Here is a 55,468-nt window from a genome sequence, read left to right on the forward strand (position 1 = left end):
CCGCCGAGGGCATGAGCAAGAAAGAGATCATCCGCTGCCTCAAGCGCTACATCGCCCGAGACATCTACCGAGCCCTACTCACACCCCACGACCTCGAACTCGCCGCTTGACATCCATAGGAGCATCCACACCCGTGTGGCCCGCCGCGGGTGCTTCAGCCGCGGCGGTCGGCCAGCCCGGCCAGCACGCCGGCCAGCTCCTCCGGGTCGCCGACCCGGAAACCGGCGGCGGTGTCGCCGTCGCCGACCTTGATCCCGACGTCGTCCGCGCGCAGTACCCGGAACGCGGTCTCGTCGGTGACGTCGTCCCCGGCGAACAGCACCGCGTCGGCGTCCAGGTGCTCGCGCAGTGTCGCGACCGCGGAGCCCTTGGTGGTGCGCAGCACGGCGAGGTCCAGCACGTCCTTGCCGGCCGTGGCGTCGACGTCGTCGCGCACCCATTCCGCCTCGACCCGCTCCAGCAGCGCGCTCCCGGCCGCCGGATCCATGCCCCGCACGTGCACCGCGGCGCCGGCGGGCTTGGTCTCCAGCCGGGCGCCCGGGGTGGCCCCGACCAGCTCCCGCAGCCCGGCCAGCAACGCCTCCCGGCGTTCCTGCTGGGCCTCGGTCAGCAGGCCACCGCGGCCGAGCAGGGCGGACAGCTCGGCGTCGAACTCGGCGCCGTGGCTGCCGACCAGGTGCACCGGCGGGCCGAAGCCGGACACGGCGGCGAGGTCGTCGCACCCGCGGCCGGACAGCATCACCACGGTGGTCCGGGGCTGCGCGGCCAGCCGGCGGACCGCGTCCGCGGACCCGGGCAGCGGCCGGGACGTCGACGGGTCGTCCACCAACGGCGCGAGTACCCCGTCGAAGTCCAGCGCCACCAGCAGCCCGGGGACCGCGGCCAGCCGGTCGAGCGCGTCGTCGAGCGGGCTCACTCCGGGGCCGCCACCTCGAGCCCGAGTGCCTCCAGGAACGACCGGGCCCACCGGTCGACGTCGTGGTCGAGGACCTGGCGGCGCAGCGTGCGCATCCGCTTGACCGCCTCGTCGGGATCCAGCGTGAGCGCCGCGTACAGCGCCTCCTTGACCCCGTCGGTATCGTGCGGGTTCACCAGCAGCGCGCTGGTCAGCTCGTTGGCCGCGCCGGTGAACTCGGAGAGCACCAGCACCCCGCCGTCGTCGTGCCGGCAGGCGACGTACTCCTTGGCGACCAGGTTCATGCCGTCCCGCAGCGGCGTTACCAGCATGACGTCGGAGACCAGGAAGAACGCGGCCAGCTCCTCGCGGGGCAGCGAGCGGTGCAGGTAGTGCACCGCCGGATGGCCGACCCGGGAGAACTCGCCGTTGATCCGGCCGACCGAGAGCTCGATGTCGTCGCGCATCTGCTTGTAGTGCTCGACCCGCTCCCGGGACGGCGTGGCGAGCTGGATCATCACCGCGTCCTCGATGCTGATCCGCTCCTCCTCGAGGAGCTCGTGGAACGCGCGCAGCCGGACGTCGATGCCCTTGGTGTAGTCCAGCCGGTCCACCCCGAGCACGATGTGCGACGGGTTCCCGAGCTCCTCCCGCAGCTCCGCCACCCTGGCCTGCACCCCGTCGGTGCGGGAGAGCTGGTCGAGCTGCTTCGAGTCGATCGAGATCGGGAAGGCGCCCAGCCTGACCTGCCGCCCGCCGTGGTGGATGAGCTCGGGATCCCGGTCCGTGGTGGCGCCGGCCAGCTCCTGGGCGAGCCAGTGGAAGTTCCGGAGGCCGCCGTCGGTGTGGAACCCGACCAGGTCCGCGCCGAGCAGCCCCTCCATGATCCGGGTCCGCCACGGCAGCTGGCGGAACAGCTCGACCGGCGGGAACGGGATGTGCAGGAAGAAGCCGATCCGCAGGTCCGGGCGCAGCTCGCGCAGCCGGCCCGGGACGAGCTGGAGCTGGTAGTCCTGCACCCAGACCGTCGCGCCCGGCGCGGCGACCTCGGCGACCGCCTCGGCGAATCGCTGGTTGACGGTCGTGTAGGAGCGCCACCAGTGCCGGTGGAACTGCGGCTGCGCGACGACGTCGTGGTAGAGCGGCCAGAGCGTGGCGTTCGAGAAGCCCTCGTAGTACTGCTCGACCTCCTGGGCGGAGAGCCGGACCGGGTGCAGCGACAGGCCGTCCTCGGAGAACGGGTCGACGTCGACGTCCGGCACGCCGGGCCAGCCCACCCAGGCGCCCTCCCGGGCCCGCAGCGTCGGTTCCAGCGCCGTGACCAGGCCGCCCGGGCTGCGCTTCCAGCCGGTGCTGCCGTCCGGGTGCCGTTCGAGATCCACCGGCAGCCGGTTGGCCACCACCACCAGGTCCGCCGCGGTCACCGGTTCGCCGCTGGTCACATGCCCTCCTCGACGCAGGGGCCCGGCGTCGGGCCGGGACCTGCGCCGAGCCTACTTCGGTTCGGCGGACCCGGCTGGCACCTCGGCCGGTGCCTCGGTGTCCGGGTCCTGCATGAACCCGCCGCTGGTCGAGGGCGGCGTGGTGCTCTCGCTGGCGGCGGGCTTCTCCTCCGGCCGTCGCTGCGGCCGGGTGACGAACTGGCCCAGCGCCACACCGGCGGCCAGGGCCAGCCCGATGCCGAGCGCGATGGTGACCGTGACCAGGCCTTCGGACACGCCCTCGACGGCGAGCTGGTAGAAGCCGCGGTAGGCGGCCAGCCCGGGCAGCAGCGGCGTGACGCCGGCCAGCGTGACGACCATCGGCGGGGTGTCGGTGCCCCGGCGCAGCATGCCGGCGGCGAGACCGACGACCAGTGCCGCGACGCCGGTGGAGGGGATCGCGCCGACCCCGAGGACCTGGGTCATCACGCCGTAGACCATCCAGCTGGCGGCCCCGACGAGACCGGCGATCGGCAGCGAGCGCAGTGGCGAGTACCCGGCCAGCGCGTAGAACGCGGCCGAGGTCGCGCCGGCCATCACCGACAGCCCGAACTGCCCCACGCTGGAGGGCAGGTCGCCGGAGACCTCGATCGGCACGTCGAAGTTGAAACCGATCTGCAGCCCGATGACGACGCCGGTCAGCAGCCCGGCGGACAGGAGCGCGATCTCCACGATCCGGGCCGCCGCGGTGAGGTAGTAGCCGGTCAGCGCGTCCTGCACCGTGCTGACCACGCTCAGCCCGGACAGCAGCACGGTGATCCCCGCCGCCACGATGAACGAGGGCCGGGTACCCGGTGGGAACAGCCCGAGCTGGATCAGCCCGATCGTCGACGCGGTGACCAGGAAGCCGCCGACCGCCTGCTGGAAGAACGCCGCCACGCCCCACCGGGACAGCATCCGGCCGATCCGGTCGATCACCGCGGTGCTGACGAACGCGGCGACCGCGGTGACCGGGCCGCCACCGAGCAGCAGGGCGATCGACGCGGCCAGTCCGGCCCACCCGACCGTGGCGATCCAGCGCGGGTACGGGTGCGGGGTCCGGACGACCTCGGAGACCTGGGCGGACGCCGCGCGGACGTCCAGCTTGCCGGCCTCGAGATCCTTGACGATCCGCTCGGTCTCGGACAGCCGTGAGAGGTCGAGCGTGCGGTAACGGACCAGCCGCATCGACGTGACCGGCTGGGCCGCGTTGCCGCGGTGACAGCAGATGGTGATCGAGGTGAACGTGATGTCGACGTCCACCGCGGGCAGGCCGGCCGCGTTGGCCAGCCGCAGCATGGTGGCGGTGACCTCGTCCACGGATTCGCCGCTGGAGAGCTCGATCTCGCCGATCCGCATGCACAGGTCCAGCACCTGCTGGACCGTCGCGTCGTCCGGGACCTGCGGGCCGAGCATCAGCATCGGGACGGTCGAGGGGCCGGGGGTGAGCAGGCGTTTCGCGTCGCGCCGCAATGCGCCGCGCAGTCGCCGCGCGAACCGGTCGACTGCCGGCGTGTCCTCGGCCACGATCGCTGTCACCCCCGGGGTCCCGTTCGACGTCCGTGACGTCAGTGTGTCTGCCGCCTGCTGCCCGCCGACCGCCCCCTCAAGGCTAGGGCCGGGCCGGGAGCGGCCTCCGGCGGCTCGACACACCTCACACGACATCGCACACGACGAGCCCTGCGGCGAGGTCGGGCGGGGTGCGGCGATCGTCCGGGGCTACGCTGGACGCCCCTGCCGGTGTAGCTCAGTGGTAGAGCAGCTGTCTTGTAAACAGCAGGCCGTCGGTTCGATCCCGACCACCGGCTCCATCGCTGACCTGCGCGTTACTCGAGAACGGGGAGTGGCCTGGTCCACTGGTCGGCCTGGCCCGGCGCAACCCGCGGATCGCCCGGGACGCGATGACCGCGCACATCCGCGGGGTCGGCGAGCTGCTGGCCGACCACCTGACCCGGGCGCGGGATCCCGGTCGACGACGAGCCGGGAGACCAGCCCACTCCTTGACCTGCTCGGCGCCGGTCGGCCGCTCGTCCAGGCGCAGCTCCCGGACGACCTCGATGCCGGGCCGTCGGGTGGGACGTCCGCGCGGTTCGGAGGCCGCCGGGAGCCGGGACGCCATGGCTGCGGGACGTATTTCGCGATACGGAAATGCCGTATCGTATGGCGATCTCGGCATCTGGCGCTTATCTTCGGCCGCAATGCGGAATCACTTGTCCGCATCTCGATCGCAGCGGAGGTCCGATGGCCAGTCCCAGTCCCGGCAACTCGATCACCTTCCGGATCGAGGTCGACGGCGCCCGCGTGTCGACGGCCGAGCTCGCCGCGGTCGTCGCCGCGACGGGCGCCGAGGTGACCGGTTTCGACACCGTGGAGTCCGGTCACCTCGGCACGGTCGTCGACGTCACCTGCAACACGGCCGGTTCCGAGCACGCCGACCGGATCCGGGAGATCCTTGATTCACGTGCGGGCCTGCGGGTCCGCAACGTCTCCGACCGCACCTTCCTGATGCACCTCGGGGGCAAGCTCGCGGTGGCGCCGACCGTGACACTGCGCAACCGGGACGATCTGTCGCGGGCCTACACCCCGGGTGTCGCGCGGATCTGCCGGGCCATCGAGCGGAACCCCGACGACGCGCGGCACCTCACGATCAAGCGCAACACGGTCGCCGTCGTCACCGACGGCAGCGCCGTCCTCGGGCTCGGGGACATCGGGCCGGCCGCCGCCCTGCCGGTCATGGAGGGGAAGGCGGCGCTGTTCAAGCAGTTCGCCGGGGTCGACGCCTGGCCGGTCTGCCTGGACACGACCGAGACCGAGCAGATCATCGCCATCGTGAAGGCGATCGCACCGGGTTACGGCGGCATCAACCTGGAGGACATCTCGGCGCCACGCTGCTTCGAGATCGAACGGCGGCTGCGCGCGGAGCTCGACATCCCGGTTTTCCACGACGACCAGCACGGCACCGCCATCGTGGTCCTCGCCGCCCTCATCAACGCGTTGCGCGTGGTCGAGAAGAAGATCGGTGACGCCCGGATCGTCGTCAGCGGGGTCGGTGCCGCGGGACACGCGGTGATCCAGCTGCTGCACGCCCAGGGTGCCCGCGACATCGTCGCGTGCAACCGGCACGGCGCGGTGCACGCAGGCCAGAGCCACGAGCACGGTCACCTGACCTGGCTGGCGCAGAACACCAACCCGGCGGGACGGACCGGCACGTTGAAGGAGGTGCTCTCCGGTGCCGACGTGTTCATCGGGCTGTCCGCGCCCGACCTGCTGGACGGTGCGGACGTTGCCACGATGGCGGACGGCGCGGTCGTCATGGCGCTGTCGAACCCGGACCCCGAGGTGTCGCCGGCAGCCGCCGCCGAGCATGCGGCCGTGGTCGCGACCGGGCGCAGCGACTTCCCGAACCAGATCAACAACGTGCTGGCCTTCCCCGGCCTGTTCCGCGGGTTGCTCGACGCCGAGGCGCACGAGATCGACACGCCACTGCTCGTCGCCGCCGCCACGGCGATCGCCGACTGCGTCTCGGCCGACGAGCTCACGCCCGACTACATCGTCCCGAGCGTCTTCGACAGCCGCGTCGCGGCAGCCGTCGCGTCGGATGTGAAGGCCGCGGCCGACCGGGCCGGGTCCCGGAGCGCCGGGGGCGCCCGGGCGTGAGGACCCGTCTCACGACAGAGGAGTCGCAGGATGAGCACGGCAACAAGTTCTCGCACCCCGACGAACATCACCTCCTGTCCGATCCGTCGTTCTGCGAGCTCGACGATCCGGGCGTCTTCCTCCACGCGGGGGGCCGGCCGTACGGGCTCATCGAGGCCACGATCACGCGTGCCGGCGTCGACCCCGCCGAGGCGGCGTGGTCGGGCATCGCAGGCTTCTGCTGAGGGGCGCCGGAAATGATCAAGAGGACCTCTCAGGACGAGGGCTCCGTGACCGGGAGCCGCCCGGAGGACGAGTGGCTCGGAGCCGGTCGGAGCCTCGCCTACGGCATCCAGCACGTACTCACCATGTACGGCGGCATCATCGCGCCGCCGCTGATCATCGGTGGCGCCGCAGGCGCCTCGGTGACCGAGATCGGCCTGCTCGTGTCCTCCTGCCTGTTCATCGGCGGGTTGGCCACGATCCTGCAGTCCTTCGGCGTGCCCTTCTTCGGTTCGCAGCTCCCGCTGGTGCAGGGCACCTCGTTCGCCTCGATGGCGACGATGACCGCGATCGTGGCCGACGCCGGGCTGCCCGGAGTGTTCGGTGCCGTCATCGCCTCCGCGGTGATCGGGCTGCTGATCGCTCCGGTGTTCTCCCGGCTGGTGCGCTTCTTCCCTCCGGTCGTCACCGGCACGGTGATCACGGTGATCGGGCTGAGCCTGATGCCGGTCGCCGGGCGGTGGGCCATGGGCAACGACACCACGGCGCCGGACTTCGGCTCGGTGGCCAACATCGGCTTGGCCGCGCTGACGCTGTTCCTCGTGCTCGTACTCAGCAAGGTCACGATCACGGCGATCTCCCGGCTGTCGATCCTGATCTCGATCGTGCTCGGCACCGTCATCGCCGGCGCGTTGGGCAAGGTCGACTTCTCCGAGGTCGGCGACGGTGCGATCTTCGCGGTACCGACTCCGTTCGCCTTCGGCGCGCCGGTGTTCGACATCGCCGCGATCATCTCGATGACCATCGTCGTGCTGGTCATCCTCACCGAGACCACGGCCGACATCCTCGCCGTGGGCGAGATCGTCGACTCCCGCGTCGACCGGCGCCGGATCGCGGACGGGCTGCGGGCGGACATGGCCGCCTCGGCCGTGGCGCCGATCTTCAACGGCTTCACCCAGAGCGCGTTCGCCCAGAACGTCGGCCTGGTCGCGATCACCGGGGTGCGGAGCCGGTTCGTGGTGACCGCCGGCGGTGTGGTCCTGCTGATCCTCGGGATGCTCCCGGTTCTGGGCAGGGTCGTCGCCGCGATCCCCTACCCGGTACTCGGGGGCGCCGGGCTCGTGCTGTTCGGGACCGTCGCGGCATCCGGCATCAGGACCCTCGCCAAGGTGGACTACCAGGGCAACCTCAACCTGGTCATCGTGGCGGCCTCGGTCGGATTCGGCATGCTCCCGATCGCGGTCCCGACGTTCTACGACCGGTTTCCGGACTGGGTCGGGACGATCTTCCACTCGGGGATCAGCTCGGCCGCCGTCATGGCCGTGTCGCTGAACCTCCTGTTCAACCACCTGAGGCTGGGGAGGGATGGCAAGGACCCGTCGGTCTTCGGCGCGGCGTCCCGAGTGATCGACTACTCGGACCTCGACGTGCTGTCCCAGCTGCGGAACGGTGACCGGATCGTCGAAGGCAAGATCGTCGACGCCGAGGGCGCCCCGGTCCCGGTCCAGGACGCGGAGGGCCGCACCATCGCCTACCGGCTCGACGAGGCGGGCGGCCACTGACCGGTGTGACCGAGAGGGCGACGCCGGAGTCGCTGGTCTGCATGGGCGACCGCGGCCAGACCTCTTCCGCGGGCGCGGTCGCAGAGGCCAGTCAACGAGCGAATGTGGCTGAGCGTCACCAGGGAGCTGCAGCGGCGTCCTGGATCCGGCGCCACGGCCGGTCCGCCTCGAGCGCGTAGGCGAGCTCCAGCAGGGTGCGCTCGTCGCCGTGCGCGGCGGACAGGTGCACGCCGACCGGCAGGTCGTTCCCGGCGACCCCGGCGGGCAGCGACACCGCGGGCGCCCCGGCCACGTTGCACAGCGGGGTGAAGGCCACGTAGTCGAGCAGGCGCTCGCGCAGCGTGTCGAACGGGACGGTCGGGCTGAGCCAGCCCAGCCGGGGCGTGACGTGCGCGAGCACCGGCGAGAGCAGCACGTCGTGCCCGGTGAACAGCTCGGCGTAGTGCTGCCGGATCCTCGACAGCCGGTGCAGCACGGCCGGGGTGCGCGCCATCGCGTGCCGGTAGTGGTCGCTCAGCCCGTGCGTCAGCGGGTCCAGGCGACCGCCGTCGAACGACGCGCCGTGCATCAGCTTTCCGCCGGTGACCAGCGAGAACGCCAGCAGCCCCCAGTAGTCGAGGAAGTCGTCGACGAACCGCATCCCGACGCCGGTGGTCGCCGGGGAGACCTCGTGGCCCTGCTTCTCGAGCAGCCGCGCGACATCCTCGACGCAGCTGCGGGTGTCGGCGTCGACCTGGGCGCCGGTGGGTGGGTCGAGCACCAGCCCGATCCGCAGCCGGCGCGGCGCCGGGCCCTCCACCAGGCCCAGGGGCGGCAGTGCCGGGGTGCGGCGGTTCCGGTCGGCGGCCGCCAGGAAGGTCGCGGTGTCGCGCACCGACCGGCTGAGAACGCCGTCGGAGACCAGGTCGATCGGCATGTGGGCGCCCTGCGCGTTCGGCGCGGTCTGGCCCCGGGTCGGCTTGAGCCCGACCAGCCCGCAGGCTGCCGCCGGGATGCGGATGGAACCGCCACCGTCGTTGGCGTGCGCCAGCGGCACGACGCCGGCCGCGACCAGTGCGGCGGCCCCGCCGGACGACGCCCCGGACGAGTACTCCGGGTTCCAGGGGTTGCGGGTCGGGTCGGCGCGGGCGAACTCGGTGCTCGCGTTGAGGCCGTACTCCGGCATCCGGGAGGTCCCGAGCAGGTCCAGGCCGCTCGCGAGTAGCTGGGCGGTGGCCGCGGAGTGCGCCCGGGACGGGCGCGGGAAGTAGGCGCTGGTGCCGTTGGTGGTCGGCCAGCCGCGGACCTCGGTGTTGTCCTTGACGAGCGTCGGCACCCCGGCCAGCGGGCCGGCGGGGTCGCCGGTGACGGGCTCGTCCAGCCGGCCCAGGGTCAGGCCGCGCAGCACCGGGTCGACCCGGTCCAGCCGGGCCGCGACGGCGTCGCGCACCTCGGTGCCCGCGACCTCGCCGCGACGCAGCCGCTCGGCCAGGCCCACGGCGTCGTCGTCGCCCAGGGCGTCGTCGGTGAACGCGTGCAGTCTCTCGCCCATCACGGCCCTCCCTCGCCGGTCGATCCCGCATTCTCACTCCGGGCCGGGACCGCTCCCCGGCACCGGGTCCGGCGCGTCCGGGGGACGGTCGGTCACGCCGCGGACGGGACCTCGTCGGCGACCGGGCCGATCCGTCCGGCGCCGCCCGCGCGGTGCCGGCCGTCGATCGCGCGCAGATCGCCGCGGGACAGCTCGAGGTCGGCGGCGGCCAGGTTCCCGGCGATGCGCTCCGGGGCGTCGGACTTCGGGACCGCGACGGTGCCCTGCTGCCGGTGCCAGGCCAGCACGACCTGGGCGGGCGTCCGGCCGAGCCGGGCGGCGATCCCGACGATCACCGGGTCGTCCAGGACGGCGCCGCGGCCCAGCGGGCTCCACGCCCCGGTGACGATGCCGTGCGCGTGGTGCAGCGCGCGCAGCCCGTGCTGCTGCAGGTGCGGGTGCAGCTCGACCTGGTTGAGCGCCGGCGTCGGCCCGCCCAGCGACAGCACCCGGCGCAGGTGCGAGGCGCGGAAGTTGGAGACGCCGACCGCGCGGGCGCGGCCGTCGTCGAGCAGCTCGGCCATCGCGTTCCAGGTCCGCAGGCAGTGGTCCCACTCGGGGTTCGGCCAGTGCACGAGGTAGAGGTCGACGTGGCCGAGGCCGAGCCGGTCCAGGCTCCGCTCGGCGGCGCGCAGTGCGTCGTCCCGGCCGCGGCCGACGTTCCACACCTTGGTGGTCACGAACAGCTCGTCGCGGGGGATGCCGGACGCCGCGATCGCGGCGCCGACGCCCTGCTCGTTCTCGTAGACGGCGGCGGTGTCGATGCTGCGGTAGCCGGCCGCGAGCGCGCGGGTCACTGTGGCCCCGGCGTCCCGGGACTCGGAGACCCCGAACCCGGTCCGGGGCATGCGTACGCCGTTGTTCAGCGTCACGGTGTCGTGCGGCACGGTGGGCGCCTCCAGGGATGACGTGGGGTGGGAGGGATCCGGCGACCACGTCGTCGCGCCACCCGGTACAGCGCGTCCCGCGCGCCGCAGCATCCCGGCGGAGGCTGGTCTCACACCGCCGGATCGGCCCCGGCCGGCCGGAACACGGCGAGCGCGCCGGCCAGCATCGCGTAGTACCCGGCCAGCCAGACGACGGCGGCGAGCGTGTCCCTGCCGAGCGCCGACAGCGCCTCGGCGTACCGGCCGTCGTCGACGTCGTGCCTGGTCAGCAGGTCTCGGACGACCCGGACCGTGATCAGCTCGGCGTCGTCGAGACCGGCCGGTTCGGCGCCGTCGAGCAGCGCCTGCAGCTGCCCGCGCGTCAGACCGGTGTCGAGCGCCGAGGCCTCGTGCGACGACCATTCGAACGCCGAGCGGGTGTGCGCGGCCACCGTCAGCACGGCGAGCTCGCGCAGCCGCGGCGGCAGGTCCGGGTCGGTGCGCAGGGCCGCGCCGACCTGCTGCACCGCGCCGCCGATCCCCGGCGAGAACAGCATCGCGCCGAACGGGCCGAGCAGGCGTCCGTGGTCGTCGACCAGCGGGATGCGGGACTGCTCGGCGCGCGGGCCGCCGGCGATCGCGTCGTGCAGGGCCCGGCGTTCCGGATCCAGCGTCCCGGGGTCGAGCGGTGCGGTGCGGTGCGGGCCGGACGGGCGCGGGCGGTCGGTCACGCGCGGAGGGTAGGCCGGGACCGGCGCCGGTGGCCACGGTGCCCGGCCGGACCCGGATCTGATGGGCACCGCGCACAGCAGCGGTCCGGACGGTTGTGCCGGACCCCGCGGTGGGGTGTCCTCGGCGGAGCAGCCGTGCCGCGGACGTGGAGGAGGCGACGATGCCGTACTACCGCCGTGTCGGGGAGGTACCGCCGAAGCGGCACACCCAGCACCGCAGGCCCGACGGGACGCTCTACTACGAGGAGCTGATGGGCGAGGAGGGGTTCTCCTCGGACTCGTCGCTGCTCTACCACGCGGGCGTGCCGTCGGCGATCGTCGACGCGACGCCGTGGGAGCTGCCCGACCAGTCGCTCGCGGAGAACCGGCCGCTGATCCCGCGGCACCTGAAGCTGCACGAGCTGGGCGCCGCGGACTGGAAGGGGGTGGACCCCGTCACCGGACGCCGGCTGGTGCTGGGCAACGACGACGTCCGGATCTCCTACGTCGTCGCCGGCGAGACCAGCCCGCTCTACCGCAACGCCGTCGGCGACGAGTGCGTCTACGTCGAGTCCGGCGCCGGCACCGTCGAGACCGTGTTCGGGGTGCTGGACGCCCGCCAGGGCGACTACGTGATCCTCCCGCGCTCGACCACCCACCGGTGGGTGCCGGCCGGGTCGGAGCCGCTGCGGCTCTACGCGATCGAGGCCGCCTCGCACGTCGCCCCGCCCGCCCGGTATCTGTCCCGCTACGGGCAGCTGCTCGAGCACGCCCCCTACTGCGAGCGGGACCTGCACGGGCCGGCCGAGCCGCTGCTGGTCGAGGGCACCGACGTCGAGCTGCTGGTCCGGCACCGCGGCGGGCAGCACGGCGTGACCGGGACCCGCTACGTCGTGCCGACCCATCCGTTCGACGTCGTCGGCTGGGACGGGTGCCTCTACCCGTGCACCTTCAACGTGGCCGACTTCGAGCCGATCACCGGACGGGTGCACCAGCCGCCGCCGGTGCACCAGGTGTTCGCGGGCACCGGCTTCGTCATCTGCAACTTCGTGCCGCGCAAGGTCGACTACCACCCGCTCGCGGTGCCGGTGCCCTACTACCACTCGAACGTCGACTCGGACGAGGTGATGTTCTACTGCGGCGGCGACTACACCGCGCGCAAGGGCTCCGGGATCGGGCAGGGCTCGATCTCGCTGCACCCGGGCGGGCACAGCCACGGGCCGCAACCGTCGGCGATCGAGCGGGCGCTGGGCGCGGAGTACTTCGACGAGCTCGCCGTCATGGTCGACACCTTCCGGCCGCTGTCGCTCGGCGAGGGGGGATCGGCCTGCGAGGACCCCGGCTACCCGTGGACCTGGGCCGGCCGCGGACCGGCCGGCTGATCGCGTCGCGCCGGCTGCGGCTCCTCGCCCCGGGATCGGCTACCGGGCGTGCCAGGCGGTCGCGGCCCGGGTGACCAGCACGCGTCCCAGGACCAGTGCGACGCCGACGGACAGCCCGCCGACCACCAGCAGCCAGGGGTCGCCGGCCAGGTCGTCGGCGAGCCGGTCGCCGGCCAGGTAGCCGATCCCGACGAGCACCGCGGCGCGGACCGCGGTGGCGGGCACGATCCAGGCCATGAAACGCCGGAACCCGACCCGGGCCAGACCGGCGGCGAGGTAGGCAGGCACCGCGCCGATGTCGACGAGCTTCGCCCCGATCACGATCCGCGGCAGGTGCGTGTGCACCTCGGAGGCCAGGGCCTCCTTGCGCTGGTCGGTGAGACCGAGCCGGGCCAGTATCCGGGCGACCCTCGGCCGGCCGCCGTGCCGGCCCAGCGCGTAGAGGATCGTGTCGCCCAGCACGTCCGCGGCGACCGCGGCCAGCCAGACGCCCCACCACGGCAGCTGCCCGGCCCCGGCCAGCGCCGCCGCGGACACCGTGACGATCGGCCCCTCGAGAAACGCGCCCACGCCGACCAGCAGGAGCGCACGGAACGGGACTGCCGGCACCGCGGCGAGCAACGCCGCCACGGCGTCCATCCCCGGTCCCGTCATGCCCGCTCCTCGCCTCACTCGTCTGCTGCAATCGTGCCCTGACCGGTCGTACCCGTGTCGGCCGACCCCCGTCGGGATACCCGCATCCGGGTGGTCTCATCGCGAGAACCCGCAGCGTCACCCCGGCGGTGAGGGCCGCGATCCCCCGGGCGGGCATGCTGGGGTGGTGCCGGTCGGCCTCATGGTCCAGCTCGTGCTCGGCGCCGTGCTGCTCGCCTGCGGGGTGCTGCTGCTGTCAGTGGGATCGCTGGTCACCGGGGGCGTCGTTACGGTCGCCGGGATCGGCTGGGCCGGGCTGTGCCTGCGCCGGCTGTGACCGCGCGGACCCGGGTGCGCGCTCAGGCGTCGTAGTCGACCGTCACCGTGTCCGAGACCGGCCGGGTCTGGCAGGTCAGCACGAAGCCGGCGGCCACCTCGTCGTCCTCGAGGGCGAAGTTGCGGCGCATGTCGGTCTCCCCCGTGGTGACCCTGGCCCGGCAGGTCCCGCACACCCCGCCCTTGCAGGCGAACGGCAGATCGCCGCGCACTCGCTGCGCCGAGTCGAGCAGCGCCTCGTCGCGGGGCAGGCTCAGCGTGGTCGACCGCCCGTTCAGGACGACGGTGACCTCGCTGCCGGTGCCGTCGAGCTGTGGCTCGTCGTCGGAGCGGTGCACCTCCGGCGGCGGCTCGCCGACGTAGAACAGCTCGCGGTGCACCCGCCTGCGGGCGACGTCGAGCTCGCCGAGCACCGACGCGGCGGCCTCGGTCATCCCCAGCGGCCCGCACAGCCACCAGTCGTCGACCCCCTGGACGTCGACCACCTTCCCGAGCAGCACCTGCAGCTTCTCCTCGTCGAGCCGGCCGCCCGCGACCTCGGCCTCGGTGGGTTCGCGGGACAGCACGTGCAGCAGGTGCAGCCTCGGGCCGTACGCGTCCTTGAGGTCGGCGATCTCCTCGGTGAACATGACCGTGTCGCTGCGCCGGTTGCCGTAGACCAGGGTGACCCGTGTGTCGTCGTACGCGGCGAGCAGCGAGGACGCGATGGACAGCACCGGCGTGATGCCCGAGCCTGCGGCGATCAGCCCGTGATGGGTTCCCGCGGTGATCTCCGGGGTGAACGAGCCGCCCGGCGACCCGACCTCGACCACGTCACCGGGTTCGACGGCGTCGACCAGCCAGGCGGAGAACAGGCCGCCGTCCACCCGGCGCACCCCCACCCGGGGGGCCGCGCCGGCCGGGGCACAGATCGAGTAGGAGCGGCGCTCCTCGCCGTCCGGGGTCTCCCGGCGCAGGGTGAGGTACTGGCCGGGCCGGAAGTCGTAGTGCTCGCGCAGGTCGTCGGGGACGTCGAAGGTCACCGCGACGGCGTCGTCGCACAGCCGGTCCACGCCGGACACGACGAGCCGGTGGAAGCCGGCCGGGAGCGCGTCCGGGCCGTCGTCGTCGGTGAGCAGGGCCTCGATCTCGTCGTCCAGTTCCAGGGTGCTGCGGCCGTGGGCCTGGTTCGCGCGGGCCTGCCAGGCCGCGGCACGCCGTCGCTCGGTGGCCATCGGTCTAGATCTCCTTCATGTGCTCGAAGGGCTCCCGGCAGGCGCCGCAGGTCCGCAGCGCGGTGCAGGCGGTCGGGCCGAACCGGGAGAACTCCGTGGTCGCCGGGGACCCGCACTGCGGGCAGCGCACCACCGACGACGGGGCCTCGAGAGTCAGCGGGATCGGCCCGGTGCCGCGTTCCGGGACCCGCCCCGGCGGGGCGACGCCGGCCTCGGCGAGCTTGCGCCGGCCGGTCTCACTGATCCAGTCGGTGCTCCAGGCCGGCGAGAACACCGTGCGCACCTCGACCGGTCCGTACCCGGCGGTGCCGAGCGTGCGGGCGATGTCTGCCCGCATCTCCTCGATCGCCGGGCAGCCCGAGTAGGTCGGCGTGATCGTCACCGTGACACCCGCGTCGTGCTCGGTCACCGATCGGATGACGCCGAGGTCGTCCAGGGTCAGCATCGGCATCTCCGGGTCCACGACACGGGCGACGACGTCGCGGGCGCCAAGGGCCGGCGCGGTCACCACGACGCTCCCGGGTGCTTGCGGGCCAGGCTCTGCATCTCGGCCAGGGCGGGCTCGAGCTTCTCGGTGTGCACGCCGTGGCGGCCGCCGCGTCCGCCGATCGTGCCCATCGGGGGCCGGTCCGGGCGGGTCAGTGTCGCAGTGACGAGAACCCGGTCCAGCACCGCGTCGACCTCGGCGCGGGTCTCCGCGGGGTCGGCGGCGATCCCGGCCGTGACCAGGCGCCGTTCCGGGGCGGAGGTACGGAACAGCTCGTCCAGCAGCGGCCACACCCACTCCAGCGCCGCCTGCATCCGCTCGTGCGAGACCGGCGTGCCGTCGCCGAGACGCAGCGTCCAGCGGGCGGCGTAGTCGCGGTGGTAGGTGACCTCCTTGACGCCCTTCGCGGCGACGGCGGCGAGCACCGGGTCGGTCGAGCCCTCGAGCCGCTGCAGCAGCGCGAGGCGCCAGGTGGCGAACACCAGCAGCCGGGCGACGCAGCGGGCGAAGTCGAGGTCGTCGGACGGTTCGGCGAGCGCGACGTTGCGGAACTCGGAGACCTCGCGCCGGTAGGCCAGCGCGTCCTCGTCCCGGCCCGGGCGGCCGGGGACCAGCCCCTCCACGTGACCGGCCCGGGACAGCAGCATCCGGGCCTGTCCGAGCAGGTCGAGCGCGGTGTTCGCGAGCGCGACCTCCTCCTCCAGCTCCGGGGCGTTGGACACCCACTCGGTGAGCCGGTGGCTGTAGACCAGGGCGTCGTCGCCCAGCATCAGGCAGTACTCGGCCAGGTCCGCCGGGTCCGCGCCGTCCGGGACGGCGGCGGTGATGTCGGCCTCGAGCTCGGCGTCGAACCCGGAGCCGAACGCCCAGCGCGGGTCGTCCTGCCCGACGGTCTCCGACAGCGCCTGGTAGGCGTTCGTGGCGTCCTCGTCGTGGGCGTGCGGGCTCACAGGTGCGGCACCTCCTCCGGGATCGCGTAGAAGGTCGGGTGCCGGTAGACCTTGTCCGCGCTCGGCGCGAAGAACGGGTCCTTCTCGTCCGGGCTGGACGCGGCGATGTGATCGGCCCGCACCACCCACAGCGAGACGCCCTCGTTGCGGCGGGTGTAGACGTCGCGGGCGTTGTGCAGGGCCATCTCGTCGTCGGCGGCGTGCAGCGATCCGACGTGCACGTGGTTGAGCCCGCGCTTGCCGCGCACGAACACCTCGTAGAGCGGCCAGGTCCGCCGGGACGGTCGCTCACCGGCGCCGGTCTCGACACCCGCGGTGGGCACGGCTCCGTGCCCACCCTCCGCAGTGACGTCTTCCGGGTTCACCTTCTGCTCGCTCATGTCCCGGCCTCCGCTCGTGCCGCCTGCTTGTCCGCGTACGCCTGGGCCGCCTCGCGCACCCACGCACCGTCCTCGTGGGCGCGGCGCCGGTGCGCCAGCCGCTGCTGGTTCGCCGGCCCGGCGCCGGAGATCACGGCCGTGAACTCGCTCCAGTCCGGCTCGCCGAAGTCGTGCGCGCCCCGCTCGTCGTTCCACCGCAGGTCCGGGTCGGGCAGCGTGACGCCCAGAGCCGCGGCCTGCGGGACGGTCATGTCCACGAACCGCTGCCGCAGCTCGTCGTTGGTGTGCCGCTTGATGCCCCACGCCATCGACTGGTGCGTGTTCGGCGAGTCGCCGTCGGCCGGGCCGAACATCATCAACGACGGCCACCACCATCGGTCCACCGACTCCTGCACCATCGCCCGCTGCGCGTCGGTGCCGTTCATCAGCGACAGCAGCGACTCGTAGCCCTGGCGCTGGTGGAACGACTCCTCCTTGCAGATCCGGATCATCGCCCGGGCGTACGGGCCGTAGGAGCAGCGGCACAACGGCACCTGGTTCGCGATCGCGGCCCCGTCCACCAGCCAGCCGATGACGCCGATGTCGGCCCAGGAGAGCGTCGGGTAGTTGAAGATCGACGAGTACTTCTGCCGCGAGGAGATCAGCTTCTCGGTCAGCTCCTCGCGATCGACCCCGAGCGTCTCGGCGGCCGCGTAGAGGTACATCCCGTGTCCGGCCTCGTCCTGCACCTTCGCCAGCAGGATCGCCTTCCGGCGCAGCGACGGCGCCCGCAGCAGCCAGTTGCCCTCGGGCTGCATCCCGATGATCTCGGAATGCGCGTGCTGCGCGATCTGCCGGATCAACGTCTTGCGGTACGCCTCGGGCATCCAGTCCCGCGGCTCGATCCGCTGGTCCGCCGCGATCGTCGCGTCGAACCGTTCCTCCAGCTCGGCCTCGCTCGGCGCGGTGCTCGTCACTGGGCCACCTCCGTACCGAATGTTCGTTCGGCTAGTGTGGCGCAGCGTCCGCCGCCCCGCAACCCCGCAGCGCGCCGGCGGCCGTGCCGGCGAGTGTGACGTTCGCGCCGTCCCCGCGGCGGAAACGTGCAGATCGACGGGGTGAGGCCCACCGCTCCCGCGGTTGCGGGTGCCGGATCGTGCGACGAGGGAACCGGGTGGGGCCCGGCGTCGTCCGAGCCACATGAACCTGAATCGACCGTTCGTGGGGTCGGCGGCGATCGCAGCCGGCCTGGTGACTCCGAGGCAGCTGCGTGGCCGAGCCTTCACGGCGCTGTTCCGCGGCGTGTTCGTCGCGTCCGACGTGGCGGTGACCTACCTGGTGCACTGCGAGGCCGCCGCGCTGTCGTTCGGTGTGCTGGTCGACAGCTCGCCCGAGCGCCGACCAGGCCTTCCGTCGGCGAGCTCGTCGGCCTGCTCGGCGGCGCTGGCCGGGTGGGCCGCGGCGGAGATGCTCGGGGCGGCGTGCGCACCCCGGCGGGCGCCGGTCGAGGTCCTCGTGGTGCGGGGCCGTCGCCGTGCGCAGCCCGGGCTGCGGGTGCGTCACGCCCAGGTGCCCCCGGCGGAGATCGCGTCGGGGGTGCGGATCCCGGTCCCGGGCCGCCGGCGCCGGTTCGTGCCCGGGCGCACGGTGACCACGACTTCGGCGGTCCGGGCTGCGTTCGACCTGGCCCGGGTCGAGGACCGGGTCGATGCGGTGATCGCCCTCGACGCGCTCTCCCGCATCGGTGGGTTCGCCCCGGCCGCCGTCCTCGACCTGGCGACACGGCACCCGGGACAGCGGGGAGCCGCCCGGCTGGGCGGTCGGATCGCGCTGGCGAGCCCGTTGGCCGAGTCGCCGATGGAGACCCGGGTGCGGCTCGCCCTGCACGACCACGGTGTCCGGCCGCCCGTGCTGCAGCACCCGGTGGGTGAGTACCGCATCGATCTCGCCTATCCGGATCTGCTCCTCGGCATCGAGTACGACGGCGGGCACCACCTGACCCCGGAGCAGGCCCGGGACGACCTCGCCCGCCAGGCGTTCCTCACCGCGCGGGGTTGGGAGATCCTCCGGCCCGAGGCGCACATCGTGCTGCACCGTCCGGAGTACGTGGCCGGCCTCGTCCGCTATCGCCTCGCCCGCCGAGATGCACGTTTCCGCCGCGCTCGCGACCGGAACGTACATCTCGCGGTCAGGGAGCCGGGACGATCCCGGTGAAGGTGGCGGCGACGACGTCCTCGGGCAGGGTGGCGGTGCCCGGGCGGCCGGGCCGGTACCACTCGACGATCGAGTTGACGAGGCCGGAGAGCAGCCGCGCCGCGAGCGCGGGATCGATGCCCGCCTGCACCTCACCGGCCTCGACGGCCTCCCGGACCAGCCCGGTGATCTCGGCGTCGAACGCCCGCCGGCGCTCCAGGGCCCACCGCTCGGTCTCGGTGTTGCCGCGGACCCGCAGCAACAGCGTCACGTACGGCAGCTCGGTCGTCAGGACCCGGACCTGCTCGCGCACGATCGTCCGCAGCCGCTCCGCGGGTGCTCCGTCCCGGGCGCCGGGCAGGTCCAGCACGCCGAACAGGCCGTCCACGGCGCGTTCCAGCGCCGCCCGCAGCAGCGCCTCCTTGCCGGTGAAGTGGTGGTAGAACGACGACTTGGTGATCCCCGCGGCGCGCGAGAGGTCCTCCATCGACGTCGCGTCGTAGCCGCGCGCGATGAACTCGCCGACGGCGGTCTCCAGTAGCGACTCGCGGCCGCCGCTGGGCCGGCGGGCCCGCTTCGTCGGCGCCTCGCTCATCGGCCCTCGAACGTGGGCGTCTTCTTGGCGAGGAAGTCCGCGACGGCGGCCCGGTGGTCCCGGGTGGTGGCCAGCCGGGCCTGGGCGTCGGCCTCGTGCTCCAGGACGGCCGGCATCTCGTTCACCGCGCCGAACCGGACCGCGGCCTTGACCTCGGCGTAGGCCGCGGTCGGCCCGGCCGCGAGCCGGCGGGCCAGCACCAGCGCGGTGTCCAGTACCTCGGCGGCGGGGACGACATCGCGGACCAGGCCCCAGTTGCGGGCGTCGTCGGCGGTGAACGTGTCGCCGCACAGCAGGAGCTCGGTCGCCCGGGCGACCCCGACCGCGTGCGCCAGGCTCGCCGAGAGCCCGGTGTCGGCGGTGAGGCCGATCCCGGTGAACGCCGTGGAGAACGTCGTCCCCTCGGCGGCGATCCGCAGATCGGCGGCCAGGGCCAGGCCGAGCCCGGCGCCGACGCAGGGTCCGTTGACCGCCGCGATCACCGGCTTCGGCATCCCGGTGACGGAGCGGACCAGCGGGTTGTAGTGCTCGCGGACGGTGTCGAACGCGGTCGTCGCATCCCGCTCCAGGTTCGCCGCGTGCTCCCCGAGGTCCTGGCCGACACAGAACGCCTTCCCGGAGCCGGTGATCACCACGGCGCGCACCGAGTCGTCCCCGGCGACCTCGTCGACGGCCGGGAGCAGGGCCTCCTTGAGCTCGACGGTGAGCGCGTTGTACTTCGCCGGCCGGTTCAGCGACAGTACCGCCACGGCGGGGTCGGTCTCGTCGCGGGTGCGGAGCACGGCGGGGTCGGCAGAGTCGGCCATCGGCACACCATAGCCACCGACCGAACGATCGGTCTCCTCTCGCGTCGATGCGTGTCGACTCCACAACGCGAGCAGCGGGCCGCGCGGAGGCTCCACAACGCGGGGAAGGGGTGCTAGCGTGCCTGCCGAACGAACGGTCGGTTCAATGATTCGCTTCCGGAGGCGTCACCGATGACCCTGCTCCGTAGCCACCTCGCGGGTTCCTGGCAGACCGGGACCGGGGAGGGGCGACCGCTGTATGACGCGGTGACCGGCGACGAGGTCACCCGCATCTCCGCCGACGGTCTCGACCTGGCCGGCGCGCTGGAGTTCGGGCGGCGCACCGGCGGTCCCGCCCTGCGTGAGCTCACCTTCCACCAGCGCGCCGCCCTGCTCAAGGCGCTGGGGCAGCACCTGCGCGAGCATCGCGACGAGCTCTACGCGGTGTCCGCGCGGACCGGCGCGACGCTCGGTGACTCGAAGTTCGACGTCGACGGCGGCATCGGCGTGCTGCTCGCCTACGCGTCCAAGGCCAAGCGCGAGTTGCCCAACGACACGATCCACGTCGAGGGCGACGTCGAGGCGCTCGGCCGGGGCGGGACGTTCCTGGGTCAGCACGTCCTCACCCCGTTGCACGGGGTCGCGGTGCAGGTCAACGCGTTCAACTTCCCGGTATGGGGGCCGCTGGAGAAGCTCGCCCCGGCGTTCCTCGCCGGTGTGCCCACGCTGGTCAAACCGGCGACCCCGACCGCGTTCCTGACCGCGAAGCTGATCGAGCTGATCGTCGACTCCGGACTGCTTCCGGACGGTGCGCTGCAGTTCGTCGCCGGCTCGCTCGGCGACACCTTCACCCGCCTCACCGGGCAGGACCTGGTGTCGTTCACCGGCTCCGCCGCGACCGCGCAGACCCTGCGCAGCCACCCCGCGCTGGTGCGCAACGCGGTGCGCTTCTCCGCCGAGGCGGACTCGCTGAACCTGGCCGCGCTCGGCCCGGACGCGTCGCCCGGGACCGACGAGTTCGACCTGTTCGTCAAGGCCCTGACCACCGAGATGACGGTCAAGGCCGGGCAGAAGTGCACGGCGATCCGGCGCGCGTTCGTGCCCCGGACTCAGGTCGACGCCGTGGTCGAGGCGGTGTCCGCGAGGCTGGCGAGGGTCGTCGTCGGCGCCCCGGACGCCGAGGGTGTCGGGATGGGAGCGCTGGCGAGCCTGGACCAGCGCGAGGAGGTCCGGCGCAGCGTGAAGGCGCTGCGCGACGCCGGCCGGATCGCGTTCGGCGACCCGGACTCCGTCGAGGTGACCGGCGCCGACGCCGAGCGGGGCGCGTTCGTCTCGCCGCTGCTGCTGGTCGGTGACCCGGAGCGGGCCGAGCCGCACGAGGTCGAGGCGTTCGGGCCGGTCGCGACGGTGCTGCCCTACGACTCGACCGCGCAGCTGATCGACTACGCCGCCCGCGGCCAGGGCAGCCTGGCCGGGTCCGTGGTGAGCGGGGACCCGCAGTTCGTCCGCGAGGTCGTGCTCGGTATCGCCCCGTTCCACGGCCGGGTACACGTCCTCAACGCCCGCGACGGCGCGGAGTCCACCGGGCACGGCTCCCCGTTGCCGCAGCTCGTGCACGGCGGTCCCGGCCGGGCCGGTGGCGGCGAGGAGATGGGTGGGATCCGCGGCGTGTTCCACCACATGCAGCGCACCGCGGTCCAGGCCGACCCGGACTCGCTGGTCGCGATCACCGGCCGCTGGGTGAGCGGCGCGCAGCGCCACGAGTCCGATGTGCACCCGTTCCGCAAGCACCTCGAGGAGCTGCGGCCGGGCGACTGCCTGGTCGCCGGACCCCGCCGGGTCAGCCGGGAGGACGTGGAGCACTTCGCCGAGTTCACCGGCGACACCTTCTACGCGCACATGGACTCCGCCGCCGCCGCGGCGAACCCGCTGTTCGGGCAGCGGGTCGCGCACGGCTACCTGGTCGTGTCGCTGGCCGCGGGCCTGTTCGTCGACCCGGATCCGGGACCGGTGCTGGCCAACTTCGGCGTCGACGGGCTGCGGTTCCTCACCCCGGTGCGGTTCGACGACGAGCTCACCGTGACCCTGACCTGCAAGCAGATCACCCCGCGCGAGTCCGCCGGGTACGGCGAGGTCCGCTGGGACGCCGACGTCACCCGGCAGGACGGCGAGTCCGTCGCCCGCTACGACGTGCTGACCCTCGTCGCGAAGCAGGAGGGACAGTGACCACCTCGGTGCACAAGCGGCTGGGGGAGCCGGCCCCGGCGGACCTGCTGGACCCGGCCGAACGGATGTCGGTCGACGAGCTGCGCGCGCTGCAGCTGCGGCGGCTGCAGTGGACGCTGCGGCACGCCTACGACAACGTCGGCCACTACCGGGCGAAGTTCGACGCGCACGGCGTGCACCCGGACGACTGCCGCGAGCTCGCCGACATCGCCAACTTCCCGACGACGACCAAGGCCGACCTGCGCGAGACCTACCCGTTCGGCATGTTCGCGGTGCCGCGGGAACGGATCGCGCGGATCCACGCGTCGTCCGGGACGACCGGGCGGCCCACCGTCGTCGGCTACACCGCGGGCGACATCGACAACTGGGCGACGCTGGTGGCGCGTTCGATCCGCGCCGCGGGCGGGCGGCCCGGGCACCGGGTGCACGTCGCGTACGGCTACGGCCTGTTCACCGGCGGGCTGGGGGCGCACTACGGCGTGGAGAAGCTCGGCGCGACGGCGATCCCGGTGTCCGGCGGAATGACGCCGCGCCAGGTCCAGCTGATCACCGACTTCGAACCCGAAGTGATCATGCTGACGCCGTCCTACATGCTCACCCTGCTCGACGAGTTCGAGCGCCGGGGCATCGACCCGCGGAGCTCGTCGCTGCAGGTCGGGATCTTCGGCGCCGAGCCCTGGACGGAGCAGATGCGCGCCGAGATCGAGCAGCGCGCCGGCATCCACGCGGTCGACATCTACGGGCTGTCCGAAGTGATGGGACCGGGTGTCTCGCAGGAGTGCGTGGAGACCAAGGACGGCCTGCACATCTGGGAGGACCACTTCCTGCCGGAGGTCGTCGACCCCCTGGACGGCACCCCGCTCCCGGACGGCGCGGAGGGCGAGCTGCTGTTCACCAGCCTCACCAAGGAGGGGCTGCCGATCATCCGCTACCGCACCCGGGACCTGACGACGCTGCACCCGGGCACCGCGCGGCCGTCGATGCGCCGGATGGCCAAGATCACCGGCCGGTCCGACGACATGATCATCCTGCGTGGGGTGAACGTCTTCCCGACCCAGATCGAGGAGATCGTGCTGCGCACGCCGGGGTTCGCCCCGCACTTCCAGCTGGTGCTCAGCACCGAGGGCCGGATGGACACCCTCGGGGTGCGGGTCGAGGCCCGGCACGACACCCCGGGCGACCGGCGCGCACCGGCCGCGGCCGAGCTGGTGCGGGCGGTGAAGGAGACCGTCGGCATCACGGTGACCTGCGAGGTCGTCGACCCGGACACCCTGGAGCGCTCGGTCGGGAAGCTGCAGCGCTTGCAGGACCGCCGGAGAGGCTGACGTGCCCGCCGCAACGCTCGAACGCCCGTCGGGCGCCCCGCCGGGGCCCCGGCGGATGCTGCGTGACCTGGGAGTGCAGTACGCGGCGAACGGCCTGATCGGCCTGATCTTCGCCGCCACCGGGCCGATCGCGGTGATCCTCGCGGCCGGGGTGCAGGGCGGTCTCGGCGGCCGCGAACTCGCGTCATGGCTGTTCGGGGTGTTCTTCCTGAACGGCCTGCTGACCGTGCTGGCCTGCTGGTTCTACCGGCAGCCGCTGGGGTTCTTCTGGACCATCCCGGGCACCGTGCTGGTCGGGCAGGCACTGGGGCACCTGAGCCTGCCCGAGGTGGTCGGGGCCTACCTGGCGACCGGGCTGCTGATGCTGCTGCTCGGGCTGTCCGGCTGGGTCCGGACGGCGATGGCCGCGATCCCGATGCCGATCGTGATGGCGATGGTGGCCGGGGTGTTCCTCGGTTTCGGCACCGGACTGGTCACCGCCGTCGCCGGTGACGGCGCGGTCGCCGTCCCGATGGTCGTGGTGTTCGTGCTGCTCAGCGCCTGGCCGGCGGCCGGACGCCGGATGCCGCCGGTGCTCGGGGCGCTGCTGGCCGGGGTTGTCGCGGTGCTGGTGAGCGGGCACCGCGGCGCCGGTGGCGGGGACCTCACCGGCTGGCTGGCGGCTCCGGCGCTGGTCACCCCGCAGTGGTCGGTGCAGGCGCTGCTGGAGTTGGTCGTCCCGCTGGCGATCACCGTGCTGGTGGTGCAGAACGGGCAGGGGGTCGCGGTGCTGCGCGGCGCCGGGCACGACCCGCCGACCAACGCGGTCACCGTGGCCTGCGGCCTGTGGTCCGCGCTCGCCGCCGGCGTCGGCGCCGTCTCGACCTGCCTCACCGGGCCGACGAACGCGCTGCTCACCGCGTCCGGCGAGCGGGACCGCCAGTACACCGCCGGGATCGTCTGCGGGGCGCTGGCGATGGTGTTCGGGCTGTGCGCACCGCTGGTGGTGCGCACGATGCTGGCCGCACCGCCGGCGTTCCTCGCGACCCTCGGCGGGCTCGCGATGCTCAAGGTGCTGCAGTCGTCGTTCGTGGCGGCGTTCGGCGCCCGCGTGACGCTGGGGGCGCTGGTGACGTTCGTGGTCACCGTCTCCGGGGTGACCGCGTTCAACATCGGGGCCCCGTTCTGGGGGCTGGTCGCCGGGATCGCGACGGCGTGGCTGCTGGAACGCGACGACCTGACCCGGGAGCGGGACGGAACCGTCGCCCGGTGAGCTCGCCAGGTTCTGGTGAGCTCGCCAGGTTCTATGGTGGGCCGATGGAGGCGGACGCGACCCCGCGCTGCGCCCAGGAGTCCCTCCGCGGCGTCGAACTGGACATGGCCCGGGCCGAGCCGGTGCTCTTCGTCTGCGGGCACGGCGGGCGGGATCGGTGCTGCGTCATCGAGGGCAGGCCGTTGGCGGCCGAGCTGGCCGGGAGCGGGGTCGATGTCTGGGAGTGCAGCCACCTCGGCGGGCACCGCTTCGCGCCGACCGCTCTCGTGCTGCCGTCGGGGTACGCCTACGGCCGGCTCGACGTGTCGGCGACGCTCACGGCCTTCGATGCGGCGCGGGCCGGTGAGATGGAGCTCGGGCGCTGCCGGGGACGCACCACCTGGCCGGGTCCCGGACAGGTCGCCGAGCTCGTGGTCCGCGCGACGGTGGGGATCTGGGCGGTCGGCGCGCTCACGGTCGACGTCGGTGATCCGAAGACTCCCCGGGTCCGGCATGTCGACGGCCGGACGTGGCAGGTCGGGCTGCATCGGGGGGCGCTGGCAGGCCCCCGGCCCTCCGACTGCGGGGGTGAGCCTGAACCGGTCAGCCCGCTCATCGCGGGCCCGGTCGAACAGGTCACCTAGTACCCCAGGGCTGGTCGAGCCGTGCCCGGACGGCGTCCGCGATCCGCGACAGGGCGTCGACGTCGTCGTCGGACAGGGCGTCGAAGACCAGCTCGCGGACCGTCTCGACGTGGGCCGGGGCGGCCCGCTCGATCGCGGCCCGGCCGTCGTCGGTCAGCACGACGAAGTTGCCGCGCCCGTCGTCGGCACAGTCCTCGCGGGTCACCAGGCCACGCTTCTGCATCCGCGCCAGGTGGTGCGAGAGCCGGCTCTTCTCCCACTGCAGGGCCTCGGCGAGCTCCAGCACCCGCAACCGCTGCTCAGGCCGGTCGGTCAAGGCGACCAGCACGTCGAAGTCGGCGATCGACAGGCCCGAGTCCGCCTGCAGCCGGCGGTGCAGCTCCGCGTGCAGGCGCGCCTGCATCGCCAGGTACCCCCGCCACGCCGCCTGCTCGCGGTCGTCCAGCCACCGTGTCACGGGATCGATCCTACCGGAATAATTGACACATCATCTATGTTGCCGGCAATATAGATGACACATCAACAAGATGGTCGGTTCCCGGAGGTGGATGGCAATGCAGTTCGGAGTCTTCTCGGTCAGCGACATCACGGAGGACCCGACGACCGGTCGCGCGCCGAGCGAGGGCGAGCGGATCAAGGCCGCGGTCGCGATCGCCCGCAAGGTCGAGGAGGTCGGGCTGGACGTGTTCGCGATCGGCGAGCACCACAACCCACCGTTCTTCTCGTCCTCGCCGACGACCACGCTCGGCTACATCGCCGCGCAGACGCGGCGGCTGCAGCTGTCCACGGCGACCACGCTGATCACCACGAACGACCCGGTGAAGATCGCCGAGGACTTCGCGATGCTGCAGCACCTGTCCGACGGCCGGGTCGACCTGACACTCGGTCGCGGGAACACCGGCCCGGTCTACCCGTGGTTCGGCCAGGACATCCGCCAGGGCATCAACCTGGCGATCGAGAACTACGCACTGCTGCGAAAGCTGTGGGACGACGAGGTCGTCGACTGGGAGGGGCGCTTCCGCACCCCGCTGCAGGGCTTCACCTCGACCCCGCGCCCGCTGGACGGCGTCGCGCCGTTCGTCTGGCACGGGTCGATCCGCAGCCCGGAGATCGCGGAGCAGGCCGCCTACTACGGCGACGGCTTCTTCCACAACCACATCTTCTGGCCGGCGTCGCACACCAAGCGGATGGTCGAGTTCTACCGCAAGCGCTGGGAGCACCACGGTCACGGACCGGCGGAGCGCGCGATCGTCGGCCTCGGTGGACAGGTGTTCATGCGGCGCAACTCGCAGGACGCGGTGAACGAGTTCCGGCCGTACTTCGACAACGCCCCGGTCTACGGGCACGGGCCGTCGCTGGAGGACTTCAGCCGGGAGACGCCGCTGACCGTCGGCAGCCCGCAGCAGGTCATCGACCGGACCCTCGGGTTCCGCGAGTACGTCGGTGACTACCAGCGGCAGCTGTTCCTGATCGACCACGCGGGCCTGCCGCTGAAGACCGTCCTGGAGCAGCTCGACATCCTCGGTGAGGAGGTCGTGCCGGTGCTCCGGAAGGAGTTCGCCGCGCTGCGCCCGGCCGGGGTGCCGGACGCGCCGACGCACGAGTCCCGCCTCGCCGCCCGGTCCGCCGGGGCGGGGACCACTGCACAGGAGACGGAGGCCGCCTGATGAACCGCAGGATCGTGGTGCTCAGCGCCGGGCTGTCGACGCCGTCGTCGACCCGGCTGCTGGCCGACCGGCTGGCCGCGGCGGCCACCGCGGCATTGCACACCCGGGGTGAGCAGAGCAGCATCGAGATCGTGGAGCTGCGCGAGCACGCCCGCGACCTCGCAGACCACCTGGTCACCGGTTTCCCGAACGCGGCCCTGCGGCCGGTGCTGGAGTCGGTGGCGGCCGCGGACGCCGTGGTCGCCGTGTCGCCGATCTTCTCGGCGTCCTACAGCGGGCTGTTCAAGACGTTCGTCGACGTCCTGGACCGCGACGCGCTGACCGGCACCCCGGTGCTGATCGCCGCCACAGGCGGGACGGCGCGGCACTCGCTCGCGCTGGAGCACGCGATGCGCCCGCTGTTCGCCCACCTGCGCGCCGTCGTCGTCCCGACGGCGGTGTTCGCCGCCCCGGAGGACTGGGGTGCCACCGAGGTGGGCACCTCGTTGGAGGGCCGGGTGGAGCGCGCGGCCGGTGAGCTGGCCGATGCCGTCGCGGCCCGCCCGCCTGCCGCGCACACCGACGAGTTCGACGACGTCCCGGACTTCACCGCACTGCTGAACAGCTGAGAGGGCTGAGCACGATGACCGACACGACCAGGACCGACACGACCAGGACCGACACCGAGCGTGACCGGATCCGCTCCGCGCACCTCAAGCCGACCGGCGAGCGGCCTGCCTCGTCGGCCCGCGGGCTGCACCACACGGCGCTGCTGAGCTCCGACGTCGAGCGGACGGTGCGCTTCTACCAGGACGTGCTGGGCTTCCCGCTCACCGAGCTGATCGAGAACCGGGACTACCCGGGCTCGTCGCACTTCTTCTTCGACATCGGCAACGGCAACCTTCTCGCGTTCTTCGACTTCCCGGGCCTCGACCTCGGCCCGTACGCCGAGGTGCTGGGCGGGCTGCACCACATGGCGATCAGCGTCGAGCAGGAGCGGTGGGACGAGCTGGTGGCGCGGCTGACCGAGGCCGGAGTGGAGCACGAGGTGCACTCCGGCGTCTCGGTGTACTTCCGTGACCCGGACGGCGCGCGGATCGAGCTGATCGCCGACCCGCTGGGCCAGATGTACGGCGAGACGGTCCTCTGACCGGCGCGTGCACGTCAGCGACGCACGCTGACGTGCACGTGGTCGTAGTGGCCGCCGGTGGCGTCCTGCGCGTCGTAGACCCCGCCGCCGTTGTAGGGGCGGCCCCAACCGGCGCGGCCCTCGCCGGAGTCACCGGTGCCGCGGTACCAGATCCGTCCCTGCCAGATCACGTACCGCACCCGCAGGTCTGCGGCGTTCGCCCGGAGCCAGTCCGCCAGTGCCCAGCCGGCATCGAGCTCCGCGCCCTGCGGGAACTCGCCGTAGCCGCCGGGGAAGAGGTCGCAGGCCCGTCCGGCCGGGTGGTCGCTGGAGGGGTTCCAGGCGTGCTCGGACCAGCAGGTGACGTCCCGCAGCGGCTGGTCGGGGCCGGGCTCGCCGAACCGGGCGACGACGGTGTCGTGCAGCCGCAGCGCGGTCGGGGTGAGGCAGCCCGACGTCGTGGGGTCGTCCCGGGTGCACTCCTCGGGCGGCGGCGGATCGACGATCTCCCACAGGTCGCCCGTGGTGAACCCGCGGCTGTCGGCGAACCACACGACCGCACCGCCGAGCACCGCGAACACGAGCAGGACCCCGAGCAACGGGGCGATCCGGGACCTGACCGTTCTCGGCACGATCTCCAGCGTACGGCGATGAGTTCCGGCCGCGGCGCCGGTCGGACCCGGTGAGATCCCGACCGCTCCGGAGGTAGACCGTGCCCGAGACACTCACCGACGCCGTGCTCGACGTCGCCGGTGCCCGCATCCACTTCGACGTGCGCGGCACCGGCCCGCTGCTCGCGCTCGTCGGCTCGCCGATGGGAGCCGAGGACTTCGCCGCGCTGGCCGACCGGCTCGCGGTCGACCACACCGTCCTGACCCTCGATCCACGTGGCACCGGTCGTAGCCCGGTCGACGACCGCGACGCCGACTCCACGGTCGGGCTGCGCGCCGCGGACCTGGCGGCGGTGCTCGAGCACCTCGGCCGGGGCCCGGCCGCGCTGCTCGGGTCCAGCGGCGGGGCCGTCGTGTCGCTGGCCATGGCCCAGGAACGGCCGGACCTGGTGACCGTCGTCGTCGCGCACGAGCCGCCGCTGGAGGAGTTGCTCCCCGACGCCGAGGCCCGCCGGGCGACCACCGAGCAGATCATCCGGGCCTACCGGGAGGACGGACCGGGGGCGGCCTGGGCACTGTTCCTGACCGCGGCGAACCTGCCGACCGAGCCGCCGCAGGGGGCTGGGGACGGCGCGGGCGGAGCGGACGGCGTGGACGGAACCGACGGCGGCACCGGACTGCCCGGTGCGGACGGGGCGGGCCCGGACCCCGAGCAGCAGGCCGCCGACCAGCGGCACTTCTTCCTGCACGAGATGCGCGAGACCGTCGGCTGGGTGCCGGACGCCGGAGTCCTGCGGAACCGGCGGATCGTCGTCGGCATCGGCGAGCAGTCCGGTGACCAGCTCTGTGACCACACCTCCCGGGCGCTGGCCGCGTCGCTCGGCGTCGTGCCGGAGCACTTCCCGGGCGGGCACGTCGGGTTCATGGAGGACCCCGCCGGCTTCGAGACCCGGCTGCGGGACGTGCTGTCCCGCAGCTAGCCGGCGCCCGGGAACCCGGGCAGGAACGGCGAGCTGTTCAGGCTCTCGCGGAACTCCAGGTACGAGATCCCGGCGTAGACCACACCGGCCAGGAACACCAGGCAGCACAGCGACACCAGGACGTAGGTGATCACCCGGAGCACCGTGAGGGCGCGGGAGTCCCTGGCGACCCGGACCTCGGCCGGGCCTGCGGAAGCGCGCCCCGGACGTGACGGGTCACCGGACCGGTCGCCGTTCCCGCCGCCGCCCGTGCCGCTGTCGGGTGCCCCTCGCTCGCCGGCGGGTGCGGGCCCGCGGTCGAGACCGCGGGCGGCGGCCGCCTCGGCGACCGTCGTCGGCCTGGCGCGGGCGTCGGCCGGGTCCCGCTGGGCCGGGTCGCGCTGGGCCGGGATCGCCGACGCCGCGGTCTCGCGCTCCGGCGCGGCGACCGTGGCCGGCTCGACGGCCACCTCCGTGTCCTCGGCCGCCCCCGGACGGGAGGCCGGCGTGTAGGGCGGTCCGCCGTCGATGGCGAGTCCGCCACGCGTGCTGGAGCCGTGGCGGGCCGGATCGCCGTACGCCGCCGCGGACGGCGTCGAGCCCCGCTCGGGGGTGTCGTCCTCGCTGCCGGGATACCGCTGCGCCGCTCCCGGGTCCGTGGCGCCGTGCTCCCCGTACAGCGGCGGGTCCGGGTAACCGCCCCGGGTCCACGGCGCGGGTCGCTCGAGGGGCCCGGACGGGCGCAGGTCCGGATAACCCTCGCCCTGGTAGGAGTTCTCCGGGAACCCGTCGCCGGTGTCCTCGTCGAGCCGGCCGTGCCGCGGGCGCGGCGACGGCCGGGACGCCTCGCCGCCGGCCGTACCGCCCGGGGCGGGGCTGGGGCGGGACTGCTGCGGGCCGGTCATGCGGACCTCCGGGCTGGGGACGGCGCGGCGTGCGGGTGTCGTGACACCCATACCGCTGTTCGTACCTGTTGCGTTACCCCGTCGGGCCTACCATCACCTGGTCTGATGAGCGGGACTCACCGGGTGTACACGCCCGTGGGCGACGGGTGGTAACCCTTGGCGCCGATGGCGTCGGCCAGCGGGCTGCGCGGCGACGCACCGTCCCGGACCCGCGCCGCGACGGCCTCCGCGTCCCAGGCCGGGGTCCACCCGAGCTCGGTGACCGCCCGCGCGGCGTCGTAGACCCGGTCCACCGCCGGTACGGCCCAGCCGCGCTCGCGCAGCAGCGCGTGCACCCCGGGCGCCCGCCGGGCCAGCACGGCCGCCGGGTCCCGCCCGAGGCCGGTCAGGTCGTCGGGGGTGAACGGGGTCGGCGCGCTGATCACGTACCGGGCGAAGCCCAGCTCGGGCGCGCGCCGCGCGGCGGCCAGGTGCGTGGAGACGACGTCGGCGACGTCCACCCGCCGGTGGCAGAACTCGACGACCTTGAGCGCGGTGTCGTCGATCGCGGCCCGGACGTCGTCGCGGTCGTCGGCCTCGGGGAAGAACCGCGAGGTGCGCAGCACCACCACCGGCAGTCCGGGGTCGAGCGACGCCAGCTCGCACAGGTCCTCGGCGGCGGTCTTGGTGGCGCCGTAGACGTTGCGCACCCGCGCCGCGACGGACTCGTCGATCCAGACCGCTCCCGACCGCCCGGTCAGTGCCCGGCCGAACGCGCTGGTCGAGGAGGTGAACACCATCCCGCGCACGCCGGCGGCCGCGGCCGTCTCCAGCACCGCGAGGGTCCCCGAGACGTTGGTGTCGACGAAGTCCCGCCGGGTGTGGCTGCCGACGTGCGGCTTGTGCAACGTCGCGGTGTGCAGCACGTGCGTGACGCCGGTCAGCGCCGCGGCCAGCGCCTCCCGGTCGGTCAGCGACGCGACGACGTCGGTCCACGGCGAGGGCCGCAGGTCCAGCCCGATGACGGGGGTACCGGCGTCGCGCAGCGTGCGCACCAGCGCCTCGCCGAGGTGACCGGAGCTGCCGGTGACGAGAAAGGACTCCACGTCCGCTGATCCTCCCGGATCAGGCCAGCAGGTTTCGCAGCTCCGCGACGGCGGCCCGCAGCTCCCGGGCGAACGCGTCCATGCCCCCGGCCTGGTCCCGCGGGGTGGACAGGTGCACGTGGAACCGGTCCGGCAGCAGCACGTAGGCGACGCCGATGCAGCGCGAGCTGGTCGAGCCGAAGCCGAAGTACCGGATGTTCGCCGACGGCGCCGAGCTGGTGGACAGCCAGTCGTCGCGCATGACCGTCCAGCCGGGGGACGCGAACACCGGCAGCGGCTCGGTCGCGCCGAGTCGCTCGCCGCGGCGGCGCTGGATCCACTCCAGCTCCCACAGGTGCTGCTCCGGTGCGTCGCCCTGCTGGCACTGCCTGGCCCGCGCGCCGTGCGCGTCGGCGGCGGCCCGGAACGCGGTGCGGCGGTCGTCGTCGGAGGCCTCCGGGTCCTGCATCGCGTCGACGAACGCGACCATCTCCGGCGTGATCACCCGCATCGCCTCGGTGCGGCCGCGCCGGAACTGGCGGGTGGCGATCGACTCGTAGGTGGCCCCGGTGACGCCCTTGGCCCGCCGGTGCGCGACCTGGTACGCCGCCTGCACGAACGCGTCCGGCGAGCTCTCGAGCGCCTTGGCGTCGTCGGCGCCGAAGTCGTCGAACCCGACCAGCGAGGTGGCGGTACCGGCCAGGAAGTCCGCGAAGTCGTCGTGCGCGCGGGCGACGGTGGCGCGCAGGTCGTCGTCGAGCACGAAGCCCAGCTCGGCGTGCGCGGGGGCGCCCTGCTCCCGGGCGCCCGCGCGGTCGGCGTGGGTCCGCACGCTGTCCGCGAACATCGCGTCGACCAGGGTGAGGACCGTCGTGCCGTCCAGCTCGCAGTGCTCGATGTTGACCCCGGCGGTGCCGTCGGCCAGCACCACGATCGAGAGCGCCTTGTCGAACCAGCGGTTCCCGGAGTCCCCGGCCAGCAGGGTGCGGCAGGCGGCGGTCTCGTCGGCCGGCCGCTCGTCGTCCAGGCAGATCGCGAACAGCGCCCGCTCGACCAGGTCGATCGCCTCGGCATTGGCCGGGTCCAGCCCGGCCAGCCGGTCCCGGACGCCGGCCCACTCGGCCCGCGCGAGGGTGGTCAGCGACCCGACGGACTCCGCGACCGCGGCTCGCGACGGATGCGTCCCCCGGATCCCCCGCAGCGCGCCGGCGAGCTCGTCGACGGTGTGCGCGGAGCCGTCCGGGCCGAGCACGTCCAGCCGGTGGATCCGGCCCCGGCAGAACACGACGACGTGCCGCTCGGTCGACGGGCCGGGCCAGGCGTCGGTGTGCGGGCTACGGACGTGGTCCTGCGGGTCGCCGGGGATCCGCGTGGTGGAGAAGATGTGCCTGCTCTGCTCCATCGACTGCGCGACGCCGCGCGGGGCCAGCGGCGGGAACGTGCCCGCGTCCAGGTCGGCCTTGTGCCCGAGCGCGGCCGTGGCCAGCTCGGCGGCCCGCAGGCACGGGTCGTCGGAACCCGGGCCGAACAGGAAGAAGAAGTTCGCGTTGAGCGCGATCCGGTCCCGGCGGCCCAGGTAGCGCGACGGCCAGAACTCGTCCAGCCAGCTGTCGGTGGACGGCTCGGCGTCGAAGCGCTCCAGGTCGGCCTGCAGCCGCTCGGCGGTGCCGCCGGGGGCCAGCAGGTCCCGTGCTGCGGCCTCGGTCCGGGCGTACTCGTCCGGGGTGAGCAGCGGGGCGCACCACTCGAGGAACCGGTCCACCGAGGCGGCGAGGGTCGGCAGCGGCACCTTCGCCAGGTCGTCGTCGGCGGCGAAGGTCGTACCGGTCGCGTCCGTCACGGGGATCAGTCCATCAGCCCGTCGACGCGGACCTCACGTGGCCCACCGTGTTCGGCCAGCACCCGTCCGAACAGCTGCCGGGTCCGGACGGCGTTGCCCATCACCCCCGGCCGGGTGCTGTAGGAGAAGATCGCGGTGTGCCGGGCCACCGGGCCGCGGACGGTGGTGACCCGGTGCAGCGAGTACCGGCCGCGGAAGAGCTGCAGGTCCCCGGCACGCAGATCCAGCCGGCGGGCCCGGCCGCCGCCGCGGCCGGCCAGCACCTCCGCCACGTCGGCGGTGTTCTCGGCGTCGGCCGACCGGATGTCGGGGCAGTACTCGAACGTCCCGCCGGCGTCCGGGGCCCGGGTGAGCAGGCTGATCGCGATCTCGTTGGTGTCGAAGTGCCACGGGTGCGCGCGGCCGTCGGTGACGACGTTCAGGCACAGCCCGGCCAGCGGGTCGGCCAGCTCGTGCAGCTCCCCGGTCCCGACACAGGCGGCCAGGAACTCCCGGAACGCCGGATCGGGGTAGAGCCGGTGGATCGTGTGGTCGGGCGGGATCCGGTCCCGCGCGACGAACGCGTTGCCCCGTTCGAGCGGCACCCGGGCCGGGTGGTCGGCGGGCAGCCCCGGGTCGGGGTGGGTGTTGTAGACGTTCACGGTGCGGGTCTCGTAGTGCGCGCGCGGCGCGATCGTCTCGCCCTCGAGACGCAGCCGGTCCCGCCAGGACGCCTGCACGAACCCCGGGAGTACCGCGCAGCCGTCCGTGGCCAGCTGGTCCCTGGCCGCCGCGACGGCGGCCCGCCACCCGGCCGAACCCGGTGCGTCGAGGGGATAGCGGGCCAGGTCGACCGCACAGAGCGCGCGCATGGACTCAACCGCTCCTTCATGTCGGGCGGCCTCGGCGCCACCGTCCGTGGATCACTCAACACGGGAGTCGTGTCGACTGTCCACGGCGGGTGACGAACCGGTGCTCCCCGTGGCCGGCCCTGGCCGGGAGCGGACGGTCGGCGAGGTCAGGAGACCGTGCGGCCCCGGTACCCGCCGGACCAGAGCCGGCGTCGCGGCTCGCGGCGGGTGCCGCCGGAGGCGTCGGCGCAGAGCACGCACCGGTCCCCCCGGGGGCTCGCGAGCGAGGCCGGGAGCACCAGGTGCCCGCAGACCGCGGTGCAGCAGCCGGTGCCGGCGGTCAACGACTCGGCCAGCACGGCGTGCGGCACGACATGACTGCGCCCGTCCCGCGCGCAGGTGACCGTCGCGTTCGGTTCCGCGGCGGACCGCGCAGCGGAGGACCCCTGGCGCGTACTGACGGGCGGTACGGACACGGCGTCTCCTCCGGCAGGGATCGGCGGAAGCTCCATGGTCACCCGAGATTCGTGCAGATGCAAGTGCATCCGCACGAACGGCCGAATGTGCAGCTGCCGTCGTGGCACAGCGTGGCGAGCGTTACGAAGGCGCGTCCGGGGCTCCCGTGACGGCCCCCGCCGGACCCGGCGGATCCCCGGCCCCAACAGGGCGGACGCTGGTTCGGGGCGCCGGGTTGCCGGATGTGGGCCAGGTCACGAGAACGGCAGCTCACCATGCTGCGCGGCCCCCTCAGCGGCTGCGTCGAGCCGCTCGTCCCGTTAACCTCGACCGACATGACTGCACCCGAGCAGGCCGAGCCTCGGGCGTCCAGCACCCTCTCCGGAGCCGGTGGCTCCGCGCCGGGTGCGGACGCCGGTGGCGGACGTTCCTACGAGATCGTGGCGCCGGTCCCGACCGACGGGGTGGACATGTGGCGACTCGCTGTCGAGTCGCACACGCTGGACGCCAACTCCCGCTACGCGTACGTGCTCTGGTGCCGCGACTTCGCGCGCTCCTCGGTGATCGCGCGCCGGGACGACGGCCGGGCCGTCGGCTACGTCACCGGGTACCTGCGCCCCGAGTCCGAGCACACGCTGCTGATCTGGCAGGTGTGCGTGGACCCGGTCGCGCGCGGTGCCGGGCTGGCGGGCCGGATGCTCGACGCGGCCTGGGACCGGGCGGTCGCCACCGCGGGCGTGGCCCGGATGGAGACCACGATCACGCCGGACAACGAGTCGTCGATCAAGCTGTTCAGCTCCTTCGCCAGACGACACGACACGACGATCGAGCGGGAGGACCTCTTCGGTCCGGACCTGCTCGGCGACGAGCGCGAGCCGGAGCACCTCTACCGCATCGGCCCGATCGCTTCGAACACAGAGGGTGAGAAGACGTGACCGTATTCGAGGATCTCGAGTCCCAGGTCCGCAGCTACTGCCGCAACTGGCCGGTCGTGTTCGACACGGCCAAGGGCAGCCGTCTGACCGACGTCGACGGCAACTCCTACCTCGACTTCTTCGGCGGCGCCGGGGCGCTCAACTACGGGCACAACCCCGAGGTGCTGAAGAAGCCGCTGCTGGACTACCTGAGCCGGGACGGCATCACGCACGGCCTGGACATGTACACCACGGCCAAGGGCGAGTTCCTGAACACCTTCGAGGACCTGATCCTCAAGCCGCGGGGTCTCGACTACAAGGTCCAGTTCCCCGGGCCGACCGGTGCGAACGCCGTCGAGTCGGCGCTGAAGCTCGCCCGGAAGATCACCGGCAAAGAAGCAATGATCAACTTCACCAACGCGTTCCACGGCATGACGCTGGGCGCGCTGTCGGTGACCGGCAACTCGATGAAGCGCGGTGGTGCGGGCATCCCGCTGGTGCACTCCACGCCGATGCCGTTCGACAACTACTTCGACGGCAAGTTCCCGGACTTCCTGTGGTTCGAGAAGGCGCTCGACGACGCCGGTTCCAGCCTGAACGAGCCGGCCGCGGTGATCGTGGAGACAGTGCAGGGCGAGGGCGGCCTGAACCCGGCACGGATCGAGTGGTTGCAGGGCCTCGAGGACCTGTGCCGCCGCAAGGGCCTGCTGATGATCGTCGACGACGTGCAGATGGGGTGCGGGCGGACCGGACCGTTCTTCTCGTTCGAGATCGCCGGCATCAAGCCCGACATGGTGACGATCTCCAAGTCGATCTCCGGCTACGGCATGCCGATGGCCCTGACGCTGATCAAGCCGGAGTACGACCAGTGGGGCCCCGGCGAGCACAACGGCACCTTCCGCGGGAACAACCCGGCGTTCGTCACCGGCGCGCACGCGCTGCGCAACTGGTGGACCGACGACACGCTGGAGAAGGAGACCGTCCGCAAGGGCGAGAAGATCGAAGAGGCGTTCAACAAGATCATCGCCGACACCAAGGGCACCGAGTGCTTCCAGAAGGGTCGCGGGCTGGCGCGCGGCATCCAGTTCGAGGGTGAGGGCCTGGCCGACGAGGTCGCGGCGAAGGCCTTCGAGCAGCGGCTGCTGCTGGAGACGGCGGGGCCGAACGACGAGGTCCTCAAGCTGCTGCCGCCGTTGACGACCACCGACGCCGAGTTCGACGAGGGACTTGAGATCATCGCGGAGTCCGTCCGAACCGTGACCGGGAGCTGATAAGCACATGATCGTCCGTACTCTCGACGAGATCACCGACACCGAGCGCGATGTCGAGTCCGAGAACAAGCAGTGGCGCAGCAAGCGCATCGTGCTGGCCAACGACAAGGTCGGGTTCTCGGTCCACGAGACCGTGCTGCAGCCGGGCACGATCAACGACTTCTGGTACGCCAACCACATCGAGGCCGTCTTCATCACCGAAGGCGAGGGCGAGCTCTACGACAAGGACAACGACGTCACCTACCAGCTGGCGCCGGGGTCGATCTACGTGCTGAGCGGCAACGAGAAGCACCAGCTCCGCCCGAAGACGCTGATGAAGACCGTCTGCGTGTTCAACCCGCCGGTGACCGGCCGCGAGGTCCACGACGAGAACGGGGTCTACCCGCTCGTCGTCGAGGACTGAGTCGTCGGAGACTGAAGCACCGCAACACAGAACCACAGACAGGGGCGTTTCCGCTGCGGTACAGCGGGAACGCCCCTGTTGGTCTAGCTACAGGCCCTCCGTGGGAAGGAACCGAAAGACACCGCAAGGAGGAATGCGCCATGACGGCCGTGGTCGGCAACGACGCTTTCACCCGACTCCGGAACACCGCCGGGGATCGTTACCCCACCCGCGTCTCGCAGGTGCCCGCGTTCATCGACCGCGCGGAGCCCACCGTGTGGGGCGACCGTTCGAGCGCCGGGATGTTCGGCGCCCAGGAGCTGGACGCGCACGAGCGCGACGGCTTCGTGCAGGTCCCGGGCCTGCTCACCGGAGACGAGGTCGCCGCGTACCGGGCAGAGCTGGACCGGCTCGCCGAGGACCCGGGCGTCCGCTCCGACGAGCGGTGCGTGATCGAGAAGTCCTCCGACGAGGTCCGCTCGATCTTCGAGGTGCACCGGATCTCCGAGGCCATCGGCCGGCTGGTCCGCGACGAGCGGGTGCTCTCCCGGGCGCGACAGATCCTGGGCTCCGACGTCTACGTGCATCAGAGCCGGATCAACTACAAGCCCGGCCTCGGTGGTGGCGGCTTCTACTGGCACTCCGACTTCGAGACCTGGCACGCCGAGGACGGCATGCCGGGCCCGCGGGCGGTCAGCTGCTCCATCTCGCTGACCGACAACCACCCGTTCAACGGGTGCCTGATGATCATGCCGGGGTCGCATCGGACGTTCGTCTCCTGCGTCGGTGAGACGCCCGAGGACAACCACCTGTCGTCGCTGAAGGAACAGGAGATCGGGACCCCGGACGCGGACTCGGTCACCTCCCTGGGTAACCGGCACGGCATCGCGATGATGACCGGTGACGCCGGCGCAGCGACGTTCTTCGACGCCAACTGCATGCACGGGTCGGGGGACAACATCACCCCGTACCCCCGCTCGAACATCTTCCTGGTGTTCAACAGCGTGCAGAACACGTGCGTGCAGCCGTTCGCGGCGCCGAAGCCGCGGCCCGAGCACATCGGGGCGCGGGACTTCACTCCCGTGCGGTAGTGCTTCCCGGGTGGCCCGCCCCGGATCGAGGACCCGGGGCGGGCCACCCGTCTCGGCAGGCACCGGCTCGCCGAGCGCCTCCAGCACCCGCCAGGCCACCCGCTCGTGCGCGTGCGGGACCAGGTGCACCCGGTCCGGACCCCACGCCCTGCATCCGGCGCAGGTCGAAGCCGGTGAAGATCAGGACCTCGGCCCCGGTCGCGGCCAGGCGGACGAGCGCGGCGTCGAACCGGTGGGCGAGGTCGTCGAGACCCTCGGTGAAACTGTCGCCGATCGCGACGTAGCTCCGGTGCCGCACGCGCACCGCCTCCTCCCGGTCCCCGTCGGGGCGCGGACGCGCCTCGGCCTGCTCCTGTTTCGTGTGCACGATGCAGTTCACCGCGCTTCTGCCCGGTGTTACGGCGGTGCACACATGATCGGCCCTCGTGGTGGTGCGCGCCACGTGGTTCCGCCGACGTCGCGTCGACCCGGACGGCGTCGTAGGGCACCCTTAACGGGGTGAGCCCCGATCCCGCGCCTCGTGCCGAACCGGTTCGCCGGCCGGATCCCGGGCTGGGCGAGCTGCTCGGTGGCCGGGCCGGCGCGGTGGACGCCTCGGTGCCGGTCGTCGCGTTCGTGCTCGGCTGGCTCGTCGCCGGATGGGCCGGCTCGGCGTTCCCGATCAACTGGGGCGCCGGCGCGGCCGTCGTCGCCGGGGCCGCCGTCGCGCTCTGGCGGCTGGCCCGCGGGCGTCGTCCGCGGGCGGTGCTGTTCGGCCTGGCGGGGGTGGTGGCCGCGGCCGGCGTGGCGCTGGCCACCGGCCGGGCGTCGGACTTCTTCCTGCTCCAGATCGTCTCGAACGCCGGCAGCGCGCTGGCCTGGGCGATCTCGATCGTGATCCGCTGGCCGCTGCTGGGGGTGGTGGTCGGCGGGCTGCTCGGCCAGCGGACCCGCTGGCGGCGGGACCCGGATCTGCTGCGCGGGTACCAGCGCGCGTCCTGGGCGTGGGTGGCGCAGTACGTGCTGCGGCTGGCCGTGTTCGTGCCGCTGTGGGCCGCCGACGCGGTCGTACTGCTCGGCCTGGCGCGCACCGTGCTGAGCCCGGTCCTGGTCGGCCTGAGCGTGCTCGCATCGTGGCCGTTGCTGCGTACGGCGTTGCCGGACGATCACCCGGGCATTCGTCACCCCCGGTGACGGGTGCTGACCCCGGGTGCGGCTAAAATCGTGATCTTACCGTGATTCTCACTCCGTCTCGTGAAGGTCACCACATCGGGTGATCGTCGGGTGCGTTTCGGTGCGCCCGGACGTTCTCTCTGTTGGAACCGCCACACCGACGATCACTGCAAGGAGCCATGCCACAGCAGCGCCCGCCGGAGCCCGGCCGCGGTGACGTCGACCGCAACGTCCCCGGACCGTCCCGCCCCGCGTCCCCCTCCGGCCCACCCCGCGTCGCCTCCTCGGACGTGCCCCGCCTCCCGCAGCAGCGGCGCGCCGAACCGGCGCGCCCGCCGCAGGCCGGCGCCGGTGCCGGCCCGACCCGGACGACGAGGCCGGGCGAAGCGCGCCCGGCCCCCGGCCCACCGGCCGGCCGGCCGACCCGGGTCGTCCCCGGCCCGGGTGGTCCGCCGGCCGCGTCTCCGGGTGGGCACCCGCGCACCCGCGCGATGGATGGCCCTGCCGACCTGCGCGCCGGCGACCTGCGTCCGGCCGCCGGGCCCGGTGAGCCGAACGGTCCGGTCGGCGGCGGGGCGAACTCCGCGCAGGAGACGAGCTCGCTCAAGGAGAGCCTCAGCCCGAAGGAGATCGCGGCCGGGGCGGGCGCGTCGATCGTCAGCGCGATCCTCGGCTCGTTCCTGGGCGCGGTCGGCACCGTGCTCGGCGCGGCCCTCGGCTCGATCGTCTACACGCTGGCCAGCGCGTTCCTCACCCGCGGGATCGAGCAGGGCAAGGGGAAGGCGCTCGAGCTCAAGGACAAGGCGGCCGCCCGGAAGGGCAAGGGCGTCGCCGAGGGGACGGCCATGGCGGCCCGGCAGTCGTCGGGGCGCGGAGCGGCGGGGCCGACCGGCGAGGAGACCGTGCGGCTCGACCCGTCGCAGGCGCCCGGCCGGAGGCAGCGGGCCGGGTCGGCGGCCGGGCGCGGCGGGTGGCGCCGGGTCCGGCCCACCCGCAAGACGCTGATCGTGTCCGCGGTGCTCGGGGTCCTCACCTTCGCCGTCTCGATGTTCCTGATCACGGGCATCGAGGTCGTGAAGGGGTCGTCGCTGTCCGGCAACGGCTCCGGCACCTCGCTCGGGGGCGTCGTCCGTCCCGGGCCGCCGGCACCGGCCACCGATGAGGGTGAGCAGAGCGGCGGCACCGACTCGTCGTCGACCTCGGAGAGCGCCACCTCGACCGGTGAGTCCTCGACCGAGAGCAGCTCGGAGTCCGGGACGAGCACCGGCGAGTCGGGGGAGCAGCAATCGGAGGAGAGCGGCTCCGGGTCCGACGGTGACAGCGGCAACCGGCTGCAGGACGGGCTGAACCGGGTGCTGCCGACCCAGGAGCCGGACTCCGGCCAGCAGAACTCCGGCCAGGACGGCGGCGGCGCCTCCCCGACCGAATGATCCACCGGGGTCGACGGATCAGCGGGTCAGCCGGGCCTTCAGGCGGGCGGCGGCGGCCTGCGGGTCGTCGGCGCCGGTGATCGCGCGGACGACGACGATCCGCTCCGCCCCGGCGTCGAGCACCTCGTCGAGGTGCTGCTCGTCGATCCCGCCGATCGCGAACCAGGGCCGGTCCGGTGCCCGCCCGGCGACCGTGCGGACCAGGTCGAGGCCCGGCGCGGGGCGGCCCGGCTTGGTCGGCGTCGGCCAGCAGGGCCCCACGCAGAAGTAGTCGACGCCGTCCTCGGTCGCCGCGGCGAGGGTCTCGTCCGTGCTGTGCGAGGACCGGCCGACGAGCACGTCGTCGCCCACCACCCGGCGCGCCCAGCGCACCGGCAGGTCGTCCTGGCCGAGGTGCAGCACGTCCGCGCCGGCGGCCAGGGCGACGTCGGCCCGGTCGTTCACGGCCAGCAGCGCGCCGTGCCGCCGGCACGCGTCGGCGAGCACCTCCAGGGCCGCGAGCTCGGCGTTGGCCTCCAGCGGTCCGTCCGGGCCGCCCTTGTCCCGCAGTTGCACGACGTCCACGCCGCCGGCCAGCGCCGCGTCGGCGAACTCGGCGAGGTCACCGCGGTCGGTGCGGGCGTCGGTGCAGAGGTAGAGCCGGGCTCGCTCCAGGCGATCGAGCCGGTCCGGGCGTGCGGTGCGGGTCTCGGCGGTGCGGGTCTCGGTGGAGGACACGGCACGCACGCTACGGCGTACCGTGGACGGCGGACGCGAGAACCACGGGAGCCTGCCGCAGCAGGCTGAGAGGGGACCTGCCGGTCCCGACCGTCGAACCTGATCCGGGTCATGCCGGCGCAGGGAGTGAGGTGCAACCACCATGATCGGACGGCTGGCGGTCGTCGGCGCGGGCGCGATCGGGCTCGCCGCGGCCCGCGAGGCCGCGCGGGGCGGATTGCGGGTGACCGTCTTCGATCCGGCGCCCGGCTCCGGTGCGTCCCGGGTGGCGGGCGGGATGCTCGCGCCGGTCACGGAGGCGTGGCCCGGTGAGGAGGACCTGCTCGCGTTGGGGCTGGACTCGGTGACCCGCTGGCCGGAGTTCACCCGCGAGCTCTCCGCCGAGGCCGGCACCGACGCGGGGATGCACCCCGAGGGCACGGTCGTCGCGGCGACCGGTCCGGGAGACCGGGACGAGCTGGCCGCGCTGGCCGGGCACCTGGAGACCCTGGGCCGCCCGGTGCAGCGGATGACCGGCCGGGAGCTGCGTCGCCTGGAGCCCGCGCTCGGCCCGGACGTCCGCGGCGGGCTCTCGGTCCCCGACGACCCGTCGGTGGACAACCGGGCCCTGCTGGACGCGTTGCGGGCCGCCTGCGAGCGGGCCGGGGTGGCGGTCGTCGAGCGGGCCGTCGAGGCCGTGGCCGACGACGGCGACCGGGTCACCGGCGTGCACCTGGCCGCCGACGGCTCAGCCCCGTCCCAGCACGTGGCTGCCGACGCCGTGCTGGTCGCGGCCGGGGCGTGGTCGTCGCGGCTGCACCCGGCGCTGGACGGCCTGGTCCGTCCGGTGAAGGGCGAGATCCTGCGGCTGACCCGGCGGGCCGGGGCGCTGCCGCCGCCGTCCCGCACGGTGCGGGCCCTGGTCGACGGCCGCCCGGTGTACGCGGTGCCACGTCCCGGCCCCGGGCACGACCTGGTCGTCGGTGCGACGACGGCGGAGAACGGGTTCGACACCGACGTGACCGTCGGCGGCGTCCGGGACCTGCTCCGGGACGCCGAACGGGTACTGCCCGGGATCGCCGAGTACGCGCTCACCGAGGCGGCGGCGGGGCTGCGCCCCGGCAGCCGGGACAACCTGCCGCTGATCGGCCGGACCGGCCCGGACGGGCTGCTGGTCGCGACCGGGCACGGCCGGAACGGGATGTTGCTGGCCCCGGTCACGGCGGCCGCGGTGGGTGCGCTGCTGCGCGGCGAAGCCGTGCCGGAGGCCGCCCGGGTGGCGGACCCGAGCCGGTTCGGTACCGAGTGGCGCGTAGCCGGAGCGAGCGTCGATCGCCTCCCGGCGGAGAGGAAGTGACATGCGGATCGTGTTGAACGGCGAGAGCCGCGAGACGGCGGGCGGGGCGACCCTCGCCGGGGTGCTGGCCGAGGCCGGACTGCCCGAGCGGGGCGTCGCCGTCGCCGTCGACGGCGAGGTCGTCCGCCGCACCGACTGGCCGGAGCACCGGCTCACCGAGGGCACGCGCGTCGAGGTACTGACCGCCGTGCAGGGAGGATGAGATGAGCGAGATCGCGGACGCGCCGCTGACGATCGGTGACGCCAAGTTCGACTCCCGGCTGATCATGGGCACCGGCGGGGCGACGAACCTGGAGATCCTGGAGCGGGCGCTGGTCGCCTCCGGGGCCGAGCTGACCACGGTCGCGTTGCGTCGGGTGGACGTCGAGGGCGGCACCGGGCTGCTGGAACTGCTGTCCCGGCTCGGGATCCGGGTGCTGCCGAACACCGCGGGCTGCCGGACCGCCGCCGAGGCCGTGCTGACGGCGCGGATGGCCCGGGAGGCGTTGGAGACCGACCTGGTCAAGCTGGAGGTCGTCGCCGACGAACGGACCCTGCTGCCGGACCCCGTTGAGCTGCTCGACGCCGCCGAGCAGCTCGTCGACGACGGGTTCACCGTGCTGCCCTACACCAACGACGACCCGGTGCTGGCCCGCAAGCTGGAGCAGACCGGATGCGCCGCCGTCATGCCGCTGGGATCACCGATCGGCACCGGGCTGGGCATCCGCAACCCGCACAACATCGAGATGATCGTCGACGGCGCGGGCGTCCCGGTCGTGCTCGACGCCGGAATCGGCACCGCGTCCGAGGCGGCCCAGGCGATGGAACTCGGCTGCGACGCGGTGCTGCTGGCCACCGCCGTCACCCGGGCCGCGGAGCCGGAGCGGATGGCCCGGGCGATGCGCCGCGGGGTGGAGGCCGGCTGGGATGCGCGGCACGCCGGGCGGATCCCGCGCCGCCACTGGGCGCACGCGAGCTCGCCGGACCGCGAGGTCTGACGTCGTCCGACGACACAGCGGCCGCGGTCAGCGGCGTGCGAGGCAGTTTCGGAGTCCGGTCACGGGGCCCGCAGGCCCAGGTCCGCGAGTTCCAGCTCGGCGAGGCGCTGCACCACCTCCGGGCCCCCGGAGCGCCAGGCGGCGGCGGGATCCGGGGCGATCCGGGTCAGTCGCGCCACCGGGACGCGGGCCAGCGCCCGCACGGCGAGCAGGTCGGGCGCGACCCCACGGGCACCGACCGCGGCACCGGCCCGGCGGGCGTAGCGCAGTCGCAGCGGCAGCCAACCCAGCAGCACGGGCAGCAGCAGGAGCAGCGGGATCAGCACGCCTGCCCAGTCCGCGACCGTCGCGACGGTGTCACCGAACTCCTGGCCGGCGTCCGCCAGCCGGGTGCCGGCCCCGACCGCCGGATCCAGGGCACGGGAGAGATCGCCCCCGACGAACGGGAGCCCGGACACCGTCCCGGCGATCTCGGTGAACGAGTCGGTGACCTGCCCACCGGCCCCGACCAGCGCGTCACCCGGCCCGCGCAGCGCGTTCAGCCCCTCCCGCACCGTCGTCCCGGCGACGACCGCCAGCACCGCCCACAGCAGCGCGATCAGATCCGCGACCAGTTGGCGGGCGACCCGCCCCGGGCGTTCCGCGTACCACCGCATCGGCCATGTCTACCGCACCCTGGCGGCATCGCCCGGCACGACCGGCACGGGACGCGGAGGCAGGTGTCGCTCGGTGTGGCGAGGTCCGATATCACCGGGCCGGGCGCCGGCTCGCGTTCCGCGGAACCTGCTGCGGCCTTCCCTGCAGGAACCGGGACTCAGGCCGCAGCCGAAGCGGAGGTCCGGGGTGGTAGCAGGGCGTCGAGAATCGGCTCCGGGTCGAGACGGTCGCCGTACCAGTCCGGGGTGAGGGTGCTGCGGTCGATCTTCAGGCCTGCCCGGGTGTTGATCTCGACGAGCGCCTCGGCGGACCCGTTCAGTGGTTCGCCGGACGGTGCCACCGCTCCGCCGTCCGAACGGCGGACCTCCCAGCGGCCGTTCTCCCGGAGCCGTATCCGGTAGCCGTGCTCGTGGACAAGCCGGTGGTGGTGTCCACACAGGAGGATCAGGTTGTCGATGTCGGTGGTACCGCCGCGCAGCCAGTGCCGGACGTGGTGGGCGTGCAGGTGCCGGGTGCGCCCGCACCCCGGGAACCGGCAGCCGCCACCATCGGCGGTGTCCCGTGCGGTGAGCGCGGCGATCTGGGCGGGCGTGGCAAGACGCCGGGATCGGCCCAGGTAGAGCCGGTTCGTGACCCGGTCGTCGAGCAGGATTTGGGCACGTGCGTCGCAGGCCAGCCGCTCGACGGTCCTCTCCGGAAGTTCGGGGCCGCCGGCCACCCGGGCGGTGCCGGTACCGATGTCCACGTGAACCACGACCTGCGCGGCACCGCGGGCGACCACCGGTCCGGTCGCGTCGTCGTGCTGGCGGGCCACTTCCAGCAGTGCATCGGCGCGGCGGGCCGCCAGCCGATCGACCGCCGCGCCGGGCTCCTGCTCGAGGCCGCGCTGGTCGAGGTCCTTCGGTGGTGCGGCGTCCGAGCTCGGGCTCGGGGCGGGTGCCGGGAGGCGGGACTCGATCGCGGCGACGAGTACGGCGCCGTCCTCGGGAGTGAACCGACCGCGCACGACGAGGGAGCCGTCGACGTCGTGGTGCCAGGTCAGGCCGCGGCGTGCGGTGGTGTCCGCGGGCGGGGTGGTGCGGCGGCGAACGGCCCGCACCACGGTCTCGACGTGGCTCGCGGTGCCGGACAGAGCGAGGTCCAGCAGCACCTGCTCGGCCACCTCGGGGTCGGGCCGCGAGTCCGGTTCGGGGCCACCTGACGGCGCCGGGTCGGTGGTGGAATCGGCGTCGTCCTCGTCGGTGGTGTCGGCGGCGTGTCCGGTGTCTGCGGCGTGTCCGGTGTCGGCGTCGCGGTGGTCGCCGGCACCCGCGGCCGTGGCTGCCGGGCCGCCCGAGGTCGTGGCGATGCGGGTCAGCGCGGCGTTCTCCGAGCCGGCCACCCGGGTGATCGCCCGGACCTTCGAGTAGGAGATCCGTCCGGCGGCGAACGCGGCGGTGATGCGGGGCAGCTCGGCCAGGGCGTGGGCGACGCGCAGGTGCTCCGTCGCGGTTCGCAGGCTCATGCCCGCCCGCCACGCCAGCCAGTGGGCGCACGAGCGCACGCCGATGCCGGCCCAGCCGCCGCGCCGGTCGAATTCGGCCAGCAGCCGCAGGAACCGGCACTCCGCCGCGGCGATGTGTCCGGCCAGGCCGAGCAACTCCGACTCGAGTTCGGGCAGGGGCAAGGTCGGTAGCGGAGCGACCGATTCGGTGTCGAAGCTGGTGGAGGTGGGCATCGGACGCTCCCATGTATCGAACTGATGTTCGTATCAGGATGGCACGTGGGTCTGACAGCGACGCCGTGCGAACCCGTGGCCGCGTTCCGCGGAACGCGCTGCGGGGTGCGGGGCGCGGGGCGCGGCGCTGCCGGTGCGTGGCGGGCGGCGGGCCGCGGGCCCCTGAGCGGCGACCTCCGGTCGGCGCCCCTGACCGGCGGCCCGCGGGACCCGAGCGACCCGGTGTCGGGTGGCCGGAAACCGGGTCGCGGTGGCAGTCGGGCACGTGGTGGGGTGTCGGTCCGACGAGCGGGCGGGGGCGCGGGACATGACCGGGGACCTCGCTGCCGGCGCCATCTACACCAGCGAGGCGGCTGCCGTCGCGGTCCGCACGCGTTACGAGGAGCAGCTGGCCGCCTGGCCGGTGCCCGCGCAGCGCCACATGCTCGACACCCGTGCCGGCCGGACGTTCGTCCTGACCTGTGGCCCCGACGACGGCCCTCCGGTGGTGTTGCTGCACGGCTCGGGCGGGAACAGCGCGGTGTGGGCGGACGGCGTCGAGCTGCTCGCGCGCGACCGGCCGGTCGTCCTGGTCGATCTGCTCGGCGAGCCCGGTCTGAGCGACCCGGTCCGGCTCGACCTGACGACCGCGACGACGGCCGACTGGCTCGCCGAGACCCTCGACCTGCTCGGCGTCGGCAGCGCCGCGCTGGTGGGGCTCTCGCTCGGCGGCTGGACCGCGACGGACTTCGCGAGCCGGCACCCGGAGCGGGTGGAGCGGCTGGCGTTGCTGTGCCCGGCCGGGATCGGGCGGCAGACGATCGGGAGACTCGCCCCGGCGTTCTTCCTGAGCCTGCTCGGGGCACGCGGGCGGCGGCGTTCCGCGGAACTCATCACCGGGCTCGACGCCCGCGAGCACGGCGCGGTCCTCGACGAGATCGGTCGGAGCTTCCGGGGCTTCCGTCCGCGCACCGAGCGCTTCCCGGTGTTCGACGACGACCGGTTGCGCCGGCTGACGATGCCGGTCCTGGCGGTGGTCGGGGCCCGGGACCGGGTGTTCGACTCCGTCGGGACGGTCCGCCGGCTCACCGGGCTCACCCCGCGGGCCCGGGTCGAGGTGCTACCGGCCGCCGGGCACGCGTTGCTCGGGCAGGTCCCGCGGGTCGCGGAGTTCCTGCACGGGCAGAGCTGAAGCGGGTTACAGCAGGCCGAGTTTGGTCGCGGTGTAGACCGCCTCGGCACGCCGGGACACCATCAGCTTGCGCATCAGGTTCCCGACGTGGAACTTGACCGTCGTCTCGGAGATGAACAGCTCGGCGCCGATCGCCCGGTTCGACAGCCCGCGGGCCAGCAGTCGGAGCACGTCCAGCTCGCGGTCGGTGAGCCGCTCGCGGTCCGGCATCCCGCCGGACAGCGAGCGGACCATCGCCGAGGCGCTGCGGGCGTCGAACGCGCTCTCCCCCCGGGACACCGCGCGGATGGCCCGGACCAGCTCGGTGGTGTCGACGTCCTTGACGACGTAGCCCCGCGCCCCGGCCTGCACCGACTCCACGACGAGCCGGTCCTCGGCGAAGGTGGTCAGCACCAGCACCCCGATGCCGGGGTGGTCGGTGCACAGCCTGCGGCAGACCTCCAGGCCGTCGGTCTGCGGGCCGGAGGCGAGCTTGAGGTCCAGCAGCACCACCTGCGGCCGCCCGGCGGCGACGGCGGTGATCGCCTCCGCGGCGCTGCCCGCCTCGCCGACGATCCGCAGGTCGTCCTCGCGTTCGAGCACCGCCCGCAGCCCCTGCCGCATGATCGAGTGGTCGTCGACCAGCACGATCCGGACCGGTCGCACGCCGGCACCGCCGTCACCCCCATCACCGGCCCGACCGGGGACGGTGCGCACGGCGCCGTTCACGACGCCCCCGCGGGGAAGCACGTGTCGAGGCGGCTCATGAGACCTCCATCCCGGCCGTCCCACCGATCGGGACGTCCACCTGCACCTGCAGACCCCCGATCCGGGACCGGCGGAAGCGCAGCGTCCCGCCCATCTCCCGGGCCCGGGCGTCCATGTTGACCAGCCCGCGGTGCTCCCCGGACGGCCCGCGCACGGACGCGGCCCGCAGCGTCCGGCGGATCTGGTCGGGGGAGGCGCCGCCGTCGTCGGAGACCGACAGTCGGACCCGCTCGGTCTGGTACGCCAGCCGCACCACCGCGCGGGACGCGGACGCGTGCATCGCGGTGTTGAACAACGCCTCGCCGGCGATCCGGAACAGCGACTGCTCGTGCTCGTGCGGCAGCACCGCCGGGGTGCCGCCGATGGCCACCTCGACCCGCAGCTCGTCCGGCATGTGCACGGCCGAGAGCTGCCGCAGCATCGAGGGCAGGTCCTTGTCCGCGTGGTCGTCGTCGTTCAGCGCGTAGATCGCCGAGCGCAGCTGCTCGACGGCGCGCCGGGTCAGGTCCTTGGCCGTGTCCAGGTGCCCGAGCAGGTTCGGGTCGCTGATCTCCGAACGGCACAGCTCGATGTGCATGCCCGCGGACAGCGCGTACTGGGTCACGCTGTCGTGCAGCTCGCGGGCGATCCGGTGCCGCTCGTTGTCCAGCACCTCGCGCTGGCGGGCCGCACCGAGCTCCTGTTGGGCCCGGGTCAGCTCGTCGTTGCGCGCCCGCAGGTCCTCGGCCTGGGCGGCGGTGCGGGCGTGCAGCCGCTCGGACCGGTCCAGCAGGGCGCAGTTCTGCAGGGCCGCCGCGGTCTGCCCGGCCAGGATGCGCAGCACCGAGTGGTCGGTCTCGTCGATCTCCCGATCCGGCGGCGTCCAGGCCACGAACCCGCCGACGGTGCGACCGTCGAGCCGGATCGGGACGTGCACGTGCGAGCGGTGCTCGGCACCGGAGTGCCCGCTCGCCGCGTCGCCGGCCTGCACCAGGGCGATGTGCCGGCGCACCTTGTCCGGCACCAGCCCCAGGTCCGCCCACTCCACGCCGTCCGGGCCCAGCACGACGTGCCGGGGCAGCGCGTCCGGCAGCTCGCCCTCGACCAGGCCGAGAATCACCCAGTCCGCCGACAGGTGGTCGGCCGCGGCGTCGGCGACGGCCCGGACCAGGGCCTCGGAGCCCTCCATCGTCCGGACCAGCGCCGCCGAGATCCGGTCCAGCGCGACGATGACCCGCCGCAGGCGCTCGGCGTTGACCCGGTACTCCGGGTAGAACGACGGCTTGCCCGAGCGCAGCCCGGTGAGCGCGTCGAGGTCCGGCCGGGTCCGCAGCCCCGTCGGCGGCGGCGTGCGGCGGCCGGGGAACCGTGCGGCGGTCATCGGCCGGCGGGCGCGCGCCGCGGTCCGCCGCTCACAGGGCCCTCCGGAACAGGTCCTCGATCTGGGCGGCGGTCGCGGCACGCGGGTTGGTGGTCAGGCAGGCGTCGCCCAGGGTGAGCTGGGCCAGCCGGGGCACGTCGGTGTCCCGGACGCCGATCGCTCCCAGCCCGGTCGGCACACCCACCTCGTCGGCGAGCTTGCGGACCTCGGTCGCGACCATGTCGACGGCCTCGTCCCCGGCCATCCCCGGGCGGGCGGGCAGGCCCATGGCCTGGGCGATCGGGACGAACCGGGTGGGGTCGTCGGAGCCGTTGAACCGGATGACGTGCGGCAGCAGGATCCCGTTGATCAGGCCGTGCGGCAGGTCCAGCATCCCGCCGACCTGGTGGCTCATCGCGTGCGTGGCGCCGAGGATCGCGTTGGTGAAGGCCAGCCCGGCCTCCAGCGCGGCCTGGGCCATCGCGGTCCGCGGGCCGTCGTCCTGCCTGCGGATCATCGTCCTCGGCAGGTTCGCGTGCACCAGCAGGACCGCGTGCAACGCGTGTGTGTCGGTCAGCGGGCCGTGTGCGAGCGAGACGAACGCCTCGATGCCGTGGGTCAGCGCGTCCAGCCCGGTGGCGGCGTTGAGCCAGTCCGGCATGCTGACCAGCAGCCGGGGGTCGATCACCGAGACGTCCGGGACCAGCGCCCGCCCCATGATCGTGATCTTGGTGCGCCGCTCGGTGTCGGTGACGATGCAGAACTGCGAGACGTCCGCCCCGGTGCCGGAGGTCGAGGGCACCATCACCATCGGCGGGATCGGGTTGGCGATCCGGTCGATGCCCTCGTAGTCACCGATCGCGCCGCCGTTCGCGGCGAGCAGCGCCACGCCCTTCGCAGCGTCGATCACCGAGCCGCCGCCGACGCCGATCACGACGTCGCAACCGGAGCTCTCGTACCGCTCGAACCCGGCCTGGATCTCGTGGTCCTTCGGGTTCGGCGTGATCTCGTTCCAGAGCTGCGGCCGGAGACCGGCGGAGCGCAGCCGCCGCAGCAGCTCGGCCGGCCAGCCGGCCTCCGTGACGCCCGGGTCGGTGACGACGAACGGCCGCCGCGCGCCGAGCCGGAGCGCGGCGTGCGCCGCCTCGGGCAGCGAGTCCTGCCCGAAGACGATCTCAGGGGCGTGGAACTTGGACAGTCGCGGACGTCCGGGCTGCGGACACTCGGCGGCGGGGATGCTCGGCACGCCCGGGGCATCCGTCGTGCCGGATGGGCCGCTGAGGACCACGCTGCCCTCCTCCCGCGTCGTGGTTCGTCCACCGTGGCCCGTGAGCGGTCACGGCTCGGTCACGAGCGTGCGACACACGGTACAGGGCACCCCCTCCGCGCGGTCCCCCTCGATCGGCGAGGGAGGGCGGCGCGGGAGGGTTGCGATCCGCAGTGTGCGGCCCCTCACGGCGCGTGGATCGGGCCCTCGCGCCCGGCCAGCGGGACCCCCTCGCCGCCCCAGTGCTGGGCGATCATCTCGGCGGCGATCGAGACCGCGGTCTCCTCCGGCGTGCGGGCGCCGAGGTCGAGCCCGATCGGCGACGACATCTTCGCGATCTCGGCCTCGGTGACACCCTTCCCGCGCAGCCGCTCGATCCGGTCGTCGTGGGTGCGCCGGGAGCCCATCGCGCCGATGTAGCCGACCTCGGGCAGCCGCAGCGCGACCTCGAGCAGCGGCACGTCGAACTTCGGGTCGTGGGTGAGCACGCACAGCGCGGTCCGCGAGTCGATCCGGCCGGCGTCGGCCTCGGCCTGCAGGTAGCGGTGCGGCCACTCCACGACGACCTCGTTCGCGCCGGGGAACCGGCTGGCGGTGGCGAACACCGGGCGGGCGTCGCAGACCGTCACCCGGAAGCCGAGGAACGAGCCCATCCGGGCCACCGCGGCGGCGAAGTCGATCGCGCCGAACACGATCATGCGCGGCGGCGGGGCGAACGACTCGACGAACACCTGCAGCCCCTCGCCGCGACGCTCGCCGTGCACCCCGTAGGTCAGCGTGGCGTTGCGGCCGGAGTCGAGCAGGCCGCGCACGTCGTCGCGGACGGCGTCGTCGATCCGGTCCGAGCCGGTGCCGCCCTCGACCCGGTCCGGCCAGACGATCAGGCGCGTCCCGAGCCGCTCGACCGGCCCCGCGACGACGGTGGCGACCGCGACCGGGCTCTCGTCCCGGATCGCCTCGGCGATCCGGCCGAGCTGGTCGTAGGTCTGCGGGGTGACCTTCTCCACGAAGACGTCCAGGATCCCGCCGCAGGTCAGGCCGACGGCGAACGCGTCGTCGTCGGAGACGCCGTACCGCTGCAGCACCGGACGGTCCTCGGCGAGCACCTGCTGGCCGAGCTCGTAGACCGCGCCCTCGACGCAGCCACCGGACACCGAACCGACCGCCTCGCCGCCCGCGCCGACCAGCATGGACGCGCCGGGCTGCCGCGGAGCCGAGCGGAAGGTGCCGACCACGGTCGCCAGCGCCGCCGGCTCGTCGTTCTTCCACCAGCCCTCGAGCTGGTCGATCACGTCACGCATCTCGCACCACCTGTAGGAGTCTCTCCATCGTGTCCAGGCTGTGCCCGGCCAGCAGATCGTCCAAGTGCGGCAGGGCCGCGACTATTCCCCCCTGGACCGGGGCGTAACCGTCCTTGCCCGCGTGCGGGTTGACCCAGACCAGCCGGTGGGCCAGCCGGGACAGCTGCTCCACCTGGGTGCCGAGCAGCTCGGTCCCGCCGCGCTCCCAACCGTCGGAGAAGATCACGACGACGGCCCGGCGGGCGGCCCCGCGGCGTCCCCAGCGATCCACGAACGCCTGCAGCACCTCGCCCAGACGCGTCCCTCCGGACCAGTCGGGAATGGCCTTTCCGGCGGCACCGAGGGCCCTTTCCGGGTCACGTTGACGCAATTCCCGGGTGATCCTGGTGAGCCGGGTGCCGAGCGTGAACGCCTCCACCGAACGCGGTGACCGGCGCACGAAGACGTGCGCGAACCGCATCAGGGCGTCGGCGTAGGGCTCCATCGACCCGGACACGTCGATCAGCAGCACGACCTTGCGGTGCCGCCGCGAGGCGTCCCGGTGCCGGATGTCGACGAGCTCGCCCTGGTTGCGCAGCGCCGCGCGCAGCGTGCGCTGCGGGTCGGCGCTCCCGCGGCGGCTGCGCCGCTTGCGCCGCGACGCCCGGGTCGGCGGTTCCGGCCGCAGCAAGGTCATCAACCGGCGCAGGTGCTCGCGCTCGGCCGGCGACAGCTCGCCCAGGTCCCGGCTGCGCAGCACCTCGGTACCGGTCGCCGCGGCCTTGATCTCGGGGCCGGGGTCGTCGTCCTGGTCGTCCCCGGCACCTTCGCGGCCGGGAACCAGCGCGGCCAGCTTCGGCGGTGCCGGCGGGCGCTCGTCGCGGTTGGTGGCCCGGCGGCCCTGCGCCGGCTCGAACCAGGCCGGGAAGGCCAGGTCGTAGCGGACGACGTCGTCCGGGTCACCGCACAGCGTGAGCCGGCCCGCCCAGTACGCCTGCTCTCGGTCGGTGACGTCGAGCGTGTCGAGGGCCTCCAGGAACGCGGTCACCCGGTCGTTCGTGACCGGGACGCCCGCGCTGCGCAGCACCTCGGTGAACCCGACCAGCCCGGTCAGTAGCGTGCCGGCGTCGGCCTCCGGTGGCGCCGGCGTGTTCGGAGCCATCGCCTCAGGACGCCAGCAGCGTGTCGAGCTGCTTGTGTACCCGGTCGGCGTCCTCGCGGTACTTGAGGACCGCCCCGAGGGTGTGCGCGGCGGACTCCGGATCCAGGTGTCGGGCCCCGACCAGCTGCAGCGCGTGGGCCCAGTCCAGGGTCTCGGCCACGCCCGGCGGCTTGATCAGGTCGGTCTGCCGCAGCTTCTGCACGGCACGCGCGACCTCGGCGGCCAGCCGCTCCGGCACCCCGGGCAGCCTGCTGTGCAGGATCTCGATCTCCCGATCGATGTTCGGGTGCTCCAGCCAGAGGTAGAGGCAGCGCCGCTTGAGCGCGTCGTGCACCTCGCGGGTCCGGTTGGAGGTCAGGACGACGACCGGCGGGACCTGCGCCCGGATCTCCCCGACCTCGGGGATGGTGACCGCGTGCTCGGTCAGGACCTCCAGCAGGAACGCCTCGAACTCGTCGTCCGCGCGGTCGATCTCGTCGATGAGCAGCACCGAAGGGCTGGTGCGCAGCGCGCGCAGGATGGGCCGGGAGAGCAGGAAGCGCTCGTCGTAGAGGGATGCCTCGACGGCGTCGGCGTCCAGGGTGGCGCCGTCCACCCCGGCGGCGGCCTCCAGCGCCCGCAGGTGCAGCAGCTGCCGGGGGAAGTCCCAGTCGTAGAGCGCCTGCGCGGCGTCGATACCGTCGTGGCACTGCAGCCGGATCAGCGGGGCGTCGAGGGTCTCGGCCAGTGCCTGGGCCAGCGCGGTCTTGCCGGTACCCGGCTCGCCCTCGCAGAACAGCGGACGGTTCATCTGCATCGAGAGGAAGGCCGCCGTCGCCAGACCGTCGTCGGCGAGGTAACCGGTCGCGCGCAGCGCGGTGGCGAGCTCGGCCGGGCTTCCGGGGGTCGGGCGGGCGGGAGTCGATCCCGCGCCGGCGGGTGCGGAGACGTTCACCCGACCAGCATGCCGGACGGCAGGCGGCGGCGCCCACAGCAGGCGTCGCCGGATGGTCCTTCCGTTCCGGAGCTATTCACAGGTGCGTGATGCGGCCGTGATGTGACGTCGTCGACCAGCGCGTTTAGCGGCGAATTGATAATAACAAGCGTGTGGTCGTGAGTTCGCTCACGCATTCGCTCGTTGACGGATTCGTCGTATCCATTCACTGTTCCGCCTCGGCCGATCCGACGAGGAGCGGTCGTACCGAACGAGCCATCATCCGGAACCGCCGCGCCGAGGACCCCCGTCCCGCGGAAGTCCGGTCCGCCGAGGAACACGAACGGGACGGGGACGAGCACGACCACTCCGCGGGCGTCACCGACGTCGCTCCCCGGTCCCGATCGACGCACCCGCGACGAACGGTGGGCACCCGTGTGCCCCGGGGACCGCTGGGCGGGCGGTGGTCACTCGGGCGGCGCGGTGGGAGCAGAGCAATGTCTCAGGGAACCAAGGGCCGAAGTCTCCTGCGCATGGCCGTGGCGGGCATCGTCACGGTCGGCGCGTCCGCGGCGATCGCCGGCACCGCCACCGCAGCCCCGGACGGCGTGTGGGACCGCCTCGCGGAGTGCGAGAGCGGCGGCGACTGGTCGACCAGCACCGGCAACGGCTACCACGGCGGCCTGCAGTTCGCGCCGTCCACCTGGAAGGCCTACGGCGGCTCGGGCTCGGCGGCGAACGCCAGCCGTTCCGAGCAGATCGCCGTGGCCGAGAAGGTTCTCGCGGCCCAGGGCTGGAACGCCTGGCCGAGCTGCTCGAAGAAGGTGGGCGTGACCGGCCATTCGGCCGATCCGGGCAAGCGGGTCAAGGCGTCCGCGCCGGCCGAGTCGGCCGCCCCGAAGGCCTCTTCCAATGCCTCGAAGTCCACCTCCGGCGGCTACACCGTGAAGTCCGGTGACACCCTGTCGAAGATCGCCGCAGCGCAGGGCACCTCGGTCTCGAAGCTGGTGTCGGCCAACGGGCTGGGGAACCCGGACTCGATCGACGTCGGGCAGCAGCTGGCGCTGCGCTGACGCCCGCCCAGCGGCGCGTCCGCTGATCCCCGCCTCCACGGGCCGCCACCCGTGGAGGTGAGTTCGGGGCGTGCGGTGTCCCCGACACCCGCCCCGGTGGACGACGGCCCGGGCTCCCACGCGGAGCCCGGGCCGTTCCGTCGTTCAGGGC

Annotated in this window: 55 protein-coding genes, 1 tRNA gene and 1 riboswitch; of the genes, 26 read left to right on the plus strand and 30 right to left on the minus strand. The window is 73.4% G+C overall.

From position 1 onward, the window contains the following. Window positions 1-154: 154 nt before the first annotated feature. From otsB to ACLFMI_RS23650, 3 genes are read right to left on the minus strand one after another with little or no spacing between them, the layout of a single operon-like run. Complete coding sequence (gene otsB / locus ACLFMI_RS23640) at window positions 155-916, minus strand: trehalose-phosphatase (protein ID WP_410950146.1); 762 nt, start codon at window positions 914-916, stop codon at window positions 155-157. Beyond that, window positions 913-2,337: an alpha,alpha-trehalose-phosphate synthase (UDP-forming) gene (locus ACLFMI_RS23645; protein ID WP_410950147.1), complete on the minus strand. Its 1,425-nt coding sequence runs from the start codon at window positions 2,335-2,337 to the stop codon at window positions 913-915. Before ACLFMI_RS23645 ends, otsB begins: the two co-directional genes overlap by 4 nt. A gap of 51 nt (window positions 2,338-2,388) precedes the next feature. After that, window positions 2,389-3,894 (minus strand): threonine/serine exporter family protein, encoded by a 1,506-nt coding sequence (locus ACLFMI_RS23650; RefSeq protein ID WP_410950148.1) that lies wholly within the window; start codon window positions 3,892-3,894, stop codon window positions 2,389-2,391. Between the two features lie 197 nt (window positions 3,895-4,091). Here ACLFMI_RS23650 and ACLFMI_RS23655 point away from each other — a divergent pair. From ACLFMI_RS23655 to ACLFMI_RS23670, 4 genes are all read left to right on the plus strand, one after another. Beyond that, a tRNA-Thr gene (locus ACLFMI_RS23655) sits at window positions 4,092-4,166 on the plus strand. Between the two features lie 430 nt (window positions 4,167-4,596). Next, entirely contained in the window at window positions 4,597-6,012 is a 1,416-nt protein-coding gene (locus ACLFMI_RS23660; RefSeq protein ID WP_410950149.1) for an NAD-dependent malic enzyme, read from the plus strand. Next, complete coding sequence (locus ACLFMI_RS23665; protein WP_410950150.1) at window positions 6,009-6,236, plus strand: hypothetical protein; 228 nt, start codon at window positions 6,009-6,011, stop codon at window positions 6,234-6,236. The genes ACLFMI_RS23660 and ACLFMI_RS23665 overlap by 4 nt, the downstream gene beginning before the upstream one ends. 12 nt (window positions 6,237-6,248) lie before the next feature. Next, window positions 6,249-7,775 carry a nucleobase:cation symporter-2 family protein gene (locus tag ACLFMI_RS23670; protein ID WP_410950151.1) on the plus strand — a complete coding sequence of 509 codons (1,527 nt, stop codon included), beginning with the start codon at window positions 6,249-6,251 and terminating at the stop codon, window positions 7,773-7,775. 115 nt (window positions 7,776-7,890) lie between these two features. On the opposite strand, the gene ACLFMI_RS23675 is transcribed toward ACLFMI_RS23670, so the two are convergent. The 3 genes from ACLFMI_RS23675 to ACLFMI_RS23685 all read right to left on the minus strand — a co-directional run bounded on the left by ACLFMI_RS23675 (window position 7,891) and on the right by ACLFMI_RS23685 (window position 10,942). Then, window positions 7,891-9,306 carry an amidase gene (locus ACLFMI_RS23675; RefSeq protein ID WP_410950152.1) on the minus strand — a complete coding sequence of 472 codons (1,416 nt, stop codon included), beginning with the start codon at window positions 9,304-9,306 and terminating at the stop codon, window positions 7,891-7,893. 92 nt (window positions 9,307-9,398) lie between these two features. Beyond that, window positions 9,399-10,193 (minus strand): aldo/keto reductase, encoded by a 795-nt coding sequence (locus tag ACLFMI_RS23680; RefSeq protein WP_410950218.1) that lies wholly within the window; start codon window positions 10,191-10,193, stop codon window positions 9,399-9,401. A 149-nt stretch (window positions 10,194-10,342) separates the two neighbouring features. Beyond that, on the minus strand, window positions 10,343-10,942 hold the full coding sequence (locus ACLFMI_RS23685; RefSeq protein WP_410950153.1) for a carboxymuconolactone decarboxylase family protein: 600 nt from the start codon (window positions 10,940-10,942) through the stop codon (window positions 10,343-10,345). Window positions 10,943-11,103: 161 nt separating this feature from the next. Between ACLFMI_RS23685 and ACLFMI_RS23690 the strand changes: the two genes are divergently transcribed. After that, the gene (locus ACLFMI_RS23690; protein WP_410950154.1) at window positions 11,104-12,303 is read left to right on the plus strand and encodes a homogentisate 1,2-dioxygenase; all 1,200 of its coding nucleotides are present in this window, start codon (window positions 11,104-11,106) and stop codon (window positions 12,301-12,303) included. A 39-nt stretch (window positions 12,304-12,342) separates the two neighbouring features. Here the strand turns inward: ACLFMI_RS23690 and ACLFMI_RS23695 are convergent, their stop codons facing one another. Then, window positions 12,343-12,957 (minus strand): DedA family protein, encoded by a 615-nt coding sequence (locus ACLFMI_RS23695; RefSeq protein ID WP_410950155.1) that lies wholly within the window; start codon window positions 12,955-12,957, stop codon window positions 12,343-12,345. Window positions 12,958-13,123: 166 nt separating this feature from the next. Between ACLFMI_RS23695 and ACLFMI_RS23700 the strand changes: the two genes are divergently transcribed. Then, entirely contained in the window at window positions 13,124-13,273 is a 150-nt protein-coding gene (locus tag ACLFMI_RS23700) for a hypothetical protein (protein WP_410950156.1), read from the plus strand. Between the two features lie 22 nt (window positions 13,274-13,295). On the opposite strand, the gene paaE is transcribed toward ACLFMI_RS23700, so the two are convergent. From paaE to paaA, 5 genes are read right to left on the minus strand one after another with little or no spacing between them, the layout of a single operon-like run. Continuing rightward, window positions 13,296-14,486 carry a 1,2-phenylacetyl-CoA epoxidase subunit PaaE gene (gene paaE, locus ACLFMI_RS23705; protein ID WP_410950157.1) on the minus strand — a complete coding sequence of 397 codons (1,191 nt, stop codon included), beginning with the start codon at window positions 14,484-14,486 and terminating at the stop codon, window positions 13,296-13,298. A gap of 4 nt (window positions 14,487-14,490) precedes the next feature. Next, window positions 14,491-14,997, minus strand: a complete 507-nt coding sequence (gene paaD / locus ACLFMI_RS23710; RefSeq protein WP_410950158.1) for a 1,2-phenylacetyl-CoA epoxidase subunit PaaD — start codon at window positions 14,995-14,997, stop codon at window positions 14,491-14,493. Then, on the minus strand, window positions 14,991-15,923 hold the full coding sequence (paaC, locus tag ACLFMI_RS23715) for a 1,2-phenylacetyl-CoA epoxidase subunit PaaC (protein WP_410950159.1): 933 nt from the start codon (window positions 15,921-15,923) through the stop codon (window positions 14,991-14,993). Before paaC ends, paaD begins: the two co-directional genes overlap by 7 nt. Continuing rightward, entirely contained in the window at window positions 15,920-16,303 is a 384-nt protein-coding gene (paaB, locus tag ACLFMI_RS23720) for a 1,2-phenylacetyl-CoA epoxidase subunit PaaB (protein WP_410950160.1), read from the minus strand. The genes paaC and paaB overlap by 4 nt, the downstream gene beginning before the upstream one ends. Beyond that, on the minus strand, window positions 16,300-17,259 hold the full coding sequence (gene paaA, locus ACLFMI_RS23725) for a 1,2-phenylacetyl-CoA epoxidase subunit PaaA (protein ID WP_410950161.1): 960 nt from the start codon (window positions 17,257-17,259) through the stop codon (window positions 16,300-16,302). Before paaA ends, paaB begins: the two co-directional genes overlap by 4 nt. A gap of 274 nt (window positions 17,260-17,533) precedes the next feature. Between paaA and ACLFMI_RS23730 the strand changes: the two genes are divergently transcribed. Then, window positions 17,534-18,496 (plus strand): endonuclease domain-containing protein, encoded by a 963-nt coding sequence (locus ACLFMI_RS23730; protein ID WP_410950162.1) that lies wholly within the window; start codon window positions 17,534-17,536, stop codon window positions 18,494-18,496. Here ACLFMI_RS23730 and ACLFMI_RS23735 read toward each other — a convergent pair. Continuing rightward, window positions 18,471-19,070: a TetR/AcrR family transcriptional regulator gene (locus ACLFMI_RS23735; RefSeq protein ID WP_410950163.1), complete on the minus strand. Its 600-nt coding sequence runs from the start codon at window positions 19,068-19,070 to the stop codon at window positions 18,471-18,473. The two genes, ACLFMI_RS23730 and ACLFMI_RS23735, sit on opposite strands and share 26 nt — an antisense overlap. After that, window positions 19,067-19,876 (minus strand): enoyl-CoA hydratase/isomerase family protein, encoded by an 810-nt coding sequence (locus tag ACLFMI_RS23740; protein WP_410950164.1) that lies wholly within the window; start codon window positions 19,874-19,876, stop codon window positions 19,067-19,069. Before ACLFMI_RS23740 ends, ACLFMI_RS23735 begins: the two co-directional genes overlap by 4 nt. A gap of 171 nt (window positions 19,877-20,047) precedes the next feature. On the opposite strand from ACLFMI_RS23740, the gene paaZ reads away from it, so the two are divergent. The 4 genes from paaZ (at window position 20,048) to ACLFMI_RS23760 (ending at window position 25,281) form a co-directional block, all read left to right on the plus strand. Then, complete coding sequence (paaZ, locus tag ACLFMI_RS23745) at window positions 20,048-22,081, plus strand: phenylacetic acid degradation bifunctional protein PaaZ (RefSeq protein WP_410950165.1); 2,034 nt, start codon at window positions 20,048-20,050, stop codon at window positions 22,079-22,081. A gap of 65 nt (window positions 22,082-22,146) precedes the next feature. Next, on the plus strand, window positions 22,147-23,406 hold the full coding sequence (paaK, locus tag ACLFMI_RS23750; protein ID WP_410950219.1) for a phenylacetate--CoA ligase PaaK: 1,260 nt from the start codon (window positions 22,147-22,149) through the stop codon (window positions 23,404-23,406). Window position 23,407: 1 nt separating this feature from the next. After that, complete coding sequence (locus tag ACLFMI_RS23755) at window positions 23,408-24,658, plus strand: benzoate/H(+) symporter BenE family transporter (protein WP_410950166.1); 1,251 nt, start codon at window positions 23,408-23,410, stop codon at window positions 24,656-24,658. A gap of 44 nt (window positions 24,659-24,702) precedes the next feature. Continuing rightward, window positions 24,703-25,281 (plus strand): sucrase ferredoxin, encoded by a 579-nt coding sequence (locus tag ACLFMI_RS23760; RefSeq protein ID WP_410950167.1) that lies wholly within the window; start codon window positions 24,703-24,705, stop codon window positions 25,279-25,281. On the opposite strand, the gene ACLFMI_RS23765 is transcribed toward ACLFMI_RS23760, so the two are convergent. Further along, window positions 25,274-25,738 (minus strand): MarR family winged helix-turn-helix transcriptional regulator, encoded by a 465-nt coding sequence (locus ACLFMI_RS23765; RefSeq protein WP_410950168.1) that lies wholly within the window; start codon window positions 25,736-25,738, stop codon window positions 25,274-25,276. The two genes, ACLFMI_RS23760 and ACLFMI_RS23765, sit on opposite strands and share 8 nt — an antisense overlap. A 97-nt stretch (window positions 25,739-25,835) precedes the next feature. On the opposite strand from ACLFMI_RS23765, the gene ACLFMI_RS23770 reads away from it, so the two are divergent. Genes ACLFMI_RS23770 through ACLFMI_RS23780 form a run of 3 tightly spaced genes read left to right on the plus strand, consistent with a single transcriptional unit; the run spans window position 25,836 to window position 28,077 of the window. Further along, window positions 25,836-26,948 (plus strand): LLM class flavin-dependent oxidoreductase, encoded by a 1,113-nt coding sequence (locus ACLFMI_RS23770; protein ID WP_410950169.1) that lies wholly within the window; start codon window positions 25,836-25,838, stop codon window positions 26,946-26,948. Next, window positions 26,948-27,556 (plus strand): CE1759 family FMN reductase, encoded by a 609-nt coding sequence (locus ACLFMI_RS23775; protein ID WP_410950170.1) that lies wholly within the window; start codon window positions 26,948-26,950, stop codon window positions 27,554-27,556. The genes ACLFMI_RS23770 and ACLFMI_RS23775 overlap by 1 nt, the downstream gene beginning before the upstream one ends. Before the next feature lie 14 nt (window positions 27,557-27,570). Continuing rightward, entirely contained in the window at window positions 27,571-28,077 is a 507-nt protein-coding gene (locus ACLFMI_RS23780; protein ID WP_410950171.1) for a VOC family protein, read from the plus strand. Window positions 28,078-28,091: 14 nt separating this feature from the next. Here the strand turns inward: ACLFMI_RS23780 and ACLFMI_RS23785 are convergent, their stop codons facing one another. Further along, window positions 28,092-28,688: a hypothetical protein gene (locus ACLFMI_RS23785; protein WP_410950172.1), complete on the minus strand. Its 597-nt coding sequence runs from the start codon at window positions 28,686-28,688 to the stop codon at window positions 28,092-28,094. 80 nt (window positions 28,689-28,768) lie between these two features. Between ACLFMI_RS23785 and ACLFMI_RS23790 the strand changes: the two genes are divergently transcribed. Further along, window positions 28,769-29,647 (plus strand): alpha/beta fold hydrolase, encoded by an 879-nt coding sequence (locus tag ACLFMI_RS23790; protein WP_410950173.1) that lies wholly within the window; start codon window positions 28,769-28,771, stop codon window positions 29,645-29,647. On the opposite strand, the gene ACLFMI_RS23795 is transcribed toward ACLFMI_RS23790, so the two are convergent. The 5 genes from ACLFMI_RS23795 to ACLFMI_RS23815 form a co-directional block, all read right to left on the minus strand. Beyond that, window positions 29,644-30,531: a hypothetical protein gene (locus tag ACLFMI_RS23795; protein WP_410950174.1), complete on the minus strand. Its 888-nt coding sequence runs from the start codon at window positions 30,529-30,531 to the stop codon at window positions 29,644-29,646. The two genes, ACLFMI_RS23790 and ACLFMI_RS23795, sit on opposite strands and share 4 nt — an antisense overlap. A gap of 116 nt (window positions 30,532-30,647) precedes the next feature. Further along, window positions 30,648-31,616, minus strand: a complete 969-nt coding sequence (locus ACLFMI_RS23800) for an NAD-dependent epimerase/dehydratase family protein (RefSeq protein ID WP_410950175.1) — start codon at window positions 31,614-31,616, stop codon at window positions 30,648-30,650. A 19-nt stretch (window positions 31,617-31,635) separates the two neighbouring features. Continuing rightward, on the minus strand, window positions 31,636-33,435 hold the full coding sequence (locus ACLFMI_RS23805) for a choline/carnitine O-acyltransferase (protein ID WP_410950176.1): 1,800 nt from the start codon (window positions 33,433-33,435) through the stop codon (window positions 31,636-31,638). A 5-nt stretch (window positions 33,436-33,440) separates the two neighbouring features. Then, window positions 33,441-34,286, minus strand: a complete 846-nt coding sequence (locus tag ACLFMI_RS23810; RefSeq protein WP_410950177.1) for a HalD/BesD family halogenase — start codon at window positions 34,284-34,286, stop codon at window positions 33,441-33,443. A gap of 146 nt (window positions 34,287-34,432) precedes the next feature. Further along, complete coding sequence (locus ACLFMI_RS23815) at window positions 34,433-34,741, minus strand: hypothetical protein (RefSeq protein ID WP_410950178.1); 309 nt, start codon at window positions 34,739-34,741, stop codon at window positions 34,433-34,435. A gap of 315 nt (window positions 34,742-35,056) precedes the next feature. Here ACLFMI_RS23815 and ectA point away from each other — a divergent pair, with 315 nt between their 5' ends. The 6 genes from ectA to ACLFMI_RS23845 all read left to right on the plus strand — a co-directional run bounded on the left by ectA (window position 35,057) and on the right by ACLFMI_RS23845 (window position 40,961). Then, a complete protein-coding gene (ectA, locus tag ACLFMI_RS23820) occupies window positions 35,057-35,656 on the plus strand; it encodes a diaminobutyrate acetyltransferase (protein WP_410950179.1) in 600 nt (199 codons plus the stop codon). Continuing rightward, entirely contained in the window at window positions 35,653-36,906 is a 1,254-nt protein-coding gene (ectB, locus tag ACLFMI_RS23825) for a diaminobutyrate--2-oxoglutarate transaminase (protein ID WP_410950180.1), read from the plus strand. The genes ectA and ectB overlap by 4 nt, the downstream gene beginning before the upstream one ends. A gap of 7 nt (window positions 36,907-36,913) precedes the next feature. Then, window positions 36,914-37,309, plus strand: coding sequence for an ectoine synthase (locus ACLFMI_RS23830; RefSeq protein ID WP_410950181.1), 396 nt, complete (start codon window positions 36,914-36,916; stop codon window positions 37,307-37,309). Between the two features lie 140 nt (window positions 37,310-37,449). After that, window positions 37,450-38,379 (plus strand): ectoine hydroxylase, encoded by a 930-nt coding sequence (gene thpD, locus ACLFMI_RS23835; RefSeq protein ID WP_410950182.1) that lies wholly within the window; start codon window positions 37,450-37,452, stop codon window positions 38,377-38,379. Window positions 38,380-38,877: 498 nt separating this feature from the next. Next, complete coding sequence (locus ACLFMI_RS23840; RefSeq protein ID WP_410950183.1) at window positions 38,878-39,552, plus strand: DUF3159 domain-containing protein; 675 nt, start codon at window positions 38,878-38,880, stop codon at window positions 39,550-39,552. 470 nt (window positions 39,553-40,022) lie between these two features. Further along, a complete protein-coding gene (locus tag ACLFMI_RS23845) occupies window positions 40,023-40,961 on the plus strand; it encodes a hypothetical protein (protein WP_410950184.1) in 939 nt (312 codons plus the stop codon). Between the two features lie 18 nt (window positions 40,962-40,979). Here the strand turns inward: ACLFMI_RS23845 and thiE are convergent, their stop codons facing one another. Next, window positions 40,980-41,678, minus strand: a complete 699-nt coding sequence (thiE, locus tag ACLFMI_RS23850) for a thiamine phosphate synthase (RefSeq protein ID WP_410950185.1) — start codon at window positions 41,676-41,678, stop codon at window positions 40,980-40,982. A gap of 37 nt (window positions 41,679-41,715) precedes the next feature. Next, a riboswitch (TPP riboswitch) is annotated at window positions 41,716-41,821 on the plus strand. On the opposite strand from thiE, the gene thiO reads away from it, so the two are divergent. The 3 genes from thiO (at window position 41,821) to thiG (ending at window position 43,991) form a co-directional block, all read left to right on the plus strand. After that, complete coding sequence (gene thiO / locus ACLFMI_RS23855) at window positions 41,821-43,014, plus strand: glycine oxidase ThiO (RefSeq protein ID WP_410950186.1); 1,194 nt, start codon at window positions 41,821-41,823, stop codon at window positions 43,012-43,014. (Overlaps the previous riboswitch by 1 nt.) Window position 43,015: 1 nt before the next feature. Beyond that, window positions 43,016-43,216, plus strand: coding sequence for a sulfur carrier protein ThiS (gene thiS / locus ACLFMI_RS23860; protein WP_410950187.1), 201 nt, complete (start codon window positions 43,016-43,018; stop codon window positions 43,214-43,216). Window position 43,217: 1 nt separating this feature from the next. Further along, window positions 43,218-43,991 carry a thiazole synthase gene (gene thiG / locus ACLFMI_RS23865; protein ID WP_410950188.1) on the plus strand — a complete coding sequence of 258 codons (774 nt, stop codon included), beginning with the start codon at window positions 43,218-43,220 and terminating at the stop codon, window positions 43,989-43,991. A 59-nt stretch (window positions 43,992-44,050) separates the two neighbouring features. Here thiG and ACLFMI_RS23870 read toward each other — a convergent pair whose 3' ends face one another. Continuing rightward, the gene (locus tag ACLFMI_RS23870) at window positions 44,051-44,647 is read right to left on the minus strand and encodes a hypothetical protein (RefSeq protein ID WP_410950189.1); all 597 of its coding nucleotides are present in this window, start codon (window positions 44,645-44,647) and stop codon (window positions 44,051-44,053) included. 158 nt (window positions 44,648-44,805) lie between these two features. Continuing rightward, window positions 44,806-46,365 carry an HNH endonuclease signature motif containing protein gene (locus ACLFMI_RS23875; protein ID WP_410950190.1) on the minus strand — a complete coding sequence of 520 codons (1,560 nt, stop codon included), beginning with the start codon at window positions 46,363-46,365 and terminating at the stop codon, window positions 44,806-44,808. Window positions 46,366-46,672: 307 nt separating this feature from the next. Between ACLFMI_RS23875 and ACLFMI_RS23880 the strand changes: the two genes are divergently transcribed. Beyond that, complete coding sequence (locus ACLFMI_RS23880) at window positions 46,673-47,536, plus strand: alpha/beta fold hydrolase (protein ID WP_410950191.1); 864 nt, start codon at window positions 46,673-46,675, stop codon at window positions 47,534-47,536. A 6-nt stretch (window positions 47,537-47,542) separates the two neighbouring features. Here the strand turns inward: ACLFMI_RS23880 and ACLFMI_RS23885 are convergent, their stop codons facing one another. The 6 genes from ACLFMI_RS23885 to ACLFMI_RS23910 all read right to left on the minus strand — a co-directional run bounded on the left by ACLFMI_RS23885 (window position 47,543) and on the right by ACLFMI_RS23910 (window position 54,265). Beyond that, window positions 47,543-48,181: a MadR family response regulator transcription factor gene (locus ACLFMI_RS23885; RefSeq protein WP_410950192.1), complete on the minus strand. Its 639-nt coding sequence runs from the start codon at window positions 48,179-48,181 to the stop codon at window positions 47,543-47,545. A gap of 97 nt (window positions 48,182-48,278) precedes the next feature. After that, the gene (locus ACLFMI_RS23890; RefSeq protein ID WP_410950193.1) at window positions 48,279-49,643 is read right to left on the minus strand and encodes a MadS family sensor histidine kinase; all 1,365 of its coding nucleotides are present in this window, start codon (window positions 49,641-49,643) and stop codon (window positions 48,279-48,281) included. A gap of 31 nt (window positions 49,644-49,674) precedes the next feature. Further along, a complete protein-coding gene (locus ACLFMI_RS23895; RefSeq protein ID WP_410950194.1) occupies window positions 49,675-50,868 on the minus strand; it encodes an iron-containing alcohol dehydrogenase in 1,194 nt (397 codons plus the stop codon). Window positions 50,869-51,074: 206 nt separating this feature from the next. Beyond that, window positions 51,075-52,190: an XdhC family protein gene (locus ACLFMI_RS23900; RefSeq protein ID WP_410950195.1), complete on the minus strand. Its 1,116-nt coding sequence runs from the start codon at window positions 52,188-52,190 to the stop codon at window positions 51,075-51,077. Continuing rightward, on the minus strand, window positions 52,183-53,331 hold the full coding sequence (locus tag ACLFMI_RS23905; RefSeq protein WP_410950196.1) for a vWA domain-containing protein: 1,149 nt from the start codon (window positions 53,329-53,331) through the stop codon (window positions 52,183-52,185). The genes ACLFMI_RS23900 and ACLFMI_RS23905 overlap by 8 nt, the downstream gene beginning before the upstream one ends. A gap of 4 nt (window positions 53,332-53,335) precedes the next feature. After that, on the minus strand, window positions 53,336-54,265 hold the full coding sequence (locus tag ACLFMI_RS23910; protein ID WP_410950197.1) for an AAA family ATPase: 930 nt from the start codon (window positions 54,263-54,265) through the stop codon (window positions 53,336-53,338). A gap of 476 nt (window positions 54,266-54,741) precedes the next feature. On the opposite strand from ACLFMI_RS23910, the gene ACLFMI_RS23915 reads away from it, so the two are divergent. Further along, window positions 54,742-55,317, plus strand: coding sequence for a LysM peptidoglycan-binding domain-containing protein (locus tag ACLFMI_RS23915; protein WP_410950198.1), 576 nt, complete (start codon window positions 54,742-54,744; stop codon window positions 55,315-55,317). Window positions 55,318-55,468 lie beyond the last annotated feature (151 nt).

Origin of the sequence: Pseudonocardia nantongensis (assembly GCF_046546495.1) — a bacterium.
GTDB classification, from domain to species: Bacteria; Actinomycetota; Actinomycetes; order Mycobacteriales; family Pseudonocardiaceae; genus Pseudonocardia; species Pseudonocardia nantongensis.

Excerpts from the sequence above, each read along its gene's own strand:
- paaE (WP_410950157.1), bottom strand. The coding sequence starts at position 14,486 with ATGGCCACCGAGCGACGGCGTGCCGCGGCCTGGCAGGCCCGCGCGAAC.
- ACLFMI_RS23780 (WP_410950171.1), top strand. The coding sequence starts at position 27,571 with ATGACCGACACGACCAGGACCGACACGACCAGGACCGACACCGAGCGT.
- thiO (WP_410950186.1), top strand. The coding sequence starts at position 41,821 with ATGATCGGACGGCTGGCGGTCGTCGGCGCGGGCGCGATCGGGCTCGCC.
- ACLFMI_RS23690 (WP_410950154.1), top strand. The coding sequence starts at position 11,104 with ATGCCGTACTACCGCCGTGTCGGGGAGGTACCGCCGAAGCGGCACACC.
- ACLFMI_RS23735 (WP_410950163.1), bottom strand. The coding sequence starts at position 19,070 with ATGAGCGAGGCGCCGACGAAGCGGGCCCGCCGGCCCAGCGGCGGCCGC.
- ACLFMI_RS23900 (WP_410950195.1), bottom strand. The coding sequence starts at position 52,190 with ATGCGTGACGTGATCGACCAGCTCGAGGGCTGGTGGAAGAACGACGAG.
- ACLFMI_RS23880 (WP_410950191.1), top strand. The coding sequence starts at position 46,673 with ATGACCGGGGACCTCGCTGCCGGCGCCATCTACACCAGCGAGGCGGCT.
- ACLFMI_RS23890 (WP_410950193.1), bottom strand. The coding sequence starts at position 49,643 with ATGACCGCCGCACGGTTCCCCGGCCGCCGCACGCCGCCGCCGACGGGG.
- ACLFMI_RS23830 (WP_410950181.1), top strand. The coding sequence starts at position 36,914 with ATGATCGTCCGTACTCTCGACGAGATCACCGACACCGAGCGCGATGTC.
- thpD (WP_410950182.1), top strand. The coding sequence starts at position 37,450 with ATGACGGCCGTGGTCGGCAACGACGCTTTCACCCGACTCCGGAACACC.
- ACLFMI_RS23810 (WP_410950177.1), bottom strand. The coding sequence starts at position 34,286 with ATGCGCGCGCTCTGTGCGGTCGACCTGGCCCGCTATCCCCTCGACGCA.
- ACLFMI_RS23905 (WP_410950196.1), bottom strand. The coding sequence starts at position 53,331 with ATGGCTCCGAACACGCCGGCGCCACCGGAGGCCGACGCCGGCACGCTA.
- ACLFMI_RS23845 (WP_410950184.1), top strand. The coding sequence starts at position 40,023 with ATGGATGGCCCTGCCGACCTGCGCGCCGGCGACCTGCGTCCGGCCGCC.
- ACLFMI_RS23670 (WP_410950151.1), top strand. The coding sequence starts at position 6,249 with ATGATCAAGAGGACCTCTCAGGACGAGGGCTCCGTGACCGGGAGCCGC.
- ectA (WP_410950179.1), top strand. The coding sequence starts at position 35,057 with ATGACTGCACCCGAGCAGGCCGAGCCTCGGGCGTCCAGCACCCTCTCC.
- ACLFMI_RS23695 (WP_410950155.1), bottom strand. The coding sequence starts at position 12,957 with ATGACGGGACCGGGGATGGACGCCGTGGCGGCGTTGCTCGCCGCGGTG.
- ACLFMI_RS23675 (WP_410950152.1), bottom strand. The coding sequence starts at position 9,306 with ATGGGCGAGAGACTGCACGCGTTCACCGACGACGCCCTGGGCGACGAC.
- ACLFMI_RS23875 (WP_410950190.1), bottom strand. The coding sequence starts at position 46,365 with ATGCCCACCTCCACCAGCTTCGACACCGAATCGGTCGCTCCGCTACCG.
- ACLFMI_RS23760 (WP_410950167.1), top strand. The coding sequence starts at position 24,703 with ATGGAGGCGGACGCGACCCCGCGCTGCGCCCAGGAGTCCCTCCGCGGC.
- ACLFMI_RS23870 (WP_410950189.1), bottom strand. The coding sequence starts at position 44,647 with ATGCGGTGGTACGCGGAACGCCCGGGGCGGGTCGCCCGCCAACTGGTC.
- ACLFMI_RS23795 (WP_410950174.1), bottom strand. The coding sequence starts at position 30,531 with ATGACCGGCCCGCAGCAGTCCCGCCCCAGCCCCGCCCCGGGCGGTACG.
- ACLFMI_RS23915 (WP_410950198.1), top strand. The coding sequence starts at position 54,742 with ATGTCTCAGGGAACCAAGGGCCGAAGTCTCCTGCGCATGGCCGTGGCG.
- paaB (WP_410950160.1), bottom strand. The coding sequence starts at position 16,303 with ATGAGCGAGCAGAAGGTGAACCCGGAAGACGTCACTGCGGAGGGTGGG.
- thiG (WP_410950188.1), top strand. The coding sequence starts at position 43,218 with ATGAGCGAGATCGCGGACGCGCCGCTGACGATCGGTGACGCCAAGTTC.
- paaZ (WP_410950165.1), top strand. The coding sequence starts at position 20,048 with ATGACCCTGCTCCGTAGCCACCTCGCGGGTTCCTGGCAGACCGGGACC.
- paaK (WP_410950219.1), top strand. The coding sequence starts at position 22,147 with ATGTCGGTCGACGAGCTGCGCGCGCTGCAGCTGCGGCGGCTGCAGTGG.
- ACLFMI_RS23740 (WP_410950164.1), bottom strand. The coding sequence starts at position 19,876 with ATGGCCGACTCTGCCGACCCCGCCGTGCTCCGCACCCGCGACGAGACC.
- ACLFMI_RS23775 (WP_410950170.1), top strand. The coding sequence starts at position 26,948 with ATGAACCGCAGGATCGTGGTGCTCAGCGCCGGGCTGTCGACGCCGTCG.
- ACLFMI_RS23770 (WP_410950169.1), top strand. The coding sequence starts at position 25,836 with ATGCAGTTCGGAGTCTTCTCGGTCAGCGACATCACGGAGGACCCGACG.
- ACLFMI_RS23660 (WP_410950149.1), top strand. The coding sequence starts at position 4,597 with ATGGCCAGTCCCAGTCCCGGCAACTCGATCACCTTCCGGATCGAGGTC.
- thiS (WP_410950187.1), top strand. The coding sequence starts at position 43,016 with ATGCGGATCGTGTTGAACGGCGAGAGCCGCGAGACGGCGGGCGGGGCG.
- ACLFMI_RS23680 (WP_410950218.1), bottom strand. The coding sequence starts at position 10,193 with ATGCCCCGGACCGGGTTCGGGGTCTCCGAGTCCCGGGACGCCGGGGCC.